Here is a 45,466-nt window from a genome sequence, read left to right as displayed (position 1 = left end):
TTTGGGCTTTGATTTAGTTGCTCAATCTGCTGCTACCGAATGTGTTTCTTAGGAGATTATCCGAACATGATATTAGTCCTCTTCCACGAAAACAAGTATTGTAGGGTGGGCAGTGCTTACCTTATTTTGCCCACTACATCCGGGTTTTGCGTTCGCACTGCCCACCTTACGTGTAGTTCAAAAATCTGCGGAGGAGTCCTATAATTCTTTTAAGTTGTAGACAAAGCAATCATTAAACATACAAATAATAGAACCAGCAGCAAAACCAACGCCTGATTGCGTCTCATCCAACTTCTGACAGTTGCACCAAAGCTGCTAGCGTAACGCTGCTGCTGCAACTCTTGCTTACTCTCTTCGATATTTTGGTAGAGAATGCATTCTTTAGCAAAAGGACGTTGGGGAAAATTGCAAGTATCATCAGCGTGGTAAGTGCAGGTGTCACAGAGATATTCCTTCCCAGTGGCGCGGTGTAAGGGAATCCCAGGATGTCCATAAGCTTTCAACTGGTTACCACAATGAGGACAGGTGACAGCTTGGGAATTCACGGGTTGATGACAACGAGAGCAAGTTGCAGTGTCCACAGCTTGAGCGTTCATGAGCAAACATCTTGATTTTAGCCATTCACTCACAACATTGGGTACAAAATACTCATCTACGAGTTTTCAATATTCATTAACAAAGCTCGAACACTCGTGAGCGAGTCATAAAAACTCATTCACGAGTTCCAAACACTCGTCCACGAGTCATAAACACTCGTCCACGAGTCATAAACACTCATTCACGAGTCATAAACACTCATTCACGAGTCATAAATACTCGCCCACGAGTTCTAAACACTCGTCCACGAGTTATAAACACTCGCTGACGAGTTCCAAACACTCATGGACGAAAAAAAACACCTCGTTTTGCAAATCTTAAGACTCAGAAGCAGGTTTGACAGGTTTGTTTCTGATGGCTTTAAAGCGATCGCCTAATTGTTCAGCAACGCTTTTTAAACCAGGGGTCTTTTTAGCGGCTGTTTTCACGTAGTCATAAACCGTTAAACTACTGCTCATGGCTTCACTACCCACAGTCAATAAGGTATCATCTACCTGTTCGCTCAGTTGCCGCAGTGCAATCAAAAGTTCGGTGAGTGTAGCGGCTAATTGATAATCCCGGACAAATTCCTGGATGTCAAAACTTGCTGGTAAAATATCGGGGTTAGATTGAGCAGCCGTGAGGCTATTGTTGACAAAGGCTAAACTTTTGTCGCCCATTTTAAATAACCTGCGCCGTTCCTCGGTACTTAAGGTAATGAGGAAAGGTAGCTTTTTTTGAATTGTTTGCAACGCTGCTTTGATTTGTTGCATATCTTCGGGGGAAAGGGAAGCGGTGATATTTTGGTATGCCATCGTATAATTACCTTGAGATTCTACTAGTTAAGTAGCAATGACTGCTACTTTTAGGATTCCCACTGGTTAATCAAATTACACAACTTGATAATTCAATTTTTACTTTGTCATATCAGGTTCGGTTGATTACTTATCATTCCTGAAGAACCCCACCCCGCAATCATCTGCGCTTAGGCTCCCCTCCCCGCAAGCGGGGAGGGGATAAAGGGGTGGGGTGCAGTTAACGTGGGAATCATAACTAATTAGCCGAACATAATATCATGCGTCGTAACGCCGATGGAGATGGATACTTACCAGCTTCTATCAGGGCTTGCCGTTCCGGAATACGCTCATTATTGTTAAAATCTAGAATGCGTGCAGTAACTTCTCCAATATCTGTCAACGGTTGAATTACAGCGCCCTCTAGCCGAAAGTGTTCTCCCCAAAAATCTCTACGTGGGTTGAAGAACCGGACGAGTTCCCCAGTGCGCCAATTAATTGATCCCAAATCAGTTCCTTTTTGAAGGTTGCAGAAAACACAGGCGTAGCAGAGATTATCCTCTGTTGTGGCTCCACCGTGTTTGACGCTAATTATATGGTCAACTTGACAACCCGATGGTGCTTCTATTTCTAGAATAAGGCAGTACTCACACAGGTAGTCAGCACGGGCTGCAACTAAACGCCGAAGTTCTGAATTAACGTAAGGACGAGACATTGTGAATACTTACTCAGCACTAATATACTTATAAGCCCGTGCTTTTGCTAGCCGCATTATATGCTCTAGCGTCAGGAAATGGTCTAATTCCCGCTTTTCCTCTGGCGTGAGTTCCCCCATTTTGTGTTTATACACTAGGTCTTCTAAACGGTCTTTTGCTGAATCTGAAAGTTGAAAATTGACGACGCTTTCGGGAGTGGTTCCAGCAGCAATAAAGTCAATGATTTCGTCGTAAACTTTTGTTGTTTGGGTAGGTGTATTCATCAGCGTGTCCCTCTTTATTGCTCATCGAAAATTTGGGTAGAAACCCCGTCCTTGTAGGACGGCTTTATTTTTGGTTTTGGGATGAGTGGTGAAAACTGTCACCACTCAGAGAATGCTTGTTACCGCCTTGGATGTACTAACTACGTTCGATGTTTTGTATTCACCTTTCGTCCGGACAGTTACAGACTCGTGTTTTTTACCTGTACGCATAACAAGTGGCGATAAGCCCGTGTGTATAGATCCCTAAGCCCTTCGGGCACGCTTCGCGAACGCTACTGACGGTAAAGAGAGGTTACAGACTAGGGAGGCATCCAGTAACATCTTGTGAGCTACCACGCTCAGATAGTTCAGTCTGGGTTCGTACCCTAAGCTAGACACTGTTTTAGTCTTGGGTTAAAAGGTTGGTGAATCCTCCTCTTCCAAGCCCCAGCCCTTTAGGGTGGGGTTTGTGACTGTACTTCTATGCTACTTTCCAGGATTTTGCTAGCGTTTGAGGTTCTGGCAGAGGTTCACCATTTTCTAAAGATGTCTCAATTAACATTTCTATCACTTCTTGAGCATTCTTGAGAGCTTCTTCGTAGGTGTCTCCGTGGGTGCAAGGCTGCATGACATCAGTAAACTCAGGCAAGAAAACTACATAACATTGGTCTTCTTCTGACCATTGAATAACGATTGTATATTTCATTCTTCTGTCTCCTCTGTCTGCTCTTCTTCCATTTTCTTTAGTTCTGCAAGTGCTTGACTTACTTGCTTTTCTAAATATATTTTGGCATCACTACCATCTTTGCCAGAAATGATAATAGCTTTAGATAATTTTGGATGTATCCATTTACTATGGCTACCTTTCTCAGGTTTATAAGTAAATCCAGCTTGCAACAACAAGCTTTTGAGTTCTCTGATTTTTTTGGGCATATACTCAGCTTACATTCTCACTTGCTCACCTCTTCTTATTCTTCCCATTATCTCAACCTCTGATGAAAAAAATGATTTTATGCCACTTTCAATGACTTTCCTAACGTTTGAGGTTCTGGTAGAGGTTCGCCGTTTTCTAAAGATGTTTCAATTAACATCTCTAGTACTTCTTGAGCATTTTTGAGAGCTTCTTCGTAAGTCTCGCCGTGAGTATGGCAAAACTCTCCCCATTCAGGAAAACTGACAACAAAACAATCATCTTCGTCAGACCATTGAATAACGATTGTATATTTCATATTTATTCATATATATTGAATATCAAATTCTGATATGACTTATCATTTTCGTTTCACCTCACCCTGCCCTTCGGGCACCCCTCTCCTTAGTAAGGAGAGGGGATGGGGGTGAGGTTGTTTTACTTCTCTAATTCTGCCAACTTCTTCTGAGCAAACTCCCGCACTTGCTCATCGGGGTCATTCTCCGCTCTGTCGCGCAGTAGTGGTAAAGTTTGGGGACGGTGAGGATGTTGTTTGACAATTATCTCAAGTGCAATGCGTCGAGGATTGGTTTCATGGTTTTCCTCATGCTCAAAGGGGTCATTGAGAGCGCAGTTGTAGAACAATTCAAACATCCCAGGCTCATCTTTGAACCCCTTAGCTAATTCTCGTAACGCTGCATATTGCACATCCAAATGATCATCAGCAGTGGCGCGACCTTCGAGCCAGGCTAGGGTAGCGGCGTCATCTTTGTAGTTGTTGGCTAATGCTTGGACTGCTGCACCTCGCACATCCCAATCATCATCAGCAGTGGCGCGGTCTTTGAGGATGGCTGAAGTATCAGCGTCATCTTTGTAGTTGCTGGCTAATGCTTGGACTGCTGCATATCGTACACCCGAATCATCATCAGCAGTGGCGCGGTCTTTGAGGATGGCTAAAGTATCAGCGTCATCTTTGTAGTTGCTGGCTAATGCTTGGACTGCTGCATATCGTATACCCGAATCATCATCAGCAGTGGCGCGGTCTTTGAGGATGGCTAAAGTCTCGGCGTCATCTTTGTAGTTGCTAGCTAATGCTTGAACTACTGCACCTCGCACAGACGAATCATCAGCAGTAACGCGTTCTTTGAGCCAGGCGAGGGTAGCGGCGTCATCTTTGTAGTTGCTGGCTAAAGCTTGAACTGCTGCACCTCGCACAGACGAATCATCAGCAGTAACGCGTTCTTTGAGGAAGGCTAAAGTATCGGCGTCATCTTTGTAGTTCTTGGGTAATGCTTGGACTGCTACACGTCGCACACGCCAATTATGATCAGCAGTGGCGCGTTCTCTAAGGAAGGCTAAAGTATCGGCGTCATCTTTGTAGTTGCTGGCTAATGCTTGGACTGCTGCACCTCGCACACGCCAATTATGATCAGCAGTAACGCGTTCTTTGAGGATGGGGAGGGTATCTTTGTCATCTTTGAAGTTGGTGGCTAATGCTTGGACTGCTGCATATCGCACACCCGAATCATCATCAGCAGTGGCGCGTTCTTTGAGGATGGCGAGGGTTGCGGCGTCATCTTTGAAGTTGCTGGCTAATGCTTGGACTGCTGCACGTCGCACATCCGAATCATCATCAGCAGTGGCGCGTTCTTTGAGCCAGGGGAGGGTATCTTTGTCATCTTTGAAGTTGCTGGCTAATGCTTGGACTGCTGCACGTCGCACATCCGAATCATTATCAGCAGTGGCGCGTTCTTTGAGGAAGGGGAGGGTAGCGGCGTCATCTTTGTAGTTGCTGGCTAATGCTTGGACTCCTGCACCTCGCACATACGAATTATCATCAGCAGTGGCGCGTTCTTTGAGCCAGGCGAGGGTAGCGGGGTCATCTTTCCAAGCCGTTGCAACTGGTGCGATCGCTTGGGTGCGAATTTCCTGAACTAGTTTTGTCTCTTCTTCATCTTGATAGGGTATGTAATAGTAATTTAAGTCGTATTTGGTTAAGTCTTTAAAGCGGTTCAGTAATTGCTGAGCAGTTTTTGCAATTACCGTCCTATTCCTTACATCCGAAAGACACTTAGCCGCTAAAAACAAGTTGCTAAATTTCTCCGCCTCACCATTCTGCGCCATTAAATAATCAAGAATTTCGCCAACAAATTTTGGCTCAATCATTCCTGCAATCAACCGCAAGACTTCATGCCAAGTTTCATCACGCCAGTGTTTACCAAAAACTTCTCTCTTAAGTTCTTCAATTTCCAGGGTACGCGATTCTTTAAACTGCCAAACAAACTCCCAAGCACAGAAATACTCTAAAAACGTCCGATGGACAAAGGCATAGTAATCTGCACCCAGGAAACATAACATAAAGTTGCGAGTCCGCAGTTGATTTATCATCAGCTTCGCAGCTTCTCTGGCTTTATCAACTTCTATGCTTTTTAAATACTCAGTCAAAATTCTTTCTAAATCATTCGCACTTATCAAATTGCCTGCCAAACCTTTTTCACTGGTTTGCATATGGTAAGCAACTTGACGCAGCATCGCTTGCTTATCTTTATAATCTATCGTTTTGGGGTCTAACCTCTTATCTTCTATCAAAGCACGTTCTACATCCCATTGATGCAGCAGCACCCGCGATGCTTGATTGTAAAGTTCGGCTCTATCTCTTGGCAGTTCTTGGTTACGATTCAAAATTGCCATCATTGTCAGCAGCAAGGGATTTCCTGCAAGTTCTGCTATCGATTTTGATGTGTCAATTGCTCTTTGCAGTCGCTCTTTTTTTCTCTCTCCATCAACCTTATCTGTAAAAGTGTCAGAATGCCAACGGTTGATAAAATCCTGAATTTGTTCTGGTTCCAAATCTTGCAGCATGAAATGCTTAAACTCAGCATCTCGCAGGCGTTGCGGTTTGTAGCCAATAACGCGAGAAGTCACAATCACCTGCACATTGGGATAGTCATTGGTGAAGCGATGAATATCTGTAATGACATCTTCTCGCCTACCAGGGTCAAAAACTTCATCCAAACCATCAAACATCACCAAAGCGTTACCAGCCTTGAGTTGTTCCTGCAATTGATGCTGATTGAGGTGAGCGATCGCACCGCTACATTTATGGAAGAATTCCAGAAAATTATTACATTCTTTGTCCTCCCGTCGCCGCATATAGGCGCGTAATTCAATGAGTAACGGAATTGGCAGATGATTTTTCTTCTCAAGCTGATCAAGAGTTTGTTCTACCCAATCTAACGCCAGATATTGCAACAATGTAGATTTACCTGAACCAGGATCGCCCAAAATGACAAGATATTTATAATTCTGCTTATCCTCAACAATATCTTTAACTGAACGTACTTGCTGTTCAAAATAAACTCGCTTGTGACGCTCTAACTCTTCTAGTGCAATTTCTTCTGCTTCTAGTTCGTTCCTTTCTCGCAGTTGTCGGAGATGTTCTTTAGGCAGTTCGTGAACGTGTGGTAAAACTTGGTGAACTTCCCGCACATTTTGAGGGATAAAGATTCGCCATAACCGCAATTCGTTATAGGCGTAACCGCTCGTATCTAAACTATCTAATTTTAAATTATTGTAGCGTTCGCGAATGGCTTCTTGATATTTAATTAAGTTAAAATCGGGTACAATACCAGCAATTTCTTTAGTGTTTTTTTCAATATTGTTTAACTTTTGCAATTCCAGGATATAACGTAACTCCTCTGACTCGAAGAGAATTTCTTGAACTTGTGTGAAATACTGCTCTGTCAGTGTTTGCCAGTTAAACTTAGGTGGTAAAGGTTTTAAATGAAGCCTTCGCCAGCTATCTTCCAGAGTTTTCGCCTCTAGAGAATCACAACTAATATCAAAAGCTTGACCAAGAATTTCCTTAACCGAGCGATCGCGGATAAATTTATTGATATCTGTCGTATACTCTTTAATTTCAGCTTCAGACAGTTTGCAACGAACCTTTAACTGCTGCTGCATGAGTTGCAAAAATTCTGTCAGCGCCATAATCACAGCTTTTTGAAGTGGTTCTTGCTGAAAGGGCGCGGTTGCAAGATTATTAAAGATATGCTTGAAAAAATCTTTGGCATAGTCCTTGACTAAATCTTTGACAAAATCTTCGCTGATAATAGTCTTGACAAGAAATCCAACTGCTTTTGTAGCTACCCAGGTAGTGAACCATTCAACTATCATACGCGCTTTTCCTGAGCTTTTGACTACAAGTATATACATCCGCCCAAATTATGTTTCCTGATTTCAGGGTGATTTCAAAAATATCACACTCAGAGGAATGCGATGATTCATATCATGTCCGATTAAACACTTATAATAAAAAGACCCCTCCCCAACCCTCCCCAAGGCATCGGGGAGGGTGCCGTTAGGCGGGTGGGGTAAATTTGGGAATTGTAAGTAATTAAACGGACATGATATCACATCCTATATCTATATATTGACAAATTATTATCGTTGTGCATTGTCTATACCAAAGACTCAGATTCCCGACTTCTTGAAGAAGTCGGGAATCTTGTTGTTCAAGAAAAAAATCCTGAGGATCTTCAGAAAATCCTCATATTCTTTTTTTATTATTCTTAATGAATTAACGTTCAGATACTTTAAATACCTTACAATTCAGTATAAATACAAGCCTGAGCGTTATAAAATGTGTTCTCTACATCACTAAGGTTCTAGAGTTAGTTCTCCATCATGAGTTGTACTGCTCATAGTACAAGTCTCATTCATGACGGAGCTTTGTTGGTCTAACAATAATCTTTGCAAGGAGAGGCAGTGATTTTAATTGATTGGACTAATATGGCTCAATCGGTACTACATGAGAATTGGGAGAATTGGTTGCAACAGCATGAATATACCCTTGTCCTCAACGACTATGCTGAGGATATAGAAATTCAAATGTTTGCGTCTAATCAAACCATATCTTTTGCTGTGTATGCTCCCATCAGTTTTGGCTTAATCTACATTAATATCCCTACTGCTCAAGATGCACTCATGTTGATAGCAAGGCTGAGACACTTGCTGTTGCTACCGTGGGATAGAGTTCAAGATGACGGTTCTTCTCCCGACAAGGAAAACCGTTCTGAAACCTTTCTAACTATAGGAGGTGGAACAATGCAAAAAAAAATTGACACACCAAAAGCCCAAATCTCTCCACAAGAGATGCAACAGGAAGAGGTCATTGACCAACCAACCGTGCTTCAACTTCAAAAAGATACTGCTATTCTAATCGCCTCCCTCAAACAGATGGCAGAACGTAATATTTGCCCAAAAATTGCGTGGCGAGCAATCAAACTGCTCACTCAGTATCAAAAAATTGTCGATCGCCTGCTGGCGCAGTTATAACGTCTAGCTTTACATAAAGGAGCATCGCTTCCTAAGATAGTTTTACGTTAAATATTTTATAAATATTTTAGGAACGCGCTTCCTTTAACCAAGAGTGTCTGGATCTATCCCTAACTCGCGCAATTTCTCTGCTAATGTTTGTGCGCGTTGTTCTGCTGCTTGAATGCGTTGTTCTGCTGCTCTAACACGTTCTTCTGGTGTGGGGTAACGTTTGCCTTGCTCATCGTACCAATAAAGCCATTCCCGCGTCACTCCTCCATAAGTTCCTCGTTGGCAACCAATTCCTAAGCCAACTTCCGGTAACCAAACAGGGTTTTCCTCTTGTAATTCATACTCACCATCAACTAACCGATGCACTTCTAAACGCGGTTTGCGACGACGGCGAGAAGAGTAAACCACGTAATACAATACACCTAACGCTGCATATTCTTCTTTTTTAGTGCTATATTCTTTGCGATAATTTTGGGAAACAACTTCTAGTACCAAAATAGGGACAACGTTTTCGTCCCACAGCACATAACTGGGGCGCAACTCTTCATCATATATACGTTCTACCCCTAAGCTCAAAAATCCATCTGGCACGATAGGAGGTTTATCGGGGTGATAATAAATACCCATATCTATGCCAAAAAACCAGTCCATGCGCTCTGCCCATAGGATTAGCAATATCGCCTTGAGCAAGCCTGGTATCAATTCTTGCAATTCGTTATCCACAGGGGTATCGTCAGAGTCGGGTAGTTCTTCAGCAGAGGGCAAGTACCTTGGCAGGTTAAATAACATGACTGGTTTTCCCCGAAAACTTATCAAAATTACACTGAATTAAACTTCAAAGAATCAATTTTGTTGATACGAAGTTGCGTTCATACATCTTAACCTCATCCCCCTCATCCCCCTCATCCCCCTCATCCCCCTCATCCCTTCAACAACGCTACTTCTGTGGAAATTTCCGGACTTGATACTCGCCTGACTCCACAATGGGGTAGGATTTTCCCATCGCTGCAGTGAACTTGCGCTCAATAGCCTCTAATTCGGCTTGGGGTATCGCTTTCCAATCCTCTTTCGTCGCCCAGTGAATTACCAAAACCACTTCTGTGGGGTCATTCGGATTGATCCAAACTTCTTTACCAAGAAATCCTGGATGTTTAGCCAGCGCCGCTGTCCAAATTTCCGCATCTTTTTGGATATATTTTTCTCTTTGTTCGGGCGGAACTTTCGCCTTAAGTAGTTCGATTATCACACTTTTTATTTCCTGTGTGCGTTTGTCAAAATAGAGTTGTAGTCTATATTAATTATCCTTCCACGATGGGTGTATAGGATAGATTTATGAAAAACAGTCATCTGATTTGAAAAAAGTGATAGAAAGGGATTATGGACAACAACAACTGGATGAAGCAGTTATTAATGCTTGGTATTGGCACAACGTCAGTAGTTGCAGACAAAGTGCGGGAAGTAAGCGACCAACTTGTTAAGGATGGCAAGCTTGATCCCGAGCAAGCCAAAGCAGTTATGGATGATATGGTACAGCAGTTAAAGTCGGAGCAGGGAAGCTGGGAAGGCAATGTGCAACGACAAATGCGAAATATGTTGCAGGATTTAGGGGTGGCTCGTCAGTCGGAAGTGGATGAATTGCGCGGTAGAATTGACCGATTAGAGCGTCAAGTACGCGATTTAGAAAATAAGCTTTGGCGTTAGGGCGTCGTCTGATTTACACTAAGTTTTGTCCTAGTGGTAATCTCATTCCTAGACTACTAAGTAGAGAGGACTGATTTTGAAAGCGATTTTACTCAGCATCGGCTTCATGCTGGTTTGTGTTTTGGTTTTAGTGTTGGCGCAAATTGGCGATAACAAACAGGATATCGCCGTTGCTACCCAGCTGACCGCAACGACTCCAGCACCCATCCAGGTACAAGAAAACAATACCCTAATTGCGAGCAAAACTATGTCTGAAGCTAATGCCATCACCACGCCCTCTGGACTTAAGTATATTGAGTTAAAAGAGGGGACTGGGGCGACTCCGAAAACTGGACAAACAGTTGAGGTTCACTACACTGGTACTCTGGAAAACGGTACCAAGTTCGATAGTTCACGCGATCGCAAACAGCCCTTCCAGTTTAAACTCGGTGTCGGACAAGTCATCAAAGGCTGGGACGAAGGACTGAGTACTATGAAAGTAGGCGGTCGTCGTCAGTTAATTATACCCCCAGAGTTAGGTTATGGCGCTCGTGGTGCTGGTGGTGTCATTCCACCTAACGCTACTCTAAACTTTGATGTGGAATTGCTCGGAGTCAAGTGATAGCTAATAGAGCAATCCTACTTGATTTGTGTGAAAGTGCCTGCGCTAAGCGCATAAATTGAAACCCTCAGAATCCCGACTTCTTAAAGAAGTCGGGATTCTTGTTGTTCACTCAGTTTCAATAATTGTTCGGTTTGAGTAAATTTTTAAATTTGGTAAATTGTGGGTCAAACAAGAGTTTAATATTGCCTGTTGGACCATTACGATGTTTCGCTACGATCACCTCGGCAATTCCTCTTTCAGGGCTGTCGCTGTTATAGTAATCATCTCTATACAGCATTAACACTAAATCCGCGTCCTGTTCGATACTTCCACTTTCTCTTAAATCGGATAACATGGGACGCTTGTTAGTCCGTGCTTCTACTCCTCGACTCAACTGAGATAGAGCAATCAGTGGGACAGATAATTCACGCGCTAAACTTTTGAGACTTCTGGTAATTTTTGATAATTCTTGTACGCGATTATCGCCCGCTCCTTCCATCAATTGCAAGTAATCTATAATTATTAGTCCCAGTTCTGTACCCAATTCCGCTTGCAAGCGCCGCGCCTGACTCCGCATTTCTGTGACTGTAATATTCGGCGTATCGTCAATATAAATTGGCAATTCTTCGAGCGTACTAATAGCACGGCTTAAAGGTTCCCATTGAGTTTGACTGATGCGTCCACTCCGCAAATAACCACTTTCAATTCCCGCTTCGCTCGCCAACAGCCGCTGTACCAGTTGTTCTTTTGACATTTCCAAGCTGAAAACAGCAACTGGTAATTTATATGAAGATGCAATATTATGAGCGATATTCAAACAAAAAGCGGTGTTGTGAACGCAAATATCATTGGCAACAAAATTGTGGGTTACTGGAATTGTCAAGTCATACACTTGTTTGTATCCCACTGATTCTATAGAAACGATTTCATCCCAATAGACTTCCCCTGTGGCTAATGGTTGTAAGGATAAATCTTCTAATGTATTTGCCATTAAAAAACGTTCTTGTGATAAAGCTTGTTTATCCACATGAATATTTGTGTGTGCTTTGATTCCAGCCCTACGTGCTAAAACTGTCCACGGTTCTTCATCTTTGGCTGCTGTTATCTCCTGGGATGTTTCTACTGGAATGAAATCATAATTAGTCTTACTTTTCACAGGATCTGAAAAACCTCTCTCCAAACCTCTCTCCTGGAAGGAGAGAGGCTTTGAATTCTCCCCCTTCCCTTTTAGGGAACTCGGGGCCCCCAGGTCGTGGGGATTAGGGTCAGGGGGTTGGGGGGTTAGGTTTTGCGTTGCTTTTTCCACATAACGTGAAAAGTCAGCATAATGAGTTTGGTACCTCTTATTAATTAAAGCTGCTTGTACTTGTAATAAAGCGGTTTCTTTGCCAAAAATCCCAATTTCTGAGAGAAAAGTTTGAAGAGATTCGGTATCAGTAATATCTAGTTGCCAAGCGTGTCTAGAAGTGTTTTTGTATTTAACAGATCGCTTGTTCAAAGTTGCAATGATGCCAAATCTCAGCAGCAGATGTTGTACCTGTCTTGCCAGTTTCTCGCTAACAGTGCAATAGCCTAATTGTACCTGATCACTTGCAAGCACCGTAGCCCAACCATCTGTGGCAAAGAGGCGATTGAGGAATAAAGAAACTTGCGATCGCTCTAGTTGAAAGATACAAGCAGGAATTATTTTTTCCTCAGCTTTTTTGCTCCATAGCGCCTGATTCTCTAGCCACTCAATCAAAGGGTTTTTTTCCTCTTGACACATACCAGCATACAGTATTGAGGAACGCTCAGGGCGAGAATTGCAAACTTTCAGTTGAGGAGAAAAGCTGATAACAGCATTTTGGAAATCTTCCTGAATCAAAGGGTTTATATTTGTCAATTCAGCTGTTATGTCTGTCAAACAACCATCTCCTATAAAGTAGGCAAGTAGTTTGACTTCACATTCACGAATTTTTTTTGTACCAAATACATTTATTCTGCGAGGTACAGCAATTTTATCACCTACTTTCAGATCTGAAACTGGACGCCATCCATCAAGAGTCAAATAAGGATGAGTCATGGTCGTTTCAACATATCGCCCCAGTCGAGTTGTAACGCCTAAAACTGGTTTGATACCGTCATCGACAAATGCAGATGGTTGAGCAATCTCTAATTTCCAATCGTCTGTTAAGGTTAGTAGGTCTGCATGACGACGATGATAAATTTCTTCAATAGTAGAAATGGAACCATCTGCGAGAAGAATTTCTGTGTTATGTGCTATACATTTTCCCATTGATGGACGACCAGCAACAATAATCAAATCAGAACGCTGAAAACCGTTAGTCATTGCATCTAAATCGTAAAACCCGCAGGGAATACCTGGTAAGGCGACACCTTCATTGCGAGTTTCAATATCTTGAAAAGTATTAATTAGGGTGTTAGAAATGTGCACCAGACCAACTTGAGGGCGTTCTTGAGTGACGTTGAACACTTTTTGTTCTGCTTGGTCTAAAACTATTGGTAATTCGGTTTCTGTCTGGTAGCCCAAATGCACTATTTCATTACCAGCTTTGATTAACCGACGCCGCAGGTATTTTTCCATCACCAACTCGGCTAAAGCGTCGATGTTGACGGCTGATACTGTGCGGTCTACTAGTGTTGCTAATTTATTTCTACCGCCAACACGCGTGAGCAAATCGTGGTCGTTTAGCCAATTTATCACCGCAAGCAAATCTGTGGGCTTACCTTGACTGTGTAGACGTTGCGCTGCTTGATAGATATCTTTATGAGCGTTAATGTAAAAAGCTTCTGGAATCAGGCGATCGTTCACTCTGCTGATCGCTTCCGGATCTAGCAAAATTCCCCCCAATATCGCTTCTTCCGCCTCAATGTTTTGAGGAGGGAGGCGATCCATACCATTACCTTGAAAGTTTAGTTCTTCAGACATAAATGAATTTAGATTTTAGATTAGGGTTCAACTATTACCCTTATAGACCAAAATCTACATTTCCAATATGTGTGTCGTTTGAAGCGTCTTTACACCATTAAGATTTATAACTAATTTGAAAGTGAGTCTTGAAGAAGTAGGGTGCGTTAAGGAGAGTACGGCACTACTTTAACACTGTATTAAGGTAGAAAAAAGTATAATTTTTTACATGTTTTTAACGGGGCGTATAGCTGACTTTTCACCTCATGTGGAAAAACGAACAAAGGAACCTAGCTCCCCAGCCCCTAACCCTACTAGCGAAGGGGGAGAATTCTAAGTTCCTCTCTCAGTAATAAAAGCTGCTCCTCTTCCCTCCCCTTTGAGGGGGAGGGTTAAAAAGAGGTGGAGAGAGCAATGGAAGCGAGGTTTTCCAGATAAGAGTGAAAACTAAGAGCGTATAGACAATGGTCTTATCGCTTTCAAAGAAACGCAACAGCTTGATTAGCCCAAAGAAAAAACACTACGGATTTAGGAAATGCTGTACTAAGTGTGGTATGAATTCACAAATGTTTTGATGTTTTCTTGTCTGGCAACTCGTTCTCCCATCAGATAAGGCTTGATTTTTTCGGCTAAAACCGGACTACGAAGCATAGAGTAATGGTTCCCTTCTATCTCATGAACATCTACCCCACCAAGTGCGAATTCTGACCAGCCTCTTGTTGGGTCTTGATATTCGTGAAATAAGTCGATTATGTCTTCTGTTGCGCGGAAGAAAACAACTTTACCAGGGTATGTTTTCATTGTGTAGCGCATTCCAGCGGTGACATTGCCTTCAAATACATCAAAAAGATGGCGAAACTGCTCAAATGTAAATTCAGCAGGTAAAAGTTTAAGTTTGATTAATTTCTGCAAAATATAGTTTAATTGTACGTCTAATTCCGAAAAAGTTCGCAATTCATCTATTATTATTTGCTGCGAATACTCACCTAAAGCACCTACTGTACTGTCAGCAAAAGCCGTTAGCACTAGATAGTATTCATTACCCATTTTTTCTATCTGGTTTTTCATATCTGTAGATGTGGGTAAAGGCATATCCAACATTCCTAAAAAAGAAACTTCTTGACCACTAGCCTGCAATTGCTGTGCCATTTCGTAAATGACAACTCCACCGAAAGAGGAAGCAGCAAGGTAATAAGGTCCTTGGGGCTGAACAGACTGCATGACTTTGATATAAGCCGCAGCCATATCTTCGATAGAGTTTAAAGATTCCTCTTGACTGTATAAATTAGGTGGTCGCAAGCCATACAAAGGCTGATCCAAACCCAGATGACGGGATAATTCTAAATAGCAGAAGACATTACCACCAGCTGGGTGAACGCAGAACAAAGGCGGTTTAGTTCCGCCTGGCTGGATCTTGACCAAGATAGACTCAATAGGTGGCATCTTTGCTACCCGATGTTTGTGATGCAGATAATCAATAATTTCTGCTTTACGTTCTCGCAATTCGTCGCGTAACTGTGAAGACAAAGCTCCCTTGGGGGCGCTGTAGCGCAGACGAACTTCTTCATCTAGCCAAAGTTGAATTTCCAACTTTTCTAGGTTAGATAATAATTGATCAACTGTTTTCAAATTTCTCCCTCCTCTATATCGGTTGCAACAGTAATTAGTGTTTTCGCAATTTGCGTAACGTTAGTTTTTTCAGATAGCACCGTTGTTTCGGTGTTTGTTGTACCCGCATCAGAACCTTGCACTCTAGAATTCAGTTCTGGATAATTGTTCTGAATGTACGATGAAAATTGAGCGATTGTTGGAGCTTCAATCATCAGTGTGAAATGAAAGTTTCCTCCTAGTTGTTTTTCTAATTTATTCACCAAAATAATTGCCTTGATAGAACTCCCACCCAGTTCAAAAAAGTTGTGGTGAATGTCAATTTGTCCAATTCCTAAAACTTCCTGCCAAACAAGTGATATTTGCCGTTCCAACTCATTGCGAGGCATAATCCGTGTTTGAGTGTCTCTACCAGCACTAAGAAGCCGTAACTGCTCCCGGTCGATTTCCCCTGTAACTGTCAAGGGCATCTGTGCAAGCTGTACGAAGTCACAAGTAACTGGCGTGCCAAAGTAATCTGTGATCGCATAGTCCTGTATCTTTACAGTTAAGTCTGAAACAGTAGCACCAATGCCCTTGGTGGTGAAATAAGCAGTTAATTTCTGCAACCCATGAGCTTCTATTTCCAAATACTTCTGGATATACGGTTTGCTGCCATCCAAACCTATTAATAAATGTTCTTGGTCATGGTACAAACCTGTCAGCAAAGAATACAGACCTTGGGTGGTGGAAATACTGCAGGAACCTCGGCGATGGAGCCAAGATTGTGCAGGATTATCTTGGCTGATGCCCAAGTTATCCCAGTTACCCCAAACGAAGCAATAACTCTGCCGTCCCTGTTGATGGCGTTGATAGTGTGTAAAGCGTTCTAGAAAGGAGTTAGCAGCAATATATGCACCGATATTAGCGCCGCCAAATAAATCCGCTAAAGAAGAAAAACTAATAAACAAGCTGTTGGGATGGTCTTGCAGCAGTTGATGCAATACCCAGGTTCCTTGTACCTTGGGACGCAGCACTGCCTCTAAGTTGTCCTGAGTTTCTTCTAAAAGCAAATTCTGCCGATATACTACCGCTAGGTGAATGATTCCAGCTAACTCTCCTTGCCATTGAGATAAAGCTTGTGTAAGTGCCTGTTGTACTTGTTCGTGCTGGCAAATATCTACCTGTTGATAGAGGATTTCTCCTGGTAATTGCTCTAATTCTCGATAGACCTCGATTTTTTCAGATAGAGGACTCCTCCCCAGCAATAACAGCTTTGCTTGATAATTTTGCAGCAGATATTTGGCTATCTCTACTCCCACGCCGCCAAGTCCACCACTAAGCAGATAAATACCCCCTTGCTTGAAGGGTAACTCTCCCTTGGGTTGTTGTTCCCAATCTACTTTCTGTAAGCGAGGAACCAAACGCTGTCCCTGACGATAAGCTACCTCCAAAGCTTTTGAGTTTGCTTGGAGTTCTTGGAGAATATAGGCTGCATTGTTCTCTACTTCCTCTAGCAGGAGATCCACATGGCGGACGCGTAAAGTCGGCATTTCCTGAGGAATAGTTTTGAGCAAGCCTAACATCGGCGACTTGGCAGGAGCAATTTTATCTGTGGATGAGGTAGCCTGAGTTTGACTACCAACGCACAGCAAGCGCACCGACTGCTGGGAACCTTGAACCTTAGTTAATGCTTGGATTAAGTACAAGAGACTGTAAATGCTTCGTTCTTGGGCTTGTTGGAGTGCGTCTAAAGAGGGGATATCTGCTGTCAATGAGTCATAAGTCCACAAATGTATAATCTCGGTGACAGGTTGACCGTCATAGAGGATGGACTGAAACAGTTGTTGATAGTGGTCGGGATTTTGCGGGTTGATGCAATAGCTGTTGTCACCTGAGCTAAACTCTTTCCCTATCTGGACGCGGATACATGAGCGATTAGCCGACTGTAGGTGTTGACACAATATTGACCCTAATCCCGAAGAGTCGAGAAATACCACCGTGTGCCCACTCATGGGTTGCAAATCTTGCCATGTGGCTTTTTGCGATCGCCTTTGGCACTGCGCTCCGCGCGATCGCCAAATTTTGTGGTAGAACCAGTCGGGTAGGGTGTTGTGATTACCCATCAAGATGTCGAGCCGTTTGAGAATTGGTTCAAACTCTCCTGTTTGAAAGCGTTGACTCAATTGGCGGCGCTGGATTTTACCAATGGCGGTTTTGGGAATATCTTCCTTAGCCACTGGAATTAAATAATCTGGATTTAATCCCACTTTGTTGACTACAGTCTGCTGGATTTCCTGAAGCAGCTTTTGCAGTTGCTTGTCTTCTACAATCGGTGAATGGAAAAAGATAGCTAATTTCTCTGTTGCACTATCTGCATCTTTGACTGCACAAGCAGCAGTGTATGATGCCTCTACTTGTTCAATTTCTTCAACTACCGCTTCGATTTCATGACTGTGGTAATTGGCTCCATTAATAATAATCGTTTCTTTAGCACGACCTGTGAGCACCAAATGCCCATTAGCAATAAAACCTAAATCTCCAGTGTCAAACCAACCGTCTGCTAAAAACGCTTCGGAATTCGCTTGTGGGTTTTTGTAATATCCCGGTGAAACAGCATCACCTTTGACTTGCAAACGACCAATGCTATCTTCTGGCAAGACATTGTTCTTACTGTCTACAATCCGAATGGTTACTCCGGGAATCACCGCCCCTAAGTCAGTAAAGGTCACACTATTCGGATGCTCTGCCCCAACTCGTTCGATGGTTCCCTGTAAGCAGGATTTGTCTAACCTGTGGAATTTAACAGGTACTGTCTCAGTTGGCTGATGAAAAGTAATAGCCGAAGCCATCTCTGCCATCCCAAAGGCTGCTCGGATTGCCGTTTTCTTCAGTCCATAAGTGACCATATTCTCTAGAAAACTCTCTGCTGTTTTGGCAGAAACGGCTTCTCCGCCCGTAACTAAGAATTTCACGCAAGACAAATCCCAGTTTTGTAGTGCTTCTCGCTTCAGGGCTTCGTTAACTAGGGCATAGGCAAAGTTAGGTGCCCAGCTATGAGTAATGCGGTATCTATCGATTAAATCTAACCAGTTGAGGATGTTACCTAGTACGTATTCTTTTTGAGCATAAACAAGTGTGCAACCCAATACCACGCCACGAATATGGCACATGGAAATACCACCAATATGGTCAAATGGCAGCCAATTCAAGATTGCATCTTCCTGGTCATGTTGATTGAGTAGATTTTCCCCCCTGGCATTAGCGATGAGATTACGGTGGGTCAGTTGAATGCATTTTGGTACTCCTGTCGAGCCGGATGTGAGATTGAAAAATGCCACGTCATCTGGCTGACAGGAATAATATAATTTGTCTGGAAAATTAGTTCTTAAAGCTTCTATAGAAGCAATTTTCAAATTTTCTGCTGGCAGCCACTGGGATAGATATTCGACCTCTTGTTCCAGTGCTTGTGTGGTTAAAATAACTGGGTTATCTAAGAACTTCCAAATATGAACTAGCTTATCTACCGCCTTGTTCGATTCTTTATAGGTTGGAGGTACTTCGGTAATTAGGGGAATAAAGCCCCCCAATAGACAACCCCAGAAAGCGGGAATGATATCGCAACCGAGTTCCAATTGTAAAATGACTTGCTCTTGTGGCTTCAGCCCTAGCTTTCTCAACCCACAGAGAATTCGCTCGGCTTGTGCAAGTAAATCGGCGTAGGATTGCCGAAGTTCTTTTGCATTAGGCAACAGGTAAATAATCCGTCCCTCTACCTGTTGAGCTGCTCTTTGCAAAACTTCTGGCAATGTGGAGGGCGCATTGGATTCATCTGGTAGAGAAGCACCATAGCTGATTGCCAATGGCTTCGGTTGTGACTTTTGTCGTTCTATTTTTGGCTTGGTGTCAGAGGGAATTAATTGTTTAACAGCAGGTGTGCTTAACCTTTTCTCCTCTGGAAGCAAATCTTCGAGATGCAACCGGGAAAGGCTCAAGGTATTTTCTTGCACAACTACTGCGACCTGCTCGATTTCTTGCCTTGACTGGAGTTGCTTTTCTATTTGTTCCACTAATTGGGAATCGAACACCGGCAGACTCATTAGAGCCTGTTTGTTTACTTCCCCTGTGGGAGTCAGCGGCAGATTGGATACTGATATGTAAGCATTAGGCAGCCAAGCTGACGGTATAACCTCTTGCAGATAGGATTGCAGTTGTTCTGGATCAACTGGCTGCTGTGAGACGATGTAGGCGACTAATTCAGGGCGGGAAGTTTCTGCTTTCCTTACTAGTACAGCACAGTCTTCAACTGATACATTTTCTAAGAAAACAGATTCCACTTGGTTTTGAAAATGTTGTAAATCCTGGTCGATTCGTTCATCTTTAACGTTAAAGAAATCTTTTTTCATTTCAAGGTAATTGATATGTGAAACGTGATTTTAGCTATTGTGTTACTCAAGCTTTTTGTATGACAGTATTCTTAACTGAACTTTGGTAATCCGGAAGATTAGTATCAATGAGAACGAAATGAAGAGCCACTCTTTACATATCAATTAAAGAAACTGGCTTGTATTTTTGGCATTTTTTTTGCTCTGAATAGAAAAAATATTATTTTTTTTAAGTACTTATAAAGTAAAATTATTTGCCTGATATGGCAAGTCTTTCAAAGTAATTTTACGGTTAATACAAAAATCTTCTAGTTCAAATATCACACTTTTACCCAAAAGTCTATGAATTTTTGAATTTTTTCTGGCGAGTTTCAGCCTCATCACGTATATATGTCAATACTTATTGGTTACGGATTAATACGGTTGGTGATAAGACCAAAACCGTTACCAACGTGAGTTCGATATATCCTGATTTGACCCCTCTCCAAACCTCTCCCCTTGTAGGGGAGAGGCTTAAAAATCCCATTTTTACGTAGCTCCTCCCTCTCCTACAAGGAGAGAGAGGTTGGGTGGGAGAGGTCCTGAGAACTCACGTGTTACCAGGATGACAATGTAAAGACGCGCCTCCTCTCGTCTCTACACATCACCCAATCTCACCAAAATCCTTAACTGAACCGTATTGGGTTAAGGATTAAGCAGTAAGGAGTTTTAAGAAGGATATAGAGAGAGATTTGGAATAATTTCCAGTTCTTTATAGCCTGTTTGTTGGTCTGGGGTTCTGAGAAAGGTGTATTCTTCGCTGATACCGATGACTATTTCGGCGGTTGTGTAGATAATGCATCCATCGTCGAGATGCCCGCCGATGGTTTTTCCTTGTTTGTCAGAAATTGCAATGTGAAGATGAACCCCAGTGGTGGCTATTGTACCGTTAAGAGAAAGAATTTCAAATTTGTCAGATAAGACTGTACTTGTGTCTTGATTGGCAAAGCGAATTGTTACCACCTTTAAGCTGCCAATCGCAGTTAATATAAACCCTGCTTTAATATTTTCCTGCAAGGCAAAATTCTTTAAACTTTGTTTTAGATCTTCATTTGGTTTGAGTCTAAAAGCAAATATTTTCATTGGATATTATAGAGTCAGGCATTAAAGAAATATTCAATTATAAATGACAAGACGGTGGTGAGCCGCATCCTGGCAATATAATTTCTTTATAAATTCGCTTTATAAATTAGAAAAATTTATATGTTGAATATATGACCTAGTCAATACATAGATCCTATGTAACAACACGGTTTCTCAAATATGCTGTTAATACTATACTGTGTTTTTGACGAGTTTGAATATGTTAGGATGACTGCTTCAATGCAAAAGTTTGAAAGAACAAGTTGAGTTTCTATCACAATTTTGACAAAAAGAATCGTCATGACGTTTATACGATGTGACCTTAGTGCAAAAATCCCTGACCTTTGTCAAGTCATTTCCCCAAATAGGACTATGTTTACAGGTGCATTTAGTGGAGTACATTTATATCAACACGTTCATAAAACGAGAGTAGTTTCTACTATCAATAACTCTTTGCGACCTATAGCAATTCTATAATTATCTCTTGCCTGTCATTGGACAATCTGATATAAAAATTGCTAATTTAACTCCTTTTGACAAGAATTTGGTCGAGTCAAATAGTGTAGTAAAATCTAGAGAAATGTAGTTTTCAACACGAAAAATACACAGATAAATAAAGTACATTAGTTATCTACTTTCGTCTGTGTACCCTACCTTAAGGGAAGCTGCTGCATATTATTCGTAGCTCCGACCAAGAGACACGCGTCAACGGAGTCTACGCAAAGTCGCCATTTCGGCGTCTATTCTGTATTTTTTTGACAAAAATTCAATGGCTTGGCATAGATTGTAGGACAATCTCAAGAACTCAGGGTTAGTACGGAGGATATTTTATATGTTGCCTAACCAATTTAAACGATTGGAGCAAGAAGATGATGTGATTTTGTTAGAAAATAAAATATTTAATGCAGTTCAAATTGTCAATCAAGTGCTTCAAGATCTTGAACCCAAGGGAAATGATTTAAATTTACGTTGTAAAGATAAATTTATTAATAAATATTTTAAAAAAAGGAATGTTCAAGGCATATTTAATAGAGTTGAATGGCAATTTTACCTCCGACAAGGAATCGAATGTGAACTCCTGCTACCTGGTAATAATGGTAGACAAAAAGGCAAACTTGAGATTAGGGTCACTTTAGAATTCTCTCCATCAAAAAAACAATTTTTATCCATGAGTGACGGTGAGAGTATGTCTGACTCTCTATCACGAAAAGACAGTAAGAGTTGCAAAAATTTTGAGATTAAAGTTTCGTTAGACTTTTGTCCTGAGGAAATCATTTCAGAAAAAAATCATGACCAAAACTCCTTGCATTTCTATTCCTCTAACAGTGAGGAAGTATATGTTCCTACGCGACCAATACTAATGCCAAATCTGTGGGAAAATTCCAGTAGAAACTAACCTCACTATCGACTATATAGCGCTTGGTGGTGTTGAGTGCAATACATCAAGAAATAAGAACTACTCATGGAACACTCATGGAACACGAGATTTATAATGACTTCATCCAAACGAGAAGCGCTATATTATCTTGCTGAGTGTTGGTGGTACGAACGACATTACTCACTTACAACTTATTCAATGTAAGAAAGCCCTGCAATTAATTGCAGGGCTAATAGTTTAAGTGAAATACAGCTTATTGTAGGGGCGTAGCGCAAGCATTGCTGCTTTGTAGGAGCCACGCCCTAGATCGAAAATCCCTATCTAGTCCCTAAGGGGTGGGTATTTGAGCGTTTTGGCGTGGCTATCCCAATTGACTTAGCCAAGGACTGACATCTACCGCTAACTTTTGCCCCAGCTTCAACAACTGGCGGCACTGAGCGGTATCCTGATTTTTAGCAGTTTTGGCAACAAAGACTGGGACAATCTGACTGTACAGACAGCTATAGTACAGTTCTTGAGACCGCTCAAGGGAGATGCCAAGATTTAACTGATTTGCCACATCAATTAACCGCTCTAGGCGTTGCAAATCTGCATCAAAAGTCCCGTTGGGATCGTGCAACAATTGCCACAGAGAACGCAATATCAACTGCTCTAACATCTGCTTACCTTCGGGAATGTTCAGATGACAGTGCAGGTGTTTGGCTTCTGTGGCGATCGCCTCTAACTCGACGATGTGATTCCAACTTGATGACGGTTCAGCAATGTCTTGCTCAAGCAAGCGTAAGGTCATCATACACCGATACCCCAAGGCAATTTCTGCTGCTACCTGCAACTCTTGCGGTGCAGGTAGTCCATCGCGGTGGAATGCCATCAACACACCGTAATTATCACGATACGCTTGGGTATAAAGTTGGTCTAAACGTGATAGAGTTTCTTGACTCAACAGGTGCATGAGTCGGTGGCGTTCTTCGGCAAAGAGATTTTGTAAGTTAAAAGACTCTTCACCAAATAGCTGCGTCATCACTAGGATCATGTGAGCTGCACTAGCTTGTTGCAACGCTCCAAACAGCTTTTCTTTTAGCTGAGTGTAGGCACGTCGTCCCTGGAAGGGTTGAATACAACAGTGGAAATCCCAGCCACCAAGATGCAGAACAGCAAACACCAAGTCTTCGCTTTCCCAGGTAATTTCTGACACTAGGCTCAAATTTCCCACGGCAAGAGTCAATGATCCCATCCGTTGCAATTGGTAATCTACCTCGTTAGCGGTGTAGCAATAAACCCGCTTTTGGTACGGATGAGAATGTTTGATCGAACCATTTCCATTTCCATTTTGTAGAGATGTTGGATGCAACGCCTCTACAGGTTTATGATTGGCAAACAGTGAGGTTAAGGCGTACTGGGCTGCAACTTGTTTAAAGCTGACTTGAGCCGTTAGTACCAACTGACGATACACTTCGCCACCGTGTTTGAACAAATCAACATTACTAGCTGCTTGGTTTAGGCGTTTGACGAAGCCTTTTTCCAATTGCACGCCAGCTACATCTCCTGCGAGTTCTAAAGCACGGGCGGCGTAACGCAAAATTTGCGTTCCCTCTGGACGCGAGAGTTCTTCAAAAAACCAGCCGCAGCTGGTGAACATTAGTAAAGCATGACGTTGCATTTCCAGTAGGCGCAGGGCGTCTACTTGTTCAGCAGATGTGAGTTTATGGGTTTGGTGACGCGAGAGGAACTTACTCACATTCTCTGGGGAGCGATCGCGGATCACCTGGATATACTCATCGCGTGCTTGCCAGGGATCACGGAAAAACTGTCTGCCATGTTCTTCATACACCAGAATCAGGCGATCGCGCAGCCAATTCAAGGCATCCCGCAAGGGGCGACGCCATTTTTGGTGCCATGTGCCACCACCACCGCAACCACAATCATCCTGCCATCTATCGACACCGTGGGCGCAACTCCACGCTGTGACTGGCTTTAATTCCACTTCCCATGTAGGAGTATTCAAGCTGAGGTAGTGAGCAAAGTTGGTGACTGTCCAACCCCAATGAGGAAACTCTTTTGTAAAGGCGTAGGCTAATGTTTTCTCGGTTCCTCCCTTGTGATGTCCAAAGGTTTCCCCATCTGTGCCAACAGAAATTAACTGTGCAGGGCGATGATCCCCACGCACCGCAGAACCTATGCGTCCTGCCAAATGACTGGAATTGAACAGGACATCACTAAAACCCATATCCCGAGAGATGGGACCATCGTAGAAGAAGATATCGATGTAAGGGCGGGATTGGAGAGATGAGGGAGATGAGGGAGATGAGGGAGATGAGGGAGATGAGGGAGATGAGGAAGTCATTTCTCCGGCTACTCCCTCTGGTTTCAGTTCTCTAGTGCCTTTCAAAAAGCAGCGATAAGGACGTGTGGGATCAATCTGATTTCCGCCAACTTCGTGCCATTCAGGGTTGGGATTATCCTTGGTGGGCAACAGACGGCAACGTTGTGCTTGTGATGGTGCAAGCACAATAAAGCGAATTCCTTCGTCTACTAAAGCTTGCAAAGTTGCATAGTCTACAGCAGTCTCTGCCAGCCACATTCCTTCGGGATCGCGTCCAAACCGGGATCGGAAGTCTTCTTTGCCCCAGCGGATTTGAGTGTATTTGTCGCGATCGTTTGCCAGGGGCATGATGATGTGGTTGTATACTTGCGCGATCGCATTGCCATGCCCGTTGAGGCGATCGCTACTCTTGCGATCCGCTTCCAAAATTCGTTGATAAACCTCTACATCGTGGCGTTCTAGCCACGACATCAGGGTCGGTCCAATATTAAAGCTCAAATACTCATAGTTATTTACGATCCCCACCACTTCGCCTCGGTCATTTAATACCCTGGCAAAGGCATTGGGACGATAGCATTCGTGGTGAATTCGTTCGTTCCAATCATGGAAAGGCGCTGCACCCGGTTGGCGTTCAATCGAGTCTAGATAAGGGTTTTCGCGTGGTGGTTGGTAAAAGTGCCCATGAACAGTGACGTAAACACCCGTAGCTTGTCTCAGGGGATCAAGCATTTTGGTGTTTTTGATATTTTCAGGTGGCGTCAAATTTGAACCAGCACTAGCTGGCAGTTCAGCAGCAGAAGTCATGGAGTATTTCCAAAAAAATAAACAGTCCTTGCAGTTGCGTCCAAGATAATGCTTACAAACCTTCCTACAGCGGCATTCCAACAACAATTGGTACAGACAACAACTATGAGATAGAACCAAATTTCGAGGTAGCGGTTTTCGTGTTGGGAGTAATCTGCATTATCCAGCAGTCATTTGCCCTGTGCAATCAACCATTGACCAAACCCATATTAACGGCTTTTGTCGTTGGTGCTGCCAAAAATTTAATCGTCTTTTAATATATTAAACCGCATCCTTGGTGTAGAATTTTGGGTTTATTGGAAACTTTTGCAACAAAAGATTGCAAATTCTACTCATACCGCAATCTTATTTTACAAATCTCGCTCTAGAAAGCAAACACTACAATCTTGAAACCGCTCAATGGGAGGGTTGGGAGTATTCTAGAGTCTGGTCTACACAAGTGCTGAGTGCTAAGTACTGAGTGCTAAGTGTATATTGTTTGTTACTTAACAGTTCTTACTCATGACTCAGGACTAGTTGAGGACTACCTCCTCACGCAACTGTCTCTAATACTTTCAGCTCAAAATAACAAATGTCAGGTAAAAACATTGTATTTTTGGTTCTGTTACTGTTTATTCCGGTTTCCATCGCGGCTCATTACTTGAAATGGGGAGACTTAACAGTTTTCATCACAGCGAGTTTAGCCATTTTGCCTTTAGCAGCTTGGATGGGCGCAGCCACAGAAGAAATTGCTGTTGTGGTTGGTCCATCGCTGGGGGGGTTGTTAAACGCTACTTTTGGTAATGCTACGGAACTGATTATTGCCCTAGTTGCCCTAAATGCGGGACTGGTGGATGTGGTCAAAGCCAGTATCACGGGATCAATTATCGGCAACTTACTACTGGTGATGGGTCTTTCGATGCTTTTGGGCGGGCTGCGCCACAAAGAACAGACATTTCAGCCGATAGTGGCGCGAGTGAACGCTTCTTCCATGAATCTGGCGGTGATTGCGATTTTACTGCCTACGGCGATGAAATTTAGCGCTCACGGAATTAGCCAAAACACACTGCAAAATCTGTCCCTTGCTGTTGCTGTGGTACTCATTCTCGTCTATGCCCTAACTCTGTTATTTTCCATGAAAACCCACTCTTATCTTTATGAGGTGGGGATCGTAGAAACAGTAACAGAGGAAACACATCTCAACAAGCCGCCAAATATTTGGTTATGGACTGCGGTGCTGCTAATATGTACCCTGTTAGTGGCATTGGAATCAGAATTGCTTGTCAATTCTTTAGAAGTTGCCACATCTGAGTTGGGTTTGACGGCACTGTTTACAGGAGTCATCCTTGTGCCGATTATTGGTAACGCTGCTGAACACGCTACAGCTGTGACTGTGGCAATGAAGGATAAGATGGATCTTTCCGTTTCCGTGGCGGTGGGATCAAGTATGCAGATTGCCCTGTTTGTTGCTCCCTTTTTAGTTTTAGCAGGGTGGGCATTAGGTCAACCGATGGATTTGAATTTCAACCCGTTTGAATTGGTGGCTGTGGCTGTAGCGGTGTTGATTGCTAATAGTATTAGTTCCGATGGTAAGTCAAACTGGTTAGAAGGCACATTACTATTAGCGGCATATACAGTTTTGGGGTTTGCTTTCTACTTCCTTCCAGTTGTTGAGAGTCTGGGGTAGTTGTCACGCCGAAGCGTATCAGCAGCATTTTTCTCAATGTTTGCGACAGATGATCCCCCCGCCCCCTAGTTGAGGCTTTGGGGGGATTGCTTTTGTCAAGTGGAGTATTGTCTTTATAGAGAAGCCAACAGCGCTACAGGTATCCTCCTAGCGGGTAAGCCAATAGAGGCAAAAATCTAGCCAAGGGAGTAGGGGGAGAAAATTCTTTTCCTACCGGACTATTCGCCGCAGTGCCCAAGCGCTTCTAGCTATGGGGGTGTAGCGGCAGGGGAATTTCTTCCCAGTCTACAAAACGTACGGACGAAAGGTAGATTCAAGTGTATAATGAGGTGAGGAGGTGATAAAAGTGTTTAATTTGACTTACGAATTCAAACTAAAACCAACGCACGACCAAGTTATGTTGTTTGACCAGTGGTTAGAAATTAATCGCCGTGTTTATAATCATGCTTTGGCGGAGCGCAAAGACTGGTTTAAGTCTCGTAGTTGTCAAGTTAATGCTTGTTCACTCCGGTCTGAGTACATCATTCCTGCTGACGCGCCACGCCCAACTTATGCAAGTCAGTGCAAATCATTAACTGAAGCTAAAAAGAATTACCCAGAGTTGAAGATTGTTAACGCCCAAGTCTTGCAGCAAACTTTAAAACGGGTTGAAAATGCGTTTGTTGCAATGTGGGAACGCAATCACGGTTTTCCTCGGTTCAAAAAACAAGGGAAGATGCGTTCTTTCGTGTTTCCCCAGTTAAATAAAGATCCCTTAGGACGTGGGCAAATCAATCTCCCAAAAATAGGTTGGGTAAAATTGCGTCAATCGCGGGATATCCCTGAGGAGGGAGTAGTTAAGCAAGCGCGTGTGGTTAAGCGCGTTTCTGGCTGGTATGTGATGCTAACCGTTCAATGGGGTGTGTCTGTACCCTCTCCCCTTCCACATGGTGAAGCAGTAGGAATTGATGTAGGACTCACAAGTTTTGTTGCAACCTCTAATGGTATGAAGGTCAAACGTCCGAGGTTTTTTGTCGATGCCCTCCGCAAGCTTAAATTGCTGCAACAGCGCGTTTCCAGAAAACGTATTGGCTCGAACAATTGGCACAAAGCTATTAAGAAGGTTGCTTCATTGCATGAGTACGTCGCCAACTGTCGTAAAGACTGGCATCGAAAGCTGTCTCACCAAATCTGTAACGAGGCAGGAATGGTGTTTGTTGAAGACTTAAACCTTGTTGGACTGTCTCGCGGAATGCTGGGTAAGCATTGTTTAGATGCAGGGTTTGGTCAATTCTTGAACATCCTTGAGCAAACTTGTTTTAAGCGTGGTGTCTATTTCCAAAAAGTGGATAGTCGCAAAACAAGTCAAATCTGCCCAAGTTGCGGTATTGAGACAGGAAAGAAAGAACTTTGCGAACGTACTCATGTTTGCTCAAATTGCGGCTATACAACCGATAGGGATGTTGCAGCCGCTCAAGTAGTCGCCGTTAGGGGGCTTGCAGCCGTAGGGCATACGGTCAAGATGCTTGCCGAGGGTAAATTCGTTGGAATCCCTGTGAAGCAAGAATCCCCGCCCTTCTAGGGCTGGGGAGTGTCAATGAGATACTACCCCAACAGGGTACTGCCAAAGCGAGTCCGTTAACATTACCCTAGAAACGTGGAAACAAAGTTCATGAGGATGAAGAATATCCGTAAAATATTACCGAGCAACTCAGTGAGTGTTTATGTGGGTATGCACTGCCACAAGAGCTAAAACAACCTGCAAAGCGTAAGTTCATTCTTTGGCAATTCAAATACGGTTGAAATGTGTGAAAAATAGTTTTATAAATTAGAAAAATAGTTTTATAAATTAATTGTATGGAAGAATCTACAAATCAACCAAAACCTGAAGAACAACCTAAGGCACAACCTGAGGCACAACCTGAGGCAAAACCTAAATTACAACCTGAGGCAAAACCTGAATTGCAATCTTTCATCAAGCCCACTGCCATCAGTTCTGGTTCTGGTCTGCCAACTCTACGCTTTGGTGCAAGAGGTGATTCTGTAAAAGCCCTACAGCGACTTTTAGTGTCTAATGGCTACTTTGTTAAAATCGATGGAGTTTACGGTGCGCTCACAGAGGCTGCTGTTAAAGCCTTTCAAAGTGGGCGTGGTCTCAGGGCGGACGGAGTTGTTGGTCCAAGAACTTGGGGCATTTTGACAGGCTAGTACCGCTGTGCGTGGAATTCACGCATTCAAAAAGCTTACATCACAAGTTTTTCGCTTCCTTTGTGTAGACGCGGAGCAGCTTCCTGTAGGGTATGGTAGCTTTATTTCCGCGCCCGATATACTAGTCAGAAAATGAGTCAATATATTGTCACTTATGAATTATGAAGGTTTTTATCACTCATAATTCATAATTTTTTATATAATTTATCAGTTCTACTTCACAATTCTTTAAGAAAATTTTGCTCATTTGTAAATCATTTATATTTCATGCTTTTTGTTTACGCCCTTAGGAAGGACAAATACTTGAGTATTCTATTTTACTGATTCTTTGAAAAGAATTTATTAGATTTTTTTATTTTTAAGTACTGTCTATTCCGGAATAGCAGCAATTTTTCCTGTCAAAGGAAACATGGGTGTTAGTAAAATGAAATACAATGACAGATATTGCCCTGCTGATGACGGGCGTGTTAACAACAGGACAACCATCCCCGCCCATTGCACCGGAACTTCCACCAGTTCAGCGAGACAGTGATCAGGAGAAGTCAACACAAAGGCAGCTATCTCAGATAGTTCCAGCTGCTCAAATTACACCACCTGAATTTGTGCAGCCTGAAGCGACTGCCCAAGCTGTTGCGTCAATAATAAATATAAAATATGAAAATATACTTAATCCAATAGAAATAAATATTCTCTCTGAAATCTCTTGCCTAGTTGGCTCTGAGAATTTCCAGGTTTTAAGGAAGGACAATAAAGATGTCATTGCAAAGCCTTTGAGCTTTCATGTGTGTGCACCAGAAATGCTTTTGTCTAGTGAGCCTCTCCCGAAGTTGGTAGCTCAGTGGGGAAACACTGTCCGAAGTTTTCAAAAAAGCCCGCTTAAAGAAAGTAAGAAGATTATGCTTGCTTCTACTTATTTTGTCCGATTCCAACTAGCATCGGATAATCTTCCGACCAGGACTCCTTCTCCGCGCGCGCAAAGACCTACTGGCAAACAAGGTAGTGATCAGATCAGGACTCAAATGTATGATAATCAATCTTTGCCCCCTTTGGGTTTTGGTAACTCGGGTGTTGCTGTCAGAGTCCTGCAACGGCTGTTATTGTCTAATGGTTATAGTGTTCGAGTTGATGGAATGTTTGGTGCCCTGACGGAGGCTGCTGTCAAAGCCTTCCAAAACAAGCGGAATTTAGTAGTGGATGGCATCGTTGGTCAAAGAACTTGGTACGAGTTGACAAGATAGTCATTAGTCATTAGCAAATGACCGAAGAAAGAACTCAGAATTCAGAACTCAGTAGTCAGGGGGGAGAAGTACGGTAGAAGCCCCTCCAACAAGTTAAAAGTTAAAAGTTAAAAGTTAAAAGAAATATTCAATTCTTCTTTATTTTTACTTTTTACTTGGTTCTTTTTACTTGTTCTGGCGTCCTTATCAAATCCCCTAAATATATTTATGGGGATGCCCAAGCTGCGTTCTGTATTCTGTGTTCTGTGTTCTTCTTAATAATGACTAATCACTACTCAACGATACTTATGCTGCTCCAATAGTTGTTGCGCTCTTGGCTTGTAAATTAAATAGAACAAAGCCTCGATATAACGCAGCAAATCCTCCCGGTTTTCTCTGGAAATAAAGTTCCAGAAGCCATAAATCCGCGCCAAAGATAACAGCTTGGAAGTGTGAATTTTCCATGTATAGGTACTGTAAACCCGGTCAATTGCTCGCTGGGAAATTTCATACCAATAGTTGGGATTTTGTTCGCACTTCTCGACAAAAGCAAGGATTTTTTCGGCTGTTTCTTCTAAATTTGTTGGGTTGATGTAGAAGCCATTGACTTGATCTTGAATAATTTCTAAAGGACCACCAAATTGCGTCGCAAAATTTGGTAATCCCGAAATCATCGATTCTAAAATTGTCAAACCAAAAGCTTCAAACAAAGCAGGTTGCACAAATATTCCCTGGTGGTCAGCAATGACTCGATAAACTTCGCCAGAGTCAGATTTGGTCAAACGCACACCCAACCAGCGAATCTTTCCGTGGAGATTGTACTCCTCTATAATGCGGTAAAGTTTGACAATTTCATCGCGTTCTTCGTTGTCACCTGATTCTTCTGTTCGCAATTTACCCGCTACCAAAATGAGGTTGCATCGCTCCTGCAATTGTTTACTCCGACCAAAGCATTCGGCTAAACCAGTGAGGTTCTTAATGCGGTCAAGACGCGCCATTGAGAAAAGCGGACGCTTGCTTGGGTCATCAAGGGTACCAAAAATTTGGGTTTCGTCTTCCAGAGTGAAGAGCATTTCTTCTATTCTGGCGCGATCGCTCTCAACTCTGTCTTCAGTCCGTGTATAGGGGAAATACGCTTTCTCATTCACCCCAGGCGGTACCACGTTAAACTTGGGACTAAACAGTTCAATCCCATTAACGACATGGTATAGTTCCGGCATGGTGAAGCACTTGAGAGATTCGTACTGTCCTACACTATCCGGCGTGCCGACAATTTCTTGATAGGTACTGCTGATGATGAAATTGGCAGCATTCATCGCCAATAAATCAGCAGTGAATTGTAACGAAAAATGATACTTATCCTCCAAATCTTGCCAATAGAGGTTACTAAACAAGTATTTGGACTTTTCTAAAGCGTGGGCAATGTTACACTGCGTTACGCCAAGGCGGCGTGACAGCAAAAATGCTACCAAATTACCGTCAGTATAGTTGCCAACAATTAAATCTGGTCTACCGTGAAATTCTGCCAGCAGTTCTTTTTCAGCATCAATGGCGAAGGTTTCCAGATAAGGCCAAAATTCAAACCGCGAAATCCAGTTTTGCGTCATGTTGGGGTTGAATTCCCGCAAAGGCACTCGCAAAATCCAGGCATTCTCAGTATCGTAGACTTTTTCTAGGCGCTGGTTACAAAGAGTGCCATCACTATTGGGAATCAGGCGGGTGAGAATAATCACCTTCGGCTGGACATTTAATCCCCCTAAACCAGCCAATGTGGCATCTTCTTGCAGCTGCTTTTCCAGATTCTTCGCCTGGTCGAGGACGTAAACCACTTGACCGCCAGTGTCGGGACGCCCCAAAACTCCCTCTTGCCCAAACCAACCATGAGCAGAGACCAAGACGATTCTGAAAATCATCGGGATGCGAGAAATGAAGGCTTCCAGAGTCTGAGGATCAGGAGAGTCAAGCAATTCATCCAGAATGCTCAAAGTTTCTTGAACTTTCTGGACGGTGTTCCCCCAACCTGGTTCAAAGCCCATTGTTTGCAGGTCAAAACGAAATTCTTCGTAGGGTTGCTCACTCGGGCGATCGCTGACAAAAGTTATGGCTTTTTTAACTTGCTCGGAGAGTTGCTGCTGCGACTGAATACGTTCATTAATGAGCAATTGTACGCCGTTGTACTGGTGTAGGCGCAAGAAGTTAAACAAGGTTTCTAGCCATTGCTTGGGGTCAGCAAACAGCTTGCTGGATAGATAGCGGTTGAGAAACTGCACCCCCTTGCCAATGTTTTTTGGATCACGAATGACCGGGGTGTAGTCATAAAATGGACCAAAGTCCAACTCCAAGAGGTCGCCTTCGCTGGGGTTATATCGGTTGACAAAGCGATCGCGCAAATCCAACAGTTCCTGAACCGTCATCGGCTCTATGCTCAAATCGCCTGTCAGTCGGTAAACTTCTTGACTAGCAATCCTTGGGCGTATAATAAAGCAGAGGCTTGATTCCTCTTGGATAATTTCTTGAGTGTAGTAAATGAGTTTTCCTAAGTGAGAGGCGGTGTAAAACGTCTCAGGCTTTTCGTACTTAGAGCAATATTCACTATATAAGTTGAGTATGTCGTTCCGCAGCAAATACTTTTTTTCTTGCTGGCGCAACTCACTAATTAAGGAACGCAAATCACTTTTCTCTTCACTATCCAGAACGGTTTGAAGTAATTCAGACATGGCAATCTTGAGATAATTGTAGATTTCCGATTCAGCGTTTGACTGGGCAATAGCTCATACCCAACTGCCCATCGCTAATAGTAAAAACAACTACTAGCAATTGGCAATTAGCAATTATTACTACTGTTACTACCCTTAAACCTCTCTACCTTTTTACGCTAATCTTATCTATGAGTATTTTGCACTCTAACTAAGGGCGTACTCTTTTTTTATTTTTGTTACAATCAGAATAGCAAACATCAACCTACTATGAGATTTTTTGTCACTCTAAACACATACAGCCATTCTCCAAAAAGCTTATCTAGATGAAGAAGGTAGAGGGCAACTAGCGCGCGAAGCTTATGAATTTAGGGATTTCAGTTTCCTGAGCGCCTTTGACTCTAGATTATAAAAAATTAATTTTTGTTTAAATTTTCCATTAAATTTTAAACAAAATTTAATGATGTATTCACAAGCAAGGCTGTTTTGGTCAACCTGCTTTGGGCAATGTGTCGAAGGTAGCTATCAAGCGTCCTTTTGACACCTACAGTTTCATGGTGGCAATGACTCAAACAAAAGTTTATTTTTTTCTTTTTAAGTCAGCTAGGAAGATAAACTTAATTTAATTAAAATCAAGTATTTTATTCTACCAAGAAAAATATCTATTTTGGTATTTATAATTTCAGCATAGTCTTTAAAACAGGGTGGATTTATATGGCTGAACATCCACAACAAGCAACAGTTCAAGACCACAGTATAGGCAACATAATTATTGTCTCTTTACTTGCCTTATGTGGGTTCACTTTCATTTTTCTGCTTGGCATCTTTTAGATAGGATGACACAATTCTTAATTTTTTCAACTTGTTTCTCAATAGCAGCCTAGAAAAAGCTGGAACAGGCAAAATGCTCTCCAGTGACTTGTCGCAAATAATCGGCTGATCACAAGACGGTTTTAAGCGCGATAGTTTGAAATTTCTGTAAAACACATCCCCCGTACTTTTAGTCGGGGGATTTCGTGTCGATTGGTGACACTCCTACACCGCCGCAAGCGGTCGGTGTAGGCTTCTGGCAGATTTTATCTTTCCAGAACTTCGTTCGTGGTACACCAACTGTTTCCCACTACCGCAGTTTATAGTCAGGTACGTGCCCTGCCCGACTTGAATGATTGAAAAACCATTCCCCTACGTTCCTTGAAGATTTTACATACCGGAGGCTGTAGTCGGCTATTAATAGCAAATTTAAGACCGCACTTCCCGGTAAAACCCCTTATCTTCACTTGTCTAGGTACAGATGGTTGACCAGCTTTTTAGTATGCGTCAACACATTTCTATGTTAGCATAATGGGTAGATAGTGCCTACCCATTATGAAAGAATCTCGATGGAATTTGAGGATATCAACAAAGTAGGTTAAGCAAGTTGCAGTCATATGCAGCAAGCAAAGATAAGACAGTCACCCAAATTGTCGAAGACGCTTGTTGACTCTTTACCCAACACGGACATTGGCAGTCATAGTACTGTCCCCACTCCCTCATTCAGCGACGCTGAAAATTGGTCGGGGGACGTACAATGAGCGCCCCAAAATTCATCCCACGCTCCCCTGGGTACAGGGTGAGACGTGGGGCTTCTTTTGGACTAAGCTAACTGAAGATTTCTGTTAAGTTTTGTTACCTAAGGTAACTTCAGGGCGAACGATGGGAGTCGAACCCACCAGTGGAGGAACCACAATCCTCTGCCTTAACCGCTTGGCTACGCTCGCCATTATTGTTATGTCCTATTATAACACCTCTTGTTCAAGAGATCCAGTAGTTTTGTTAAAGGAACGGACTCAGTTAATCTGGAGTCTTATAACTACGGCGAATAGCAGTTATGAAAAATGAGAGCCTTTACTATTATTGCATGTGTGGGAGTAGTGGGAGTATCAGTTTTGGGTCTGGCGATGGCGAACACAAATCCTAGTCAGGCGAGATATGAAGAGTATGCAGTGGAAAGGCTGACCGAATACTTGAAAAGCAGTGTTTGTAAGAAAACTACAAATTTATTAGAAAATTTAATACAAATGAACTGCGATCAATTGGTAGACGTAGCAAACCCGCGTATCAGGGAAGTTATCTCAATCCGTACACAAAAACAAGATTTCATCCTTTTTAGTGTTTACCGTACAGATTTAAAACTCAATAATTGGATACCCTCTTATAAATTTGAGACGGTGGGAGCATTGGACAACTTCTACACATACAGCGCTCAAAAGCAATAACTAGCTCGTAAAAATCACGTTAACTCGTGTGCCTCCTAACGGAGGAGCTACGAAGGGCGCGCAGCGTCTGGTGACAGGAGAGGACTGTGATTAGGAGCCACTGCGCCGTTGGAGGGAAACCCCCAACCCAAAGCGCCCCTCGGGGCGTGCAAATGGCGTTCATTAATAAGAGTGCGCGAGTTTCAGGCGTTTTCACTTTCGCTCTTCTTTTTTTTCTGTTTGTTCCTACCTACTTCGCTTGCTCAGATAATAACTTTGGATAGAGCAACTCACAGAGCAAGTCTTTCCCTGGATGCAGGTTTGGGCGAGCTGTCACCCTTAACATTTGTGAATGGGTGCAGAAAATTTCCAGCTTTCAACAAGAGTCCGATTCACAAAACTTACTCTTAAAGAACTGGAATAAACAAATTAAAAAAAAGGAGCAGAGTTGTGTTTTTTCACAAAAAAGAAACAATTAAACCTGTTAACATCGCTGAACCGAATCCACGTTTTGCCCAACTGCTTCTAGAGCAATTTGGTGGTGCAACAGGTGAATTAACAGCAGCTTTGCAATACTGGACGCAGTCCTTGCACTGCGAAAATCCTGGTATTCGGGATATGTTGCAAGACATTGCTATCGAAGAGTTTAGCCATTTAGAAATGGTTGGCAAACTGATTGAAGGTCATACCAAAAATGTTGACCAAACCGAGGCTTACAAAAGCACGTTGTTTGCTGTGCGGGGTGTGGGACCTCACTTGTTAGATAGCCAAGGTCAAGCTTGGACAGCAGCCTATGTCAATGAGGGCGGAGATGTTGTACGCGATTTGCGAGCTGACATTGCTGCTGAAGCTGGCGCACGTCAAACCTACGAAGAATTGATTAAGCTCGCTTCTGATGACGCTACTAAACAGGTACTCGTTCATCTTCTGACACGAGAAATTTCTCATACCCAAATGTTCATGAAGGCGTTGGATTCTTTGGGTAAGTTAACTGACCCATTCTTCGGTAATATCCAACCTGATACCACTGTGGACATTTACTACAACTTGTCTAGTAATGGTAAGGACGAACGCGGTCCTTGGAACTCGGAACCAACTTTCCGTTACGTTGCTGACCCCGTTGCAGAAAAGTAAGTAGAGAAATCAACTGACATCTGACAGCATCCTCAATTAATCTCTACAACAACAGCCAGGAACTTACAGTTCCTGGCTAATTGCTATTTATAAAGCATTTTAAGAGTCATATCATGTCGATAATATAACCGTGCAGAAGTTCGTAGTCAGGACAAAAATCCTCTTTAGCGACAAAGCAAGGATTGTCCTTACTACAAATAAGTTTTCTGATGGGCTAAGCGAGCATGATATCAGTTGTTTCCAGCATTTTCAATGTCTATCTGCTGCCATATAGTGAGCCAATTGAACTTAAGTTATATTAAGTAAACCAAAACATTTGAGTGACGTCCTTGTCAATGGCATCTGCGTATCTGCTGGTATCCCACGGAAGTCGCGATCCGCGTCCGGAAATTGCTATGCAACATCTGGCTGGGCTGTTATGTCATAACAGACAAAGCGATTTACCGAAGATTGCAACTGGGGACGTAGCTTCCCTGTCAAAATGCGAAACCTTGGTCGGTACAGCATACTTGGAATTGAACCCTGATCCCTTGCATGAGCAAATTATAAAATTTGGCAAGAATGCTTTGGATTCTGGATGCAATAGTCTCAAAATCCTACCGCTATTTCTGCTGCCAGGAGTTCATGTGATGGAAGATATTCCAGCCCAAGTCGCACTGGCAACGCAAATTCTCGGTCAAGATATCAAGATATCTCTACAACCATATTTGGGAAGTCACCCTAATTTAGGGCGCTTGCTGGCGAAGCAAGTGGTTGCGACAAAAGCAGAAGCAAAAATTCTTTTAGCTCATGGTAGTCGTCGCCCTGGAGGGAACAATCCAGTGGAAGCAATAGCAACGGCTATAGGAGGAGTGGCTGCTTACTTGGGTGTACCTCCCAGCTTTGAGGCGCAGGTGCAAGAGTTGATCAGCGCTGGGTACAGGAATTTATTGACAATACCATATTTCCTATTTCCAGGTGGAATGACTGATGCTGTTGTTCAAAGGCAAGAAGAGTTAAAATTACAGTTTCCTGAGGTGAGTTTTCAACTGGCTGAGCCTTTGGGAACACGTGCAGAATTAGTCGAATTGATTTGGGATTTGTTGGAAAAATGAACCGCGAAGACAACGGCGGGCAAGATGCCCACCCCACAGAAGATACAAGGTGTTTGGGTAAGGTCTACTTAGTGGGCGCGGGACCGGGAGATCCGGGGTTGATGACTCTCAAGGGTAAAGGATTGTTAGAGTGTGCGGATGTGGTCATCTATGATGCTTTGGTTAGTCCGGCAATTGTAGCGATGATTAATCCTGAAGCAGAGAAAATTGATGCTGGTAAGCGGCGGGGGCGTCATTCGATGATCCAGGACGAAACGACACAGCTGCTGATTGCCAAGGCGCAGGATAATGCCATTGTTGTGCGGCTTAAGGGGGGAGACCCGTTTATCTTTGGTCGCGGTGGTGAGGAGATGGAAGAATTGGTAGAAGCTGGAATCCCTGTAGAAGTTGTGCCTGGTATTACTTCGGGAATTGCTGCTCCAGCTTATGCTGGTATACCTTTGACGCATCGGTTATATAGTTCATCTGTTACTTTTGTGACTGGACATGAGGCAGCAGGTAAGTATCGTCCCGCAGTAAATTGGAATGCGATCGCCCACGGTTCAGAAACGATTGTGATATACATGGGGATTCACAATCTGCCTTACATCGTTGAACAGTTAACCAAAGCTGGGTTGGGTTTAGAAACGCCTATTGCTCTGGTGCGTTGGGGTACACGACCAGATCAGGAAGAATTGATTGGTAAGCTAGGAACAATTGTAGAGCAAGTCGAGACAACTGGGTTTGGAGCGCCAGCAATTGTTGTCATTGGCGCAGTGGTTAAGATGCACGCTCTATTTCACAATTTGTAATTGCTTCTAGTCTCGTAGGGACGTTTCCCCCTGCGCTTTCCTCGATTTGGTAATTACGAATTTTGGCTATTAGGCTTGGGAACGGGCAATATTTCCCCGGACATAATTTTTCGGTCTTTATTACCCAATCCCCAATCCAAGCGTCCCCAATTCAAGCGTCCCCTTTACCAGTCTGAGGTTAGCTGTTGGAATGTAAATTGGTATAAAGTGTGGAGATTGTGGGTAAGCTCTGTTGGCAGACTATCAATCTGATTTGTAAGTATCAAGGCTTGCGATCGCCGCCATGCTTGCAATGCTAACCGAGCAATTTCTTCAACTTTTTCTGCTGCTTCTAATTCTTCGGTTATTGACTTGCAAAGCTGAGTAAAAGCTTGTAGCTGTAGCATTTCCCCCAAACCACCCAACTCAGTTGCCATCATAGCAACTTCGGAGTGCAAAACAGACTGTTCGCCATCTAAAATCAAAGATTCTAGGCGTTGTAGACAGTCTTCTACTTCTGTTTTAAAAAGTAAGGAAATAATGTCTTTTAACCCATTTTCTGGTGAGAAAATCGTTATGGTATCCTCGGAAATAAAATAGTACAAGCGTTCTTGTAACTCTTCAAAAACTGGATAACAAAAGGTTGCTAACCACTGCTCATCAATAGCATAACCTTCTGAATGTAGTTTCACTATCTGACGCAGCCAATCTACTCCAGCTAGGAGTAAACTTTGCAAGTCAGTGTCAAGTTCTAAAAAGTTTTTCTGAGTTGTCAAAACTTTAAAGGAATCTTCTAAGCGGTGAGCCAAAGCGCTTAAAGTCCGAAATCCCACCATGCCTGCGCCGCCTTTTATAGAATGAGCAGCTCTCAGTCCGTCATTGATTTTTGGTAGAGCAATTTGACGATTAAATTTGACTTCCAATAAGACAGTTTCTAGAGTATTGAGAGAGTCAGTTGCTTCCTCTAGAAACTGCAACTGGGTTTCTAGTTTCTTGTCTCGTAACATAGTGTTTATTCGTCAATAGTCATGATAGTGCCACTGCGTCAGCGATCGAGTACTGTAGGAGGGTTTCCCGCGCCCCCTTAACTGGCGTAAGCGCAATCTGTGCCCCAGGCATAAGGCGGAAGGACATACCCATACGCCTAGCGTCTCCCCTACTGAGAAGGGCTTCCCGCTTTGTTAGCAAGTGGCGTTCATTCGTCATTAGTCATCTCCAATTGCCAAAGAAAAGATGACTAATTTTTGTAGCTATTAAGCAATTCTCAAGGGTGATGTTCGTGAGCTACTAAAATGAGATAATTTATAATAGCAAATATTAGGTGATATGAAGAATTGAAGAAGGCAAAATAGCTTTGAAATATCAGACTAGTCACAATTCTTTATCTTAGCAAACACACCCTCCCAAATAGGGAAATAAGGTTAGTAGTACTTATGAAGTACAAAATTTCATGGTATCTGTGGATAACCTACTTGTACCTTTTCTTGCTGGCACAACTAAGCTTAAAAGCACACTTTCCTTACAAATTTTTGATGACTCTGATATATTTTGCAGCAAACCTAAAAAGCAAAACTGCTCATTATGAGCATTCCTCCAAAAGAAATTATCAAGTTTTGTTTTGATGATAAGAGTATTTCCATAGCCGATTTAGCATGAGTCACTTTTGCAATTTTGTAACCAATGCTTCTGAAACAGAATAATTCTTTGTTCAAGGAAATGCACCTAGCAGTTGAAACCGCATTTACGGACAAACAGACTAAACCTACCGCAAGCAGGTTATCCTACGGATAGCGCATATTCTATTCGCTTGGGCTTAGTGCAAAATTTGAGCCTAAACTTGTAGTGATGTACCACTAGCTTTGTTTGAGAGGTATGTAGTGAGCGCTTAAGCGCTCTATTAAAGCACGAAGCGTGCTTACTACGAACCGTATCAAAGTTAATGTACTGGACTACTAGTGGTGTGTTTCATTAATTCTAATGGGTTACAAGATCCCCGACTTCGTAAAAGTTGTCGGGGATCTGACCCCTACGACATATCAAAATTAATGACATAAACTACTAGCCGTTGTTAGGAGAGAAGTTCAGGGTTGAAGTGTCAGAACTGACTGAATTTAACCGCAGACTGTTATATTAATTCATTACTTGCAATTTAAAAAAACTTTATAATGGCAACAAGTGCGCTAAAGCGAGTAATACTCAAAGCTTTGTATATAAAACCAACTGAAACAGGTAAAGCTTAGTACTAGTTTGGCTTGAGTTATAGATTACTCAATGTGTTGAAAGACGACTTTTAGTAAATCTACTTGTGTGAAAGGCTTGGTTAAATAACCTGTAGCTCTAACAATCTTTGCTTTTGCTCTGTCTATCAATCCTACTCTACCTGTAACCATAATTATAGGTGTATGGTGAAAGTACGAATGCTTACGCAACAAAGAACACAGTTCATAACCGTCTAAGTTTGGCATTTCAATATCTAGTAAAATGAGATCCGGTTTGACGCGGATAATTTGCATTAAAGCCTTTAAGGGGTCATTAATTCCGATTACAGAAAACATTTTTTTATCTAGAAAATTTGTAATTGAATTGATGATTACAGGACTATCATCAATGCAGATAACTTTGTAAAGTTTTGTTTCAGAACCTTTTTGGGAAAATTGCTGCTGTTTCTCATCGTTACTGTTGGCTTCTGCTGTTTGATGACTGTTTTTGTTGACAAATTGTTGCTCAGTTTTTGTTTGAAACTGCCGTACTTTTGATGACAAAGAGTGAAGGCGCTCTTGTATACCTCGTGATTTAGTATTTTTCTGATTTGGGGATCGAGTTTGACACTTTTCGACTAGTAAGCGCAAATCTAAATGACAGAACTTTGGCATATCATCTAGAAAACTCTCCGAGGTAAATTCATAACTTCCCTCTTTTATCTTCAGAAATTGCTCAAGAATTTCTATCGCCAATTCCTCTATCAGCATCCCGGCTTGCTCAGGAGTGATATACTTTTGATTAACTAACCAGCAAATAGCCAAATAATCTGGATTCGGTATTGCTTGATTGACAAGTCCTGTTTCAAATACCGTTTGCAACTGTTTATCAATTCCACTATCGAGAGTAGGAATTTGTTCACTCAAACGCTGTAAATGTTTGTAAAGCAAATCAAACATTTTATCTGCAGAGCAGATATAAATCAGTTTACCCTCCTCTAGATAAATTGACCAAGAAGCTGACGGGCTAAAAACTTGCCAACAACCAGTAACAGGCTTACTGGTCATTTTTCCTAATACAGATAATGGCTGTAATGTCTGAAAAAATCTGTATCTACCAATAGGAAGTGTCGTCATATTCATGGCTTTGGACTTAAATCAACATTTTCAACTGAAAGAATGATAAAGATCTGAACAGAGGTATTCATGGCTAAATAGTAGAAAAATGGTGCTATTTGTAAATAGCAAAATGGCTTTCGATTGTTGCCACGCTCTTTGTACTTTCTGTTATTAAGAAGTAGTATTAGCACGACTGGCACTTATTCGCAGAAAGCTAACACACAGCCATAACAGACGTGAGATTGCAATGACTCAATCACAGAAAACGAAGAGCGCTCCCCAACAGAAGAGCAATGCTGGGAGATGCCTAATTCCTGGTGAATGCGGTAATTGTGCACCTTCAGGGTTTTGCTTAGGTTCTATTGCTTCTTCTTATAGCAATAGAGGAATTACACATGGCTTATGCAGAGAGTTTCAGATCTTATCTCACTGTTGTTTTGAGAACCGTATCTAGCAGTAAAGTTTGTGCCATTATCAGGTATGTTGTGTTGACTCAGTCAACAACTGTTTCTCAAACAAAGTTTGACAAAGTATCCTTGAAGACAAAATATTTCTTGGTTTACTGATATATTTGTAAACCAGGAGAGGTATATTTTGACTCTGCTTGCCATTTCTATAAAACCCTTGTCCGCTAAGTTTTCTCTCTCCCCCAAGGAGAATACTTGTTTGAACCACAAGAATCGTAAACTCCTACGAGTGGTGATAGTAACAACTCATACAGCAATGTTGTATCATTAGACGCAGCGACTGTTTCATAAGAAGGTAATTTCTTCATATGTATCGGTAACAAAATATAACGTTCTTTCGTAATGAATCGTTACCCTGGAGAGTTCTAAGTACAACCTTCATGAATTTATTGCAAAACTCAAGAAGTGGAGTACATACCTGAAAAATAGAAAAGTTCAGTTAGGGGGTAGATGATAAGTAACTTCCTTACTAACATTTAGATTACTATAAATTTCACCAAAAAGGTGAAAAGATGTATGAAAACTACTATGAGTAAGTGAAAGATTGGGTAAGAAAGCGCTTTGGTTCCAACATCGTTTGTAAGAAAGATTTAAAAGTCTCGTTGTTTAAGCGCTTGTACTGAATCTAAGAAACTGAATTCATGAAAGTTTTATGTATTAAGATGCAAACAATCAAAAAAGAAGAAATAAATACTGATGCATTAAGTTTTTAATGCTACATAATAACAAGAATCAATAAATACTCATACCACATATACATCTACAGGTAAAGGAGTATATGCTTGACTGCAACTGCCTTTGCATCCTTCGTAAGATAGAAACTTTTGCGCAGAAGCAAGACGTTAGATGTATTTATGAGCAACAAACGCGAAGTGAACCATAAGGAAAAATTTATACTGCCGTAAAATCTGCCTTGGTAAAGGTGACTTGACAATATTATGTAGATTTGATGAAGTTTATATAATTTTAGGAACATTTTAGATTTATAAATAGTCTTTCCAACTGATAAATAGCTTTTTTAACAGAAAAATTATAATACTATTGCGTTTTCTGTTTCTTGGCGGTTTGCCCTGAAGGCTAAGCAACTTTAGCCAAAAATTGATATAAGAAATTAACTGACAACTGGAAGCGTGCTGAAAGGACATATCTTGCACCTCACAACCCTTAGATTAGAAGTCTAGGGCTATACTGACAAAGTCTACCCGGATAGATACACGACGGGTAGGATGCCATGCGTGTCAACTTAAAATTTAAACCTTTATTCCACGTTGATTTACCCCACACGCCAGTCGCCTGCGGAGGGAAACCCTCCTGCAGCGCTGGCTCCCCTTAATCCCCTCCCCTTGGTAAGGGGAGGGGGGAGGTTTTGGCGTCAGGCAAAACCGGGGTGGAGCGAGAATTGTGGGTAAGATGAGAGCATGATCTAACCTAATTACAACGTTTTCGGCTTAAGTTGACACGTATGGCAAAATGCTCATCCCACAAAAGTCTAAAACTGTGTTCTCTTGAATTGAGAACGGCTATATAAACAAGAAGAGACAAGAATTGAAGTCCATTTTTATACACCTTAGCTATTAGCTCGGAGTTATAACTCCGGAGTGGCAATGATACTGATGTATAAGTTAAAATAGTCACTAAAACAATCAGACGGTTGGAAGATGATGCCAAACGCCAGCGTGGCAAGTTTACTAGAGCAAGGACACTACCTACTGGATAGGGGAGATTACGCAGCAGCTTTAGAAACTTTTCACCAAGCTGCTGCACTGGAACCGCAAAACCACCAGGTGTTGTATGGCTTGGGTTTAGCTTGCTACCGTCTGGAACGATATCAGGAGTCCGTGGAATTCCTGAACCAAGCTTTGGAAATTAAGCCAAACTATATTTTGGCACTAGCGCGGCGGGGTTTGGCTTACCAAAAACTGAAGCAAACACAGCAAGCACAGGCAGATTTTGAGCAAGCTATTGTATTTCTACCCGAAGATGCAGAAGATTGGCATGGTAGAGGCATTGCGTTAGATGAATTGCAACGCTATGAAGAAGCGATCGCCTCTTATGACAAAGCCATAGAAATCAAACCTGACGACTCAGCTTGGAACAACCGGGGAGTTGCGCTGGGTAACTTAGGACGACATGAAGATGCGATCGCCTCTTATGACAAAGCCATAGAAATAAAACCAGACAAACACGAAGCTTGGGGTAACCGGGGTATTGCGCTGGGTAACTTAGGGCGACATAGTGATGCACTCGCCTGTTTCGACAAAGTCATAGAAATCAAACCTGACGACGACTTAGCTTGGAACAGCCGGGGTTATGCGCTGCTTCACTTAGGGCGATATGAAGAAGCAGTTGCATCCTACGACAAAGCTATAGAAATCAAACCTGACAACGACTGGGCTTGGTACAACCGGGGTAATGCGCTGGGTAACTTAGGGCGACATAGTGATGCACTCGCCTGTTTCGACAAAGTCATAGAAATCAAACCTGACGACGACTTAGCTTGGAACAGCCGGGGTTATGCGCTGCTTCACTTAGGGCGATATGAAGAAGCAGTTGCATCCTACGACAAAGCTATAGAAATCAAACCTGACAACGACTGGGCTTGGAACTACCGGGGTGTTGCGCTGGGTAACTTAGGGCGATATGAAGAAGCAGTAGCCTCATTTGACAAAGCCATAGAAATCAAACCAGACTACGACTCAGCTTGGAACTACCGGGGTGTTGCGCTGGAAAAGTTAGGGCGATATACAGAAGCAGTAGCCTCTTACGACAAAGCTATAGAAATCAAACCAGGCGATGACTCAGCTTGGAACAGCCGGGGTAATGCGCTGGGTAACTTAGGGCGACATGAAGATGCAGTAGCCTCTTTCGACAAAGCCATAGAAATCAAACCAGACTACGACTCAGCTTGGAACTACCGGGGTGTTGCGCTGGAAAAGTTAGGGCGATATACAGAAGCAGTAGCCTCTTACGACAAAGCTATAGAAATCAAACCTGACTACGACTCAGCGTGGAACAACCGGGGTGTGGCGCTGGAAAAGTTAGGACGATATGAAGATGCGATCACCTCTTACGACAAAACCATAGAAATCAAACCTGACAAACACGAAGCTTGGTTCAACCGGGGTAATGCGCTGTATGACTTAGGGCGACATGAAGATGCAGTAGTCTCTTACGACAAAGCCATAGAAATCAAACCTGACAAACACGAAGCTTGGAACAGTTGGGGTAATGCGCTGGAAAAGTTAGGGCGATATGAAGATGCGATCGCCTGCTACGACAAAGCTATAGAAATCAAACCTGACTACGACTCAGCGTGGAACAACCGGG

At 42.5% G+C, this 45,466-nt stretch carries 31 protein-coding genes, 1 tRNA gene and 1 pseudogene; 13 read left to right on the top strand and 20 right to left on the bottom strand.

Going from position 1 to position 45,466, the window contains the following annotated elements; translation table 11 throughout:
* Positions 1-209: 209 nt before the first annotated feature.
* The 8 genes from ACM0OZ_RS35170 to ACM0OZ_RS35135 form a co-directional block, all read right to left on the bottom strand.
* Positions 210-596: a hypothetical protein gene (locus ACM0OZ_RS35170; RefSeq protein ID WP_414587470.1), complete on the bottom strand. Its 387-nt coding sequence runs from the start codon at positions 594-596 to the stop codon at positions 210-212.
* A 318-nt stretch (positions 597-914) separates the two neighbouring features.
* Positions 915-1,391, bottom strand: coding sequence for a hypothetical protein (locus ACM0OZ_RS35165; protein ID WP_414587469.1), 477 nt, complete (start codon positions 1,389-1,391; stop codon positions 915-917).
* A gap of 238 nt (positions 1,392-1,629) precedes the next feature.
* Entirely contained in the window at positions 1,630-2,085 is a 456-nt protein-coding gene (locus ACM0OZ_RS35160; protein ID WP_414587468.1) for an HNH endonuclease, read from the bottom strand.
* Between the two features lie 9 nt (positions 2,086-2,094).
* Positions 2,095-2,349 (bottom strand): hypothetical protein, encoded by a 255-nt coding sequence (locus ACM0OZ_RS35155; protein WP_414587467.1) that lies wholly within the window; start codon positions 2,347-2,349, stop codon positions 2,095-2,097.
* Between the two features lie 460 nt (positions 2,350-2,809).
* Entirely contained in the window at positions 2,810-3,034 is a 225-nt protein-coding gene (locus ACM0OZ_RS35150; RefSeq protein ID WP_414587465.1) for a type II toxin-antitoxin system HicB family antitoxin, read from the bottom strand.
* Complete coding sequence (locus tag ACM0OZ_RS35145; protein WP_414587464.1) at positions 3,031-3,261, bottom strand: type II toxin-antitoxin system HicA family toxin; 231 nt, start codon at positions 3,259-3,261, stop codon at positions 3,031-3,033. The genes ACM0OZ_RS35150 and ACM0OZ_RS35145 overlap by 4 nt, the downstream gene beginning before the upstream one ends.
* Before the next feature lie 77 nt (positions 3,262-3,338).
* Complete coding sequence (locus ACM0OZ_RS35140; protein ID WP_414587463.1) at positions 3,339-3,557, bottom strand: type II toxin-antitoxin system HicB family antitoxin; 219 nt, start codon at positions 3,555-3,557, stop codon at positions 3,339-3,341.
* Positions 3,558-3,676: 119 nt separating this feature from the next.
* Positions 3,677-7,414, bottom strand: coding sequence for a HEAT repeat domain-containing protein (locus ACM0OZ_RS35135; RefSeq protein WP_414587462.1), 3,738 nt, complete (start codon positions 7,412-7,414; stop codon positions 3,677-3,679).
* Between the two features lie 615 nt (positions 7,415-8,029).
* Here ACM0OZ_RS35135 and ACM0OZ_RS35130 point away from each other — a divergent pair.
* Entirely contained in the window at positions 8,030-8,575 is a 546-nt protein-coding gene (locus tag ACM0OZ_RS35130) for a hypothetical protein (RefSeq protein WP_414587460.1), read from the top strand.
* A gap of 84 nt (positions 8,576-8,659) precedes the next feature.
* On the opposite strand, the gene ACM0OZ_RS35125 is transcribed toward ACM0OZ_RS35130, so the two are convergent.
* Both ACM0OZ_RS35125 and ACM0OZ_RS35120 read right to left on the bottom strand, forming a co-directional pair.
* The gene (locus ACM0OZ_RS35125; protein ID WP_414587459.1) at positions 8,660-9,355 is read right to left on the bottom strand and encodes a Uma2 family endonuclease; all 696 of its coding nucleotides are present in this window, start codon (positions 9,353-9,355) and stop codon (positions 8,660-8,662) included.
* Positions 9,356-9,503: 148 nt separating this feature from the next.
* Positions 9,504-9,812: a TIGR03792 family protein gene (locus ACM0OZ_RS35120; protein WP_096563428.1), complete on the bottom strand. Its 309-nt coding sequence runs from the start codon at positions 9,810-9,812 to the stop codon at positions 9,504-9,506.
* 131 nt (positions 9,813-9,943) lie between these two features.
* Here ACM0OZ_RS35120 and ACM0OZ_RS35115 point away from each other — a divergent pair, with 131 nt between their 5' ends.
* Together ACM0OZ_RS35115 and ACM0OZ_RS35110 are read left to right on the top strand one after the other, a co-directional pair.
* Positions 9,944-10,267: a phasin family protein gene (locus tag ACM0OZ_RS35115; RefSeq protein WP_414587458.1), complete on the top strand. Its 324-nt coding sequence runs from the start codon at positions 9,944-9,946 to the stop codon at positions 10,265-10,267.
* A 76-nt stretch (positions 10,268-10,343) separates the two neighbouring features.
* A complete protein-coding gene (locus ACM0OZ_RS35110) occupies positions 10,344-10,868 on the top strand; it encodes an FKBP-type peptidyl-prolyl cis-trans isomerase (protein WP_414587457.1) in 525 nt (174 codons plus the stop codon).
* 118 nt (positions 10,869-10,986) lie between these two features.
* On the opposite strand, the gene dnaB is transcribed toward ACM0OZ_RS35110, so the two are convergent.
* The 4 genes from dnaB to ACM0OZ_RS35090 all read right to left on the bottom strand — a co-directional run bounded on the left by dnaB (position 10,987) and on the right by ACM0OZ_RS35090 (position 20,852).
* Complete coding sequence (gene dnaB, locus ACM0OZ_RS35105; protein WP_414587456.1) at positions 10,987-13,779, bottom strand: replicative DNA helicase; 2,793 nt, start codon at positions 13,777-13,779, stop codon at positions 10,987-10,989.
* A 522-nt stretch (positions 13,780-14,301) separates the two neighbouring features.
* Positions 14,302-15,387: a thioesterase domain-containing protein gene (locus tag ACM0OZ_RS35100; RefSeq protein ID WP_414587455.1), complete on the bottom strand. Its 1,086-nt coding sequence runs from the start codon at positions 15,385-15,387 to the stop codon at positions 14,302-14,304.
* Entirely contained in the window at positions 15,384-19,751 is a 4,368-nt protein-coding gene (locus ACM0OZ_RS35095) for an SDR family NAD(P)-dependent oxidoreductase (RefSeq protein ID WP_414587454.1), read from the bottom strand. The genes ACM0OZ_RS35100 and ACM0OZ_RS35095 overlap by 4 nt, the downstream gene beginning before the upstream one ends.
* 687 nt (positions 19,752-20,438) lie before the next feature.
* Positions 20,439-20,852, bottom strand: a complete 414-nt coding sequence (locus tag ACM0OZ_RS35090; RefSeq protein ID WP_414587453.1) for a PPC domain-containing DNA-binding protein — start codon at positions 20,850-20,852, stop codon at positions 20,439-20,441.
* Positions 20,853-21,684: 832 nt separating this feature from the next.
* Here ACM0OZ_RS35090 and ACM0OZ_RS35085 point away from each other — a divergent pair.
* Entirely contained in the window at positions 21,685-22,248 is a 564-nt protein-coding gene (locus ACM0OZ_RS35085) for a KGK domain-containing protein (protein WP_414587452.1), read from the top strand.
* Between the two features lie 343 nt (positions 22,249-22,591).
* Here the strand turns inward: ACM0OZ_RS35085 and ACM0OZ_RS35080 are convergent, their stop codons facing one another.
* Positions 22,592-25,357: a DUF3536 domain-containing protein gene (locus ACM0OZ_RS35080; protein ID WP_414587451.1), complete on the bottom strand. Its 2,766-nt coding sequence runs from the start codon at positions 25,355-25,357 to the stop codon at positions 22,592-22,594.
* Positions 25,358-25,928: 571 nt separating this feature from the next.
* Here ACM0OZ_RS35080 and cax point away from each other — a divergent pair.
* The 4 genes from cax to ACM0OZ_RS35060 all read left to right on the top strand — a co-directional run bounded on the left by cax (position 25,929) and on the right by ACM0OZ_RS35060 (position 30,448).
* Complete coding sequence (gene cax, locus ACM0OZ_RS35075; protein WP_414587450.1) at positions 25,929-27,023, top strand: calcium/proton exchanger; 1,095 nt, start codon at positions 25,929-25,931, stop codon at positions 27,021-27,023.
* A gap of 346 nt (positions 27,024-27,369) precedes the next feature.
* Entirely contained in the window at positions 27,370-28,584 is a 1,215-nt protein-coding gene (locus tag ACM0OZ_RS35070) for an RNA-guided endonuclease InsQ/TnpB family protein (protein ID WP_414587449.1), read from the top strand.
* A gap of 275 nt (positions 28,585-28,859) precedes the next feature.
* On the top strand, positions 28,860-29,210 hold the full coding sequence (locus ACM0OZ_RS35065; RefSeq protein WP_414587448.1) for a peptidoglycan-binding protein: 351 nt from the start codon (positions 28,860-28,862) through the stop codon (positions 29,208-29,210).
* A 434-nt stretch (positions 29,211-29,644) separates the two neighbouring features.
* Complete coding sequence (locus ACM0OZ_RS35060) at positions 29,645-30,448, top strand: peptidoglycan-binding domain-containing protein (RefSeq protein ID WP_414587447.1); 804 nt, start codon at positions 29,645-29,647, stop codon at positions 30,446-30,448.
* Positions 30,449-30,723: 275 nt separating this feature from the next.
* Here ACM0OZ_RS35060 and ACM0OZ_RS35055 read toward each other — a convergent pair whose 3' ends face one another.
* A complete protein-coding gene (locus ACM0OZ_RS35055) occupies positions 30,724-33,144 on the bottom strand; it encodes a sucrose synthase (RefSeq protein ID WP_414587446.1) in 2,421 nt (806 codons plus the stop codon).
* Positions 33,145-34,807: 1,663 nt separating this feature from the next.
* Positions 34,808-34,880 (bottom strand) — tRNA-His (locus ACM0OZ_RS35050).
* A gap of 117 nt (positions 34,881-34,997) precedes the next feature.
* Between ACM0OZ_RS35050 and ACM0OZ_RS35045 the strand changes: the two genes are divergently transcribed.
* The 4 genes from ACM0OZ_RS35045 to cobA all read left to right on the top strand — a co-directional run bounded on the left by ACM0OZ_RS35045 (position 34,998) and on the right by cobA (position 38,376).
* The gene (locus ACM0OZ_RS35045) at positions 34,998-35,378 is read left to right on the top strand and encodes a DUF4359 domain-containing protein (RefSeq protein WP_414587445.1); all 381 of its coding nucleotides are present in this window, start codon (positions 34,998-35,000) and stop codon (positions 35,376-35,378) included.
* A gap of 429 nt (positions 35,379-35,807) precedes the next feature.
* A complete protein-coding gene (locus tag ACM0OZ_RS35040) occupies positions 35,808-36,491 on the top strand; it encodes a manganese catalase family protein (protein ID WP_332989152.1) in 684 nt (227 codons plus the stop codon).
* A 335-nt stretch (positions 36,492-36,826) separates the two neighbouring features.
* Positions 36,827-37,585 (top strand): sirohydrochlorin chelatase, encoded by a 759-nt coding sequence (locus ACM0OZ_RS35035; protein ID WP_414587444.1) that lies wholly within the window; start codon positions 36,827-36,829, stop codon positions 37,583-37,585.
* Complete coding sequence (gene cobA / locus ACM0OZ_RS35030; protein WP_414587443.1) at positions 37,582-38,376, top strand: uroporphyrinogen-III C-methyltransferase; 795 nt, start codon at positions 37,582-37,584, stop codon at positions 38,374-38,376. Before ACM0OZ_RS35035 ends, cobA begins: the two co-directional genes overlap by 4 nt.
* A 224-nt stretch (positions 38,377-38,600) precedes the next feature.
* On the opposite strand, the pseudogene ACM0OZ_RS35025 reads toward cobA, so the two are convergent.
* The 3 genes and pseudogenes from ACM0OZ_RS35025 to ACM0OZ_RS35015 all read right to left on the bottom strand — a co-directional run.
* A pseudogene (locus ACM0OZ_RS35025) lies at positions 38,601-39,362 on the bottom strand (Hpt domain-containing protein); the annotation flags it as partial.
* Between the two features lie 19 nt (positions 39,363-39,381).
* Positions 39,382-39,561, bottom strand: coding sequence for a hypothetical protein (locus ACM0OZ_RS35020; protein ID WP_414587442.1), 180 nt, complete (start codon positions 39,559-39,561; stop codon positions 39,382-39,384).
* Positions 39,562-40,619: 1,058 nt separating this feature from the next.
* Positions 40,620-41,690, bottom strand: a complete 1,071-nt coding sequence (locus ACM0OZ_RS35015) for a response regulator (protein WP_414587471.1) — start codon at positions 41,688-41,690, stop codon at positions 40,620-40,622.
* Between the two features lie 2,107 nt (positions 41,691-43,797).
* Here ACM0OZ_RS35015 and ACM0OZ_RS35010 point away from each other — a divergent pair.
* Positions 43,798-45,466: tetratricopeptide repeat protein (locus ACM0OZ_RS35010; protein WP_414587441.1), on the top strand; the 1,669-nt coding region annotated here is incomplete at its 3' end.

Origin of the sequence: Scytonema sp. PCC 10023 (assembly GCF_963920835.1) — a bacterium.
Lineage (GTDB): Bacteria > Cyanobacteriota > Cyanobacteriia > Cyanobacteriales > Nostocaceae > Kalymmatonema.
Note: the sequence above shows the minus strand (reverse complement) of the source record. Positions and strands in the feature narration are given on the sequence as shown.

Coding starts and splice junctions, on each gene's coding strand:
- ACM0OZ_RS35170 (WP_414587470.1), bottom strand. CDS start 596: ATGAACGCTCAAGCTGTGGACACTGCAACTTGCTCTCGTTGTCATCAA.
- ACM0OZ_RS35165 (WP_414587469.1), bottom strand. CDS start 1,391: ATGGCATACCAAAATATCACCGCTTCCCTTTCCCCCGAAGATATGCAA.
- ACM0OZ_RS35160 (WP_414587468.1), bottom strand. CDS start 2,085: ATGTCTCGTCCTTACGTTAATTCAGAACTTCGGCGTTTAGTTGCAGCC.
- ACM0OZ_RS35155 (WP_414587467.1), bottom strand. CDS start 2,349: ATGAATACACCTACCCAAACAACAAAAGTTTACGACGAAATCATTGAC.
- ACM0OZ_RS35150 (WP_414587465.1), bottom strand. CDS start 3,034: ATGAAATATACAATCGTTATTCAATGGTCAGAAGAAGACCAATGTTAT.
- ACM0OZ_RS35145 (WP_414587464.1), bottom strand. CDS start 3,261: ATGCCCAAAAAAATCAGAGAACTCAAAAGCTTGTTGTTGCAAGCTGGA.
- ACM0OZ_RS35140 (WP_414587463.1), bottom strand. CDS start 3,557: ATGAAATATACAATCGTTATTCAATGGTCTGACGAAGATGATTGTTTT.
- ACM0OZ_RS35135 (WP_414587462.1), bottom strand. CDS start 7,414: ATGATAGTTGAATGGTTCACTACCTGGGTAGCTACAAAAGCAGTTGGA.
- ACM0OZ_RS35130 (WP_414587460.1), top strand. CDS start 8,030: ATGGCTCAATCGGTACTACATGAGAATTGGGAGAATTGGTTGCAACAG.
- ACM0OZ_RS35125 (WP_414587459.1), bottom strand. CDS start 9,355: ATGTTATTTAACCTGCCAAGGTACTTGCCCTCTGCTGAAGAACTACCC.
- ACM0OZ_RS35115 (WP_414587458.1), top strand. CDS start 9,944: ATGGACAACAACAACTGGATGAAGCAGTTATTAATGCTTGGTATTGGC.
- dnaB (WP_414587456.1), bottom strand. CDS start 13,779: ATGTCTGAAGAACTAAACTTTCAAGGTAATGGTATGGATCGCCTCCCT.
- ACM0OZ_RS35095 (WP_414587454.1), bottom strand. CDS start 19,751: ATGAAAAAAGATTTCTTTAACGTTAAAGATGAACGAATCGACCAGGAT.
- ACM0OZ_RS35090 (WP_414587453.1), bottom strand. CDS start 20,852: ATGAAAATATTTGCTTTTAGACTCAAACCAAATGAAGATCTAAAACAA.
- ACM0OZ_RS35085 (WP_414587452.1), top strand. CDS start 21,685: ATGTTGCCTAACCAATTTAAACGATTGGAGCAAGAAGATGATGTGATT.
- ACM0OZ_RS35080 (WP_414587451.1), bottom strand. CDS start 25,357: ATGACTTCTGCTGCTGAACTGCCAGCTAGTGCTGGTTCAAATTTGACG.
- cax (WP_414587450.1), top strand. CDS start 25,929: ATGTCAGGTAAAAACATTGTATTTTTGGTTCTGTTACTGTTTATTCCG.
- ACM0OZ_RS35065 (WP_414587448.1), top strand. CDS start 28,860: ATGGAAGAATCTACAAATCAACCAAAACCTGAAGAACAACCTAAGGCA.
- ACM0OZ_RS35060 (WP_414587447.1), top strand. CDS start 29,645: ATGACAGATATTGCCCTGCTGATGACGGGCGTGTTAACAACAGGACAA.
- ACM0OZ_RS35055 (WP_414587446.1), bottom strand. CDS start 33,144: ATGTCTGAATTACTTCAAACCGTTCTGGATAGTGAAGAGAAAAGTGAT.
- ACM0OZ_RS35045 (WP_414587445.1), top strand. CDS start 34,998: ATGAGAGCCTTTACTATTATTGCATGTGTGGGAGTAGTGGGAGTATCA.
- ACM0OZ_RS35035 (WP_414587444.1), top strand. CDS start 36,827: ATGGCATCTGCGTATCTGCTGGTATCCCACGGAAGTCGCGATCCGCGT.
- cobA (WP_414587443.1), top strand. CDS start 37,582: ATGAACCGCGAAGACAACGGCGGGCAAGATGCCCACCCCACAGAAGAT.
- ACM0OZ_RS35020 (WP_414587442.1), bottom strand. CDS start 39,561: ATGACGAATGAACGCCACTTGCTAACAAAGCGGGAAGCCCTTCTCAGT.
- ACM0OZ_RS35015 (WP_414587471.1), bottom strand. CDS start 41,690: ATGACGACACTTCCTATTGGTAGATACAGATTTTTTCAGACATTACAG.